This window comes from Phyllobacterium phragmitis, assembly GCF_002980495.1.
In the GTDB taxonomy this organism is placed as follows: Bacteria; Pseudomonadota; Alphaproteobacteria; order Rhizobiales; family Rhizobiaceae; genus Paramesorhizobium; species Paramesorhizobium phragmitis.
Genome location: NZ_PVBR01000002.1, coordinates 341303 through 398167 on the forward strand (window position 1 = coordinate 341303; position 56865 = coordinate 398167).

General features: G+C 58.9%; 56 protein-coding genes and 4 pseudogenes (3 of these 60 cut by a window edge). 24 read left to right on the top strand and 36 right to left on the bottom strand.

Features of this window, described 5'->3' with window-relative positions; genetic code table 11:
• The 14 genes and pseudogenes from C5748_RS03810 to C5748_RS03870 form a co-directional block, all read right to left on the bottom strand.
• Nucleotides 1-44, bottom strand: the beginning of a protein-coding gene (locus C5748_RS03810; RefSeq protein WP_105740584.1) for a hypothetical protein. 373 nt of this gene lie to the left of the window's left edge; the window shows 44 of its 417 coding nt (coding positions 1-44); it begins with the start codon at nt 42-44; its stop codon lies off the left edge, out of view.
• A complete protein-coding gene (locus C5748_RS03815) occupies nt 44-2716 on the bottom strand; it encodes a phage tail protein (protein ID WP_105740585.1) in 2673 nt (890 codons plus the stop codon). Before C5748_RS03815 ends, C5748_RS03810 begins: the two co-directional genes overlap by 1 nt.
• Nucleotides 2713-3168 carry a DUF6950 family protein gene (locus C5748_RS03820; RefSeq protein WP_245428765.1) on the bottom strand — a complete coding sequence of 152 codons (456 nt, stop codon included), beginning with the start codon at nt 3166-3168 and terminating at the stop codon, nt 2713-2715. The genes C5748_RS03815 and C5748_RS03820 overlap by 4 nt, the downstream gene beginning before the upstream one ends.
• Nucleotides 3144-3773, bottom strand: a complete 630-nt coding sequence (locus C5748_RS03825) for a hypothetical protein (protein ID WP_105740587.1) — start codon at nt 3771-3773, stop codon at nt 3144-3146. Before C5748_RS03825 ends, C5748_RS03820 begins: the two co-directional genes overlap by 25 nt.
• A gap of 2 nt (nt 3774-3775) precedes the next feature.
• Nucleotides 3776-4420 carry a hypothetical protein gene (locus C5748_RS03830; protein ID WP_105740588.1) on the bottom strand — a complete coding sequence of 215 codons (645 nt, stop codon included), beginning with the start codon at nt 4418-4420 and terminating at the stop codon, nt 3776-3778.
• On the bottom strand, nt 4417-8079 hold the full coding sequence (locus C5748_RS03835; RefSeq protein ID WP_105740589.1) for a phage tail length tape measure family protein: 3663 nt from the start codon (nt 8077-8079) through the stop codon (nt 4417-4419). Before C5748_RS03835 ends, C5748_RS03830 begins: the two co-directional genes overlap by 4 nt.
• Nucleotides 8076-8390, bottom strand: a complete 315-nt coding sequence (locus tag C5748_RS03840; protein ID WP_199194693.1) for a DUF1799 domain-containing protein — start codon at nt 8388-8390, stop codon at nt 8076-8078. Before C5748_RS03840 ends, C5748_RS03835 begins: the two co-directional genes overlap by 4 nt.
• A gap of 53 nt (nt 8391-8443) precedes the next feature.
• Nucleotides 8444-8821, bottom strand: a complete 378-nt coding sequence (locus C5748_RS03845) for a hypothetical protein (protein ID WP_105740590.1) — start codon at nt 8819-8821, stop codon at nt 8444-8446.
• A 45-nt stretch (nt 8822-8866) separates the two neighbouring features.
• On the bottom strand, nt 8867-9799 hold the full coding sequence (locus C5748_RS03850; RefSeq protein ID WP_105740591.1) for a phage tail tube protein: 933 nt from the start codon (nt 9797-9799) through the stop codon (nt 8867-8869).
• Between the two features lie 2 nt (nt 9800-9801).
• Entirely contained in the window at nt 9802-9975 is a 174-nt protein-coding gene (locus tag C5748_RS28135; protein WP_158259803.1) for a hypothetical protein, read from the bottom strand.
• Nucleotides 9975-10427 carry a phage tail terminator protein gene (locus tag C5748_RS03855; protein ID WP_105740592.1) on the bottom strand — a complete coding sequence of 151 codons (453 nt, stop codon included), beginning with the start codon at nt 10425-10427 and terminating at the stop codon, nt 9975-9977. Before C5748_RS03855 ends, C5748_RS28135 begins: the two co-directional genes overlap by 1 nt.
• A complete protein-coding gene (locus C5748_RS03860; RefSeq protein ID WP_146119472.1) occupies nt 10424-11134 on the bottom strand; it encodes a phage virion morphogenesis protein in 711 nt (236 codons plus the stop codon). Before C5748_RS03860 ends, C5748_RS03855 begins: the two co-directional genes overlap by 4 nt.
• Before the next feature lie 223 nt (nt 11135-11357).
• A pseudogene (locus C5748_RS03865) lies at nt 11358-12000 on the bottom strand (dimethylsulfoniopropionate lyase).
• A 31-nt stretch (nt 12001-12031) separates the two neighbouring features.
• A complete protein-coding gene (locus C5748_RS03870) occupies nt 12032-14068 on the bottom strand; it encodes an NADH:flavin oxidoreductase (protein WP_105740594.1) in 2037 nt (678 codons plus the stop codon).
• Nucleotides 14069-14216: 148 nt separating this feature from the next.
• On the opposite strand from C5748_RS03870, the gene C5748_RS03875 reads away from it, so the two are divergent.
• The 6 genes from C5748_RS03875 (at nt 14217) to C5748_RS29195 (ending at nt 19008) form a co-directional block, all read left to right on the top strand.
• Entirely contained in the window at nt 14217-14846 is a 630-nt protein-coding gene (locus C5748_RS03875) for a TetR/AcrR family transcriptional regulator (RefSeq protein WP_105740595.1), read from the top strand.
• Nucleotides 14847-14857: 11 nt separating this feature from the next.
• Nucleotides 14858-15652 carry a pyrroline-5-carboxylate reductase family protein gene (locus tag C5748_RS03880; RefSeq protein ID WP_105740596.1) on the top strand — a complete coding sequence of 265 codons (795 nt, stop codon included), beginning with the start codon at nt 14858-14860 and terminating at the stop codon, nt 15650-15652.
• Nucleotides 15653-15718: 66 nt separating this feature from the next.
• Nucleotides 15719-16720, top strand: coding sequence for an ABC transporter substrate-binding protein (locus C5748_RS03885; RefSeq protein ID WP_105740597.1), 1002 nt, complete (start codon nt 15719-15721; stop codon nt 16718-16720).
• Nucleotides 16721-16819: 99 nt separating this feature from the next.
• Entirely contained in the window at nt 16820-17707 is an 888-nt protein-coding gene (locus C5748_RS03890; protein WP_105740598.1) for an ABC transporter permease, read from the top strand.
• Entirely contained in the window at nt 17700-18779 is a 1080-nt protein-coding gene (locus C5748_RS03895; RefSeq protein ID WP_105740599.1) for a quaternary amine ABC transporter ATP-binding protein, read from the top strand. Before C5748_RS03890 ends, C5748_RS03895 begins: the two co-directional genes overlap by 8 nt.
• A gap of 106 nt (nt 18780-18885) precedes the next feature.
• Nucleotides 18886-19008, top strand: a complete 123-nt coding sequence (locus C5748_RS29195; protein WP_280953468.1) for a hypothetical protein — start codon at nt 18886-18888, stop codon at nt 19006-19008.
• Nucleotides 19009-19020: 12 nt separating this feature from the next.
• On the opposite strand, the gene C5748_RS03900 is transcribed toward C5748_RS29195, so the two are convergent.
• The gene (locus tag C5748_RS03900; RefSeq protein WP_105740600.1) at nt 19021-20088 is read right to left on the bottom strand and encodes an FAD-binding oxidoreductase; all 1068 of its coding nucleotides are present in this window, start codon (nt 20086-20088) and stop codon (nt 19021-19023) included.
• Nucleotides 20085-21332, bottom strand: a complete 1248-nt coding sequence (locus C5748_RS03905) for an aromatic ring-hydroxylating oxygenase subunit alpha (protein ID WP_105740601.1) — start codon at nt 21330-21332, stop codon at nt 20085-20087. Before C5748_RS03905 ends, C5748_RS03900 begins: the two co-directional genes overlap by 4 nt.
• Nucleotides 21333-21492: 160 nt before the next feature.
• Between C5748_RS03905 and C5748_RS03910 the strand changes: the two genes are divergently transcribed.
• Nucleotides 21493-22371, top strand: coding sequence for a LysR substrate-binding domain-containing protein (locus tag C5748_RS03910; RefSeq protein ID WP_105740602.1), 879 nt, complete (start codon nt 21493-21495; stop codon nt 22369-22371).
• 153 nt (nt 22372-22524) lie between these two features.
• On the opposite strand, the pseudogene C5748_RS03915 reads toward C5748_RS03910, so the two are convergent.
• The 3 genes and pseudogenes from C5748_RS03915 to C5748_RS03925 all read right to left on the bottom strand — a co-directional run.
• Nucleotides 22525-22732, bottom strand: a pseudogene (locus C5748_RS03915) (transposase); the annotation flags it as partial.
• 13 nt (nt 22733-22745) lie between these two features.
• Nucleotides 22746-24077, bottom strand: a complete 1332-nt coding sequence (locus C5748_RS03920) for a type II toxin-antitoxin system HipA family toxin (RefSeq protein ID WP_105740603.1) — start codon at nt 24075-24077, stop codon at nt 22746-22748.
• Nucleotides 24077-24331: a helix-turn-helix domain-containing protein gene (locus C5748_RS03925; RefSeq protein ID WP_105740604.1), complete on the bottom strand. Its 255-nt coding sequence runs from the start codon at nt 24329-24331 to the stop codon at nt 24077-24079. The genes C5748_RS03920 and C5748_RS03925 overlap by 1 nt, the downstream gene beginning before the upstream one ends.
• A gap of 226 nt (nt 24332-24557) precedes the next feature.
• Between C5748_RS03925 and C5748_RS03930 the strand changes: the two genes are divergently transcribed.
• From C5748_RS03930 to C5748_RS03950, 5 genes and pseudogenes are all read left to right on the top strand, one after another.
• A complete protein-coding gene (locus C5748_RS03930) occupies nt 24558-27053 on the top strand; it encodes a DEAD/DEAH box helicase (protein WP_105740676.1) in 2496 nt (831 codons plus the stop codon).
• 45 nt (nt 27054-27098) lie between these two features.
• Nucleotides 27099-28148, top strand: a pseudogene (locus C5748_RS03935) (MBL fold metallo-hydrolase); the annotation flags it as partial.
• Nucleotides 28148-28567, top strand: coding sequence for a YeeE/YedE family protein (locus C5748_RS03940; RefSeq protein ID WP_245428790.1), 420 nt, complete (start codon nt 28148-28150; stop codon nt 28565-28567). The pseudogene C5748_RS03935 and the gene C5748_RS03940, both read left to right, overlap by 1 nt.
• The gene (locus tag C5748_RS03945; protein ID WP_105740606.1) at nt 28564-28992 is read left to right on the top strand and encodes a YeeE/YedE family protein; all 429 of its coding nucleotides are present in this window, start codon (nt 28564-28566) and stop codon (nt 28990-28992) included. Before C5748_RS03940 ends, C5748_RS03945 begins: the two co-directional genes overlap by 4 nt.
• 4 nt (nt 28993-28996) lie before the next feature.
• Complete coding sequence (locus C5748_RS03950) at nt 28997-29776, top strand: sulfite exporter TauE/SafE family protein (protein ID WP_105740607.1); 780 nt, start codon at nt 28997-28999, stop codon at nt 29774-29776.
• A gap of 590 nt (nt 29777-30366) precedes the next feature.
• Here the strand turns inward: C5748_RS03950 and C5748_RS03960 are convergent.
• Nucleotides 30367-31038 carry a transglycosylase domain-containing protein gene (locus C5748_RS03960; RefSeq protein ID WP_245428766.1) on the bottom strand — a complete coding sequence of 224 codons (672 nt, stop codon included), beginning with the start codon at nt 31036-31038 and terminating at the stop codon, nt 30367-30369.
• A gap of 65 nt (nt 31039-31103) precedes the next feature.
• Nucleotides 31104-31739 carry a GNAT family N-acetyltransferase gene (locus C5748_RS03965; RefSeq protein WP_245428768.1) on the bottom strand — a complete coding sequence of 212 codons (636 nt, stop codon included), beginning with the start codon at nt 31737-31739 and terminating at the stop codon, nt 31104-31106.
• Between C5748_RS03965 and C5748_RS03970 the strand changes: the two genes are divergently transcribed.
• The gene (locus tag C5748_RS03970; protein WP_158259804.1) at nt 31723-32601 is read left to right on the top strand and encodes a DMT family transporter; all 879 of its coding nucleotides are present in this window, start codon (nt 31723-31725) and stop codon (nt 32599-32601) included. The genes C5748_RS03965 and C5748_RS03970 overlap by 17 nt on opposite strands.
• A 237-nt stretch (nt 32602-32838) precedes the next feature.
• Here C5748_RS03970 and C5748_RS03975 read toward each other — a convergent pair whose 3' ends face one another.
• Nucleotides 32839-33630 carry an AraC family transcriptional regulator gene (locus C5748_RS03975; protein ID WP_105740609.1) on the bottom strand — a complete coding sequence of 264 codons (792 nt, stop codon included), beginning with the start codon at nt 33628-33630 and terminating at the stop codon, nt 32839-32841.
• A gap of 332 nt (nt 33631-33962) precedes the next feature.
• Between C5748_RS03975 and leuA the strand changes: the two genes are divergently transcribed.
• Entirely contained in the window at nt 33963-35627 is a 1665-nt protein-coding gene (gene leuA / locus C5748_RS03985; protein WP_105740611.1) for a 2-isopropylmalate synthase, read from the top strand.
• Nucleotides 35628-35676: 49 nt separating this feature from the next.
• Nucleotides 35677-36141, top strand: a complete 465-nt coding sequence (locus C5748_RS03990; protein WP_105740612.1) for a YbaK/EbsC family protein — start codon at nt 35677-35679, stop codon at nt 36139-36141.
• A gap of 617 nt (nt 36142-36758) precedes the next feature.
• Here C5748_RS03990 and C5748_RS03995 read toward each other — a convergent pair.
• The 4 genes from C5748_RS03995 to C5748_RS04010 all read right to left on the bottom strand — a co-directional run bounded on the left by C5748_RS03995 (nt 36759) and on the right by C5748_RS04010 (nt 41478).
• Entirely contained in the window at nt 36759-38177 is a 1419-nt protein-coding gene (locus tag C5748_RS03995; protein ID WP_105740613.1) for an APC family permease, read from the bottom strand.
• A gap of 72 nt (nt 38178-38249) precedes the next feature.
• Nucleotides 38250-39182 (bottom strand): electron transfer flavoprotein subunit alpha/FixB family protein, encoded by a 933-nt coding sequence (locus C5748_RS04000; protein WP_105740614.1) that lies wholly within the window; start codon nt 39180-39182, stop codon nt 38250-38252.
• A gap of 24 nt (nt 39183-39206) precedes the next feature.
• Nucleotides 39207-39956, bottom strand: coding sequence for an electron transfer flavoprotein subunit beta/FixA family protein (locus tag C5748_RS04005; protein ID WP_105740615.1), 750 nt, complete (start codon nt 39954-39956; stop codon nt 39207-39209).
• A gap of 97 nt (nt 39957-40053) precedes the next feature.
• Complete coding sequence (locus tag C5748_RS04010) at nt 40054-41478, bottom strand: aspartate ammonia-lyase (protein ID WP_105740616.1); 1425 nt, start codon at nt 41476-41478, stop codon at nt 40054-40056.
• Nucleotides 41479-41787: 309 nt separating this feature from the next.
• On the opposite strand from C5748_RS04010, the gene C5748_RS04015 reads away from it, so the two are divergent.
• From C5748_RS04015 to C5748_RS04025, 3 genes are read left to right on the top strand one after another with little or no spacing between them, the layout of a single operon-like run.
• Complete coding sequence (locus tag C5748_RS04015; RefSeq protein ID WP_105740617.1) at nt 41788-43143, top strand: flavin-containing monooxygenase; 1356 nt, start codon at nt 41788-41790, stop codon at nt 43141-43143.
• A gap of 30 nt (nt 43144-43173) precedes the next feature.
• Entirely contained in the window at nt 43174-43590 is a 417-nt protein-coding gene (locus tag C5748_RS04020; RefSeq protein ID WP_105740618.1) for a RidA family protein, read from the top strand.
• A 4-nt stretch (nt 43591-43594) separates the two neighbouring features.
• On the top strand, nt 43595-44269 hold the full coding sequence (locus tag C5748_RS04025; protein ID WP_105740619.1) for a DUF1028 domain-containing protein: 675 nt from the start codon (nt 43595-43597) through the stop codon (nt 44267-44269).
• Between the two features lie 150 nt (nt 44270-44419).
• Here the strand turns inward: C5748_RS04025 and C5748_RS04030 are convergent, their stop codons facing one another.
• Genes C5748_RS04030 through C5748_RS04045 form a run of 4 tightly spaced genes read right to left on the bottom strand, consistent with a single transcriptional unit; the run spans nt 44420 to nt 47992 of the window.
• Nucleotides 44420-45076, bottom strand: a complete 657-nt coding sequence (locus tag C5748_RS04030; RefSeq protein ID WP_245428770.1) for an ABC transporter ATP-binding protein — start codon at nt 45074-45076, stop codon at nt 44420-44422.
• A gap of 37 nt (nt 45077-45113) precedes the next feature.
• Nucleotides 45114-45899, bottom strand: coding sequence for an ABC transporter ATP-binding protein (locus tag C5748_RS04035; RefSeq protein WP_105740621.1), 786 nt, complete (start codon nt 45897-45899; stop codon nt 45114-45116).
• Nucleotides 45896-47071 (bottom strand): branched-chain amino acid ABC transporter permease, encoded by a 1176-nt coding sequence (locus C5748_RS04040; protein WP_105740622.1) that lies wholly within the window; start codon nt 47069-47071, stop codon nt 45896-45898. Before C5748_RS04040 ends, C5748_RS04035 begins: the two co-directional genes overlap by 4 nt.
• A gap of 3 nt (nt 47072-47074) precedes the next feature.
• Complete coding sequence (locus C5748_RS04045) at nt 47075-47992, bottom strand: branched-chain amino acid ABC transporter permease (RefSeq protein ID WP_105740623.1); 918 nt, start codon at nt 47990-47992, stop codon at nt 47075-47077.
• Between the two features lie 195 nt (nt 47993-48187).
• On the opposite strand from C5748_RS04045, the gene C5748_RS04050 reads away from it, so the two are divergent.
• The 6 genes from C5748_RS04050 (at nt 48188) to C5748_RS28140 (ending at nt 55546) form a co-directional block, all read left to right on the top strand.
• The gene (locus C5748_RS04050; protein ID WP_105740624.1) at nt 48188-49318 is read left to right on the top strand and encodes a branched-chain amino acid ABC transporter substrate-binding protein; all 1131 of its coding nucleotides are present in this window, start codon (nt 48188-48190) and stop codon (nt 49316-49318) included.
• A 120-nt stretch (nt 49319-49438) separates the two neighbouring features.
• The gene (locus C5748_RS04055) at nt 49439-50929 is read left to right on the top strand and encodes an aldehyde dehydrogenase (protein WP_105740625.1); all 1491 of its coding nucleotides are present in this window, start codon (nt 49439-49441) and stop codon (nt 50927-50929) included.
• A 50-nt stretch (nt 50930-50979) separates the two neighbouring features.
• A complete protein-coding gene (locus C5748_RS04060; protein ID WP_105740626.1) occupies nt 50980-51915 on the top strand; it encodes a LysR family transcriptional regulator in 936 nt (311 codons plus the stop codon).
• A 116-nt stretch (nt 51916-52031) separates the two neighbouring features.
• Nucleotides 52032-54134 (top strand): oxidoreductase, encoded by a 2103-nt coding sequence (locus C5748_RS04065; RefSeq protein ID WP_105740627.1) that lies wholly within the window; start codon nt 52032-52034, stop codon nt 54132-54134.
• Nucleotides 54127-55299: an acetylornithine deacetylase gene (gene argE / locus C5748_RS04070; protein ID WP_105740628.1), complete on the top strand. Its 1173-nt coding sequence runs from the start codon at nt 54127-54129 to the stop codon at nt 55297-55299. The genes C5748_RS04065 and argE overlap by 8 nt, the downstream gene beginning before the upstream one ends.
• 40 nt (nt 55300-55339) lie before the next feature.
• Entirely contained in the window at nt 55340-55546 is a 207-nt protein-coding gene (locus C5748_RS28140; RefSeq protein WP_105740629.1) for a hypothetical protein, read from the top strand.
• Nucleotides 55547-55611: 65 nt separating this feature from the next.
• Here C5748_RS28140 and C5748_RS27770 read toward each other — a convergent pair whose 3' ends face one another.
• Nucleotides 55612-55932: a hypothetical protein gene (locus C5748_RS27770; RefSeq protein WP_146119473.1), complete on the bottom strand. Its 321-nt coding sequence runs from the start codon at nt 55930-55932 to the stop codon at nt 55612-55614.
• Between the two features lie 66 nt (nt 55933-55998).
• On the bottom strand, nt 55999-56256 hold the full coding sequence (locus C5748_RS27775; protein ID WP_146119474.1) for a hypothetical protein: 258 nt from the start codon (nt 56254-56256) through the stop codon (nt 55999-56001).
• Nucleotides 56257-56267: 11 nt separating this feature from the next.
• Nucleotides 56268-56333 (bottom strand): annotated as a pseudogene (locus C5748_RS29380) (hypothetical protein); the annotation flags it as partial.
• Nucleotides 56334-56342: 9 nt separating this feature from the next.
• Nucleotides 56343-56684, bottom strand: coding sequence for a hypothetical protein (locus C5748_RS04080; RefSeq protein ID WP_105740630.1), 342 nt, complete (start codon nt 56682-56684; stop codon nt 56343-56345).
• On the bottom strand, nt 56684-56865 hold the 3' portion of the coding sequence (locus C5748_RS28145) for a hypothetical protein (RefSeq protein WP_158259805.1). 55 nt of this gene lie beyond the right edge of the window; the window shows 182 of its 237 coding nt (coding positions 56-237); the start codon falls outside the window, past its right edge — the gene reads right to left on this strand; it ends in the stop codon at nt 56684-56686. The genes C5748_RS04080 and C5748_RS28145 overlap by 1 nt, the downstream gene beginning before the upstream one ends.
• Nucleotides 56811-56865: the 3' end of a DUF7683 domain-containing protein gene (locus C5748_RS29385; protein WP_425350197.1), read on the bottom strand. 191 nt of this gene lie beyond the right edge of the window; only the last 55 of its 246 coding nucleotides appear in the window; its start codon lies off the right edge, out of view; it ends in the stop codon at nt 56811-56813. Before C5748_RS29385 ends, C5748_RS28145 begins: the two co-directional genes overlap by 110 nt.

The following is a 56865-nucleotide window of genomic DNA, read 5'->3' on the forward strand; positions in this document are numbered from 1 at the left end:
ATCAGCCGCGCATTATTGCCGGTGATGTAAACACGATCCGCCATCACGTGTTGTCCCTGAAAATGAGAGTCTTATTGGTGAGATTGAAATCGACCATGAGATCCGGAGAGTGGATCCAGCCGGATGTCACTTCGCCGATGTTGGCGATACGAGACGTCAGTTCGCCATTGATGAAGGTCAGCGGCGCGGCGGAGTACGCTCCACTGCGAACGATGAACTGATTGACGTCGAAGATGGCGCGGCTGGTGGTGCCGTCGGACTCAATGAAGAATGCGGCGGGCAACCAATTGTCGGTGGTGCCGGATTTGAGCTGGACACCCCATCGCGCAAATCCATTCGCGCCGGCGACCACCTGACCACGAATGTTGATGCTCGATTCGACGTTGCCGACTTTTGCCGTCAACGCCTGGATGCTGTCGGCCCCGGCCGTGATCCTGCCGTTCACGCTGTCGATCGTGGCGCGGAACAACTGCTCGAAGCTGGCGAAATCCTGATTGAATTTTACCTCAAGCGTCTCGACACGCGAGACGATGGCTGAATTCGGACCAACGGCCAGTGTGACCAGATTGGTGTAGTCGGCCTCTACATTCTTGAACTTGAGATTGATCGCCGTGCGCAGCTGCTCGAACTGGAGGAATGCGCCGCTGTTCTGCTCGGTAGCCAGATCCGCCACGCGCGACAGCTCGTCCTGAATTTCGCGCCGACCGTCCTCGGCCCACCTGTAGAGGTCTTTCAGGTGATCATTAAATTGGCCGATATCGATGTCGTAGAGGTCATCGGGTCCAAAACGGATATCCTCCGTCTTGACGGCGATCCACTCGCTCCATTCGGTTGGGTGCCCATCCGCCGCGATGTAGCGGCCCTGGCCTTCAACCCAAACGTTCGGCGGCAAATTCGCATCAAGGTTCCAGGAATACGGCGGACCATATGGCGTCCTGTCACTGTCGAAAATGACGCTGCCGACATCGGCAATGCGCAGCCGGACATGGACATGCGTTATCCCGTCCTGATCCGGCGCACAGGAGACGCGCACGGTCGGGCGGCGCGGCCGTCCAAGATGATCGGGCAAAACAGCCGCCTCCATCCTCCATCCGTACATGGGATGCGGCGGAGTGGTGATCGGCCCGATCCAGCCGATGACAGGCGGCAGGATGACAGAGGGCGGCGTATAGTCGCTCGGATCAAGTTCCCGCAGCGCCATCTGTTGGAGCATGCCGGTCTGGCCGTTGCCGCGCGTGACAATGAACTTCTTGTTTGTGTACCCGCGCCGCGCCGATGTCCACGACACAACATCGTTCGGCTCCACAACCCATGCAGCGGGCGGTAGAGTAATGATTTGGGTGCGGAAACGCCGGTTCTCCTTGATCATCGTGTCGCTGCAGCGCTGAACCTGACCGGAGAATGGGACGGCCTCGAACGCGACGGGCAGCGGCAGGGACCGATCGCCGTCATCGCGCTCCAGATCAAGGTTGCGCCGCTCTGGCGCATCCTTCATGACCCAGCGTTCGGCGCGCTCAGGATAGGTCGCGGAGATCAGGTTGTTGGTGCTCGAAATCGACGGGAACGGGTCTAAATCCTGATCGCGTGTTACAACGACGCCTTTATCATCGAAGAAATAGACGGCCGATCCCGGCGCGCCGACCAGGAGCTTGACCATGCCGCCGACTTCGGCCAGCCGCCCCAGGCATGCGAGGCGCAACTCTTCAATGACTTCCAGTGGTTCGACATCGACGTAAATTTCATAACCGCAGCGGAACTGCGGTTCATCGCCATCCGGTCCCGGCACAAGCCGATCGCATTCATTCGCAGCTGCGATCCACGCCGAGGCGGGAAGCCGGAAAGCCGAAATGTTCTGACCACCGTAGACCCACTCATCACCGTAATAGATGCCGCGAATAATATTATACATGATGATGGCCGGATTTCTGGACGGCGTCCGGGTCGACGGATCGCTCCAGCGCTGCGGACCGTTGCCGCCGTTCGTGCTGTCAAGGCGCAGATCGTAGAAGCATGTGGGCATCGGTTCCGCGATTACGGCAGGCAAGCTTCCGCCGAGCTGCAAATCCTGATTCTGTCGCGTCGTCAGGATGATCACCTGACAGCCTCGGCCGATCATCTTGTCGGTGAACGGGCGATCCGGGTCAGCTCCAAATTTCGACATGAGATAGGGGTTCGCCGTGGTCTGCGAGCCGTCCAGATACCAAATCCAGATATTGTCCTTGCCGTCCTTGCGGAATTCCTTGATCGGATAGCCGCGCCCCGATGGGTCGGGCTCATTCCACAGGATGGTGCATTTCTCATCGTCAATCCAAAGGCTCTCGAGCCCCCGCGGGCCAGCGAAGGATGGCAATGACGATATCTCGATCACGTCGACGGCATAGGCATTCGGCGTGCCGCCGTCTTTCCCGAACGTGCCGGCGTATTTGCGTCGACCGGCCACGCCGCGCTCGCCGATCGGGAACGTCAGGGGCTGATCGTCGCCCATTTTCAGTTCAAGTGTGATGCCGGAGACGGCGGCTTTCTTTTGCGCCTTTCGCGCCATGTATTGCTGGACAAGGCTGGAGCCGACCATCATGGCGGCTTGAAACAGCACACTGCCGAAGGACTGCAGCATCTTGGCGCCGAAAGCCACGACTGCTCCGGTAATCGGATCGGCCCCGGCCGGCGTGGCGGTCAGTACTATTATAATGAGTGCTAAAAGCGTCTTGAAGATCATTCCGGCCGCCCCACCTTGAAGATCATCTTTGCTTCGAGAAGATCGACGGTGCCGATCCCGGTTTCGGTCAGCACATAGATGCGCTCGCCATTGACGACGCCCAGCCCGCACCCGATCGGCCCGTCAGCCTCAATTGCGGCAATGTCACCAATGCATGCCTCGCTCGGATGCGCCTGCGGCAGCATCGAGCCGACCATTTCGGCGAGCGACGTGAATCCGGCCTCGCGGATGATCCGTGCCGCGCCAAGCGCATCTGAATAGGTACCGTGATACTCGGCGCACAGATCCGCGCCTGTGATGGCTTTCACGATCCGGCCGGCGAGCGACGGTCCGCAATCGTGGATGCCCCACTGGAACGGCGTAGCGGTAATTTCGTCTATGGCGGCTTCGTAGTGTTCCCGCCAGTCTGGGCGGCGCTTCAGCTCGATCATGTGGCCTTCTTCTGCCCCCATGGAATTTTCCAACTGGAAACGGTCGAGGCGTATTTGCCCCATTCGTCGCCATCGCGCGTTTTCTGGCCCTCATAGGAGGACTTGCGCGGATTGGGGCGCGACAGCATCGCCATGACTTCCGAGACGATCTTGACCCTGATCGAACCTGTTCCGCCTATGCGCGGGGTTTTGGCCGGCGCGCCGTCAATGATGCCGAGGAAGGTGATCAAGCCCGGTCCGATCTGGTCGCCGGTTCGGGGATCAATCAGCACATCATGGATCTCGACCTTGCCAAGCCGCGCTTCGTATTCGCCGACAAGCTTAATGGCGGCGTCGGCGATCTGTGACAGATCGACCGTGACGGTCTGAATGGTGAAATCAGAGACGCGTGGAATATCGCTGATCTTGCTGATGACATCGGCGCGGTATGGGCGCGAAACGATTGCCCCATCAAAACCGCTATAAACGGTCAGGTTCAAATCCTCTTCGCCGGTCCAAAGGCCAATCTCGCGCGGGTTCCCGGTGGCGCGTTCCTTCACGGTGAAATAGACAGCCTGTCTGGGCACCAGGCCGTCACGCGGCGCATTGTTCAACTGATCGACAAAAGCGGCGGTCGCTGCTCTCACGGCTATACCCTCACTTTCTGTGTGACCTTGAAAGCCGCGCCTTCAGTGATCGCGCGGCGGGCGGTACCGGGATTGTGGCTGTTGGGCATCACCACCACCGGACATGCGGGCCGAATGATCGTCACCGGATCGTTTGCGGCGATGAGGACCGAAAGGCGCGGGAAAATCGCCACGTCGAGATTGCCGGCCGCACTGGCAACGGCGCTTGCATCAACCTCGACATAAGCGTGCTGCTGTCCATTGCTGTAGGTCACCTGCAGCTTGTCGCCGATCGTCAGGACGTACCCGGCCGGAAACCCTTGCATGCGCGCCGTGACGCGATCGGGGCCGATCTCGCGGATAGAGACGGTCGAGGCACCGAAGATGGTCCCACGGGGATCCGCGTACGGATAAAGGCTGGTCGGATCGCACATCAGGAAAGACTGCCGTGCGCCGTCGAGCATCCGAATGCGCGCGGCCGCTTCCTTCAGCTCCTGGTGACGGCCGCGCGCCAGCGTCACGTCAGCGGCCCAGCGCGGCTTCGACAGCTCGGCCTGCCAGAAGTCGCCGCTACCGATTTCGTCGGTCTCGTCATTCCGCTGGATTGAGAAATTGCACGTCATGATCGGAAGGCGGTCATAGACGGCGGATAACGGAAGCGCGCTCATCCCCGCCACCTCGGCTTTTCGCTGATCTCCTGGACACGATCCGGCAATTGCATGTCGTACTCCTCCAGTGCGCGCTGCATGCCGAGGTAGGCCGACTCCTCGATCTCCTTATTGCCGCGTGCGCCTTCCAGATTGATGTTGAAGTTCGCGGTATTGCGACCGGAGCTGCCTTGTGCCGGATTGCTGTTGGCCGCGCTGTTGAGACGCGCGATCGGCGACGGCCCGCTGTCGGACACAACTCCGCCTGACGCATAGCCGCGCCTGCCGAGGCGGATGGCATCGACGGCCGCCGCGCCGCCATGGCGCGCCACATCCTCTTGCGAAAACACGACTTCACCCCGGTGCACGATGCCGGCGACGTCATACTTGCCGCCCGGTCCGGTCCAGCCGCCGCTATCCCACAAGCCCATCGACCCGCTTGCAATTGCACCGGCGAGCTGGCCACTGGAAAAGCTGCCGGCGTTGGGGAAAAGCGCGGACAATATGCCGAGCCCGCCGCCGCTGCCACCGGCTGCGAAGCTGGAGAGCTGCTTGCCAAAACTATTGAAGCCGGATCCGAGCTGATCCAGTCCTTTGCCAGCTGTACCGAGGCCGGAACCAAAGCCCGATAGCGAGCCGCTCGTAGCTCCCGCGCTCGATCCAAGCTTTTCGAGTGCGGCGGACGCGGTATCCATGCCCTGGCTATCGACACCGGGCCAAAGGCTGCGCTGCCCGCTTGTCAGGCCGCCCGCCCAGGAGCCACCGGCCATTCCGGCCTGTCTGCCGCCGAGGTCGAAATGCATGGTGTCGAGCGCGCCGTACTGCCCCTTGCCGCCCGAAAAATAGCCGCCCCAGCGGAACTGATCGGCAAGCTCTGGGTATTTCGCCATCTGCACGCCGCGCGCCGTCTGCGCAAACTGCTCATAGGTACGGAAAGAACTGGCGTCCTGATAATTGCCAAGCATCTTGCCGGACAAGAGCTCGGTGAGCTGAACATCGGTCGCCAAGCCCTGACCATGGAAACGGCTGTCTCCCGGCCTCAGGCCCGAGATGGCATCAATCTTGAGGCCGGGGAATGACGATGCGGCCGTGTTGAGGATATCCGTCAACCGCGCATCGACACCGGATTTATAGTTGCCGACGAAGTTCAGCGCCTGATCCGTCGCCTTGGTCACGGACTGCACGGCGTTGTTCATGACCGACGTGATGTTCGTGTTCGCGGCCGGAGCGGACCCGCCCAAAAAGCTCGCCAGCCCTCCTGTCACGCCGCCGTTGATCATGACCGTCGCGGCGGTAACATTCATGGCCCCGACAGATTTCCCACCCGTCAACGCCGACAGCAGGCCGCCTGCGGCATTGTCTTTGAACAGATCGTCCAGCGTCCCGTAACTGGTGCCGAGCAGGGAATTCTTGAGCGGGTTCTTGACGGCGAGATCGGTGAATGTACGCGTGATATCGAGAGCGATACTCTTCAGAGCGTCCTTGTAATCACCATTTCCCAGCGCATCGAAAATGCCATCAATGGCGTCTTCGCCAGTCGATCTGACGGATGTCCATGCGTCTCGCTGTTTCTCTATCTCCGCACGCAGTTCGGAACTGACCTTGGTATTCTGCCGCATCATGTTCGCTTCGGCGCTGCCAACGTCCAGGCCTCTCCGGCGGATTTCCTGTTCTGTCTCCAACTGATCGAGCATGCGCTCGCGTTCGGCCTCGCCAGCGGAAACCACGCTCAGCTCGGCACGCATCAACTCGATGCGGTCCCGTTGTGACCGGATGTACTCTTCAGCGCTGGCGCGGCGTTCTTCCTTGGCCAGCGCCTGATAGCCTTCGACCGTCTGCGAAATGATCGACAGAAGCCGTTGCTTTTCGTCACCCTCGGCTCGCGCAGCTGCCGTGATCAGCGGTCGCAATTCGCTCTCTGCGCGCAGATACTGCTCCGCGTCAGCCGCGCTGACCGTACCGGCCGCGATCGCGTCGTTGACCTTCGCCCGCGCTGCCGCCTCGGCTCGCATGTCGAGGATCTGTGCGGACGACTGCGCCATCGCCTCGGCCATGACTTGATTACGGGCCTGACGAACGCGGTTCTCAGCCTCTGCCGCGTCGATCTCCATGCCGGAAAGCTGAATGCGCTCGCGCTGCGCGGTCAGTTCCGCACGGGTCAGCGGATTGCGAGCTGCCTGCAACTGGATATCCACGCGGGCGAGTTCGATCTGGCGCTGCTCCTGGGCAGTGATGCGGGCGAGCGCTTCTGCGCGTTGTCGATCGGCGTCCGATCGCTCATTGCCATCACCGGCATTGCCGCGAGCCGTGGCGTACTGATTTTCGACTTGTCGCCGATCGCTCAATTCGGGAGCGGCAATCTCCCGCAGACCGGACAAGGCTTCCTTGTAGTGGTCCATCCGCCGTGCCGCCGCCTCGACGGCATTCGCAGCGCGGATCGCTGCGGGTGATGTTTTATCCAGGGACTCGGCGGCTTCCAGACCGTTTTTTGCAACGCCGAGAAGCGCAAGGCCGGTTTTCAGGAGCTTTTCATTGTTCGGCTCAAGGCTCCAGCGGTCCTCGACCATCTTCCTGAACCCGAGGATATCGGGCTGGCCTTCCTTGGCCGTCATACGCAAGTGCTCAAGCGCCTCGGCAAAGGCGTTGTAAGATGTATCGACCACCCAAACGTCAGCACCGTAGTTCTGGACATAGGCTTCGCTCGCAACCGCTTGAGAACTGCGTTGGATGGCCTTGTCCAGTTCCTGTCGCGTCGCTGCGGCAGCAATACGCGAACCAGCCATTGCGCGGCGATAATACTCGTCCGCCCCGGTACCGGCATATTGGTAGGCATCGCGGAGCTTGCGCACCTGTTCTTCATGTTCACTGGTGATTTCGCTGACCTTACGGGTCTTGGTGAACATGCCGTCCAGGGCATAACTCGCGGCGTAACCGACTGCCGTAAAGCCGACCATGAGAAGGGTCGTCGGCGTAATCAGGGATTTCATGCCCACGAGAAGCGCCGGGAAGATTTCGCCCAGTCCACGGTTGCCCATGATCTGCGCAACCTGTCCGCCCTGCTGCATCATCAGCAAGAACGGACTTTGTCCGGACGCGAGCATCACCACGATATCATTGAGCTGATAGCTCAGATTGGTCACTTCGTGGGACGCGAGTGCTGTCGATTTTGCAGCCACAGCGCCGCCCGACTGGATGGCCGCGACCTGCGCGGAATATGCAGCCTGCGCCTTTGCGATCGAGGCAACGCGTTGCTCCTCCGTGATCGCTCCAATCTTCTCGGCTGCATTCAGTTCGGCGAGCAGCGACAGATGCCGCTGCTGAGCGTCCATCAGCGGCTTGTATTGCGCCCGAACCTGATCCAACTCCCGGCCATAAGCCTGCAACTCGCGCTGGCGCTCGACCATGGAACTATCGGTCATGCCCGAACGAATGCCGAGGAAGCCGGAGACTTTCGAACGCAATTCGTTTTCTGCAAGCGCCTGACCGCGTGCGGCCTCGGTGGCGCGCCGAGATGAGGCGGCGGCCTGGTCGTTGCTGGCGGCAAGCCCCTTCATGGTGGCCGAGGACTGTGCAACCGTGCTGTTGAGGTTGGCAACATCGGCCTTGGCGGACGAAGTCGCGCTTTTCAGGCCGCTGGCATCGCCAGTGATAATCATCGACAACCGCATCGGTGATGTCATTCGACTACCTCTCCAAACGTTTCCAGCGCCGCCGCTTCCATCAGGCGCAAATCATCAAAAATGGCGTTATCTGCATTGCGCCGGCGCAACACGACATCGACCGCCGTGTAATCAAGGCCAAGCCAATGAAAGCCCGACATTCCAGCGGCGACGCGCCATTGCGTTTCGCAATCAAGCCAGATCAGGAAGGCGTTCCAGCATTCGGACCAAACCTCGACATGATCTTCCGGCTCGGCGTCTTCGCTGCCCTCGATCGTGAAGCCGAAGCTTTCAAAATCGCGCCGGACAGCATCGTCCAACTGGGCAGGCAATCGGGTTTCCGCACGGCCGGAGCGCGAAAGCGCCCACGCTCTGGCCGCGCTGGTTAGTTTCCCTTTCGGGCCTGCTCGCCCGCCAGCGACTCCGAGAACGCGACATAGACACCAGTTCGGAACCAGCTCCACTGCATCGCCTGGGCGAACGTCGCGTCCGAAAATGGCACATCAGATTTGTCATCGTCGTCCTGCACGCCACGCCAGTCCTTGCAGATCCGATAGAGCATGTTGTCGCGCTGCTTCACGCGCTCCTCGTCACTTTCCAGACGCATGAAATCGTCGCTCATGGCATCTGCCTCGGATTTCGAGAGCGCCTCGAATTTCATGTCGAATGTCTGATTGAGGAACTTGCCAGGACGATCAGGATCAGGAACCGAGACCTTGACGGGCCACCAATATGCGTACTTGTCGACCAGCTTGAACTTCATTTAACGGGCCTTTCAATGGGCCTTCAGCATGGGCTGAAAACCGGGTTAGCGAACGGTGATGGTGATTTCGTCGTCGCCCGCCTCTGATGGGCAGAAGGTAAGCGGCAGCGTGTAATTGCGAATGTTCTGGGTCTGGCCTTCGGTCGGCCGGCCGATCTCGACACCGGGCGAGAAGATCTCGACCGTGTTGCCGGGAACCGTGCCATGCACGAGCGTCAGTTCACCCCGTGTGCGATCCTGCGCCAGGGCAAACCAGTCCTTGATGGCGAGCGACGTGGCTTCGATAACGGCCTGACCGCTCGACCCGCGATCCGTAATTTCGATGCTTTCACTGCCAATGAGGAACCGGCCCTCCACCTGTTCGCCGAGATCGAAGGTTACGCTTTCAGTGACACCGGCGAGGCCAAACAGCGAAAATGTGGTGTTGGCCTTGGAAACCGGAATCGGTCGTTGAAACCCGGTAAGGGTGACTGCCGGCAGCGGCGTGTCGGTAATCGTGCCGAGCAGTCCCTGCAGGGTGAACCGGTAGCGCGGGATCTGCTTCGGCGTGAACCCGAAGGTGACGTTGCCACGCGCTCCAAGCATGACGTGGCGCACGCCGTCACTGTTGTAATAGACAGACGCGGCCTCGAAACCGTCCGATACCGGCTGGTAGTCGACCTTGACGCCGACTTCGATCGTTTCCGACAAACCCGAGGCCCGCAGGAGCGGACCATAGGCCGGGGCCTTGCCAAGCTCGCCAGCGCCGGCGACCTCGACGTCAAATTCGAGCTGGACATAGGTGCCGACCAATTCCACGCCCTGGTTGCCAAGATAAGGCAACAGCAAGTCGCGGGAGACTTCCTCACCGGCGAGTGGCGTGATGGTGGCGTTGGTGGCGAGGATTGCATTCTCCGCGCCGGTCGGCACCGAGTCCACCGCATAGTTCGCCTCGAGCTTCGCAAGCAGCGCCAGCTTCTTGTAATAACGCTTTGCCATGGTCAGTTCCCTTTCCTCTTGGCCGGAGCGACCGGCGCTGCTGGCGTTTCAGGTTCTTCGGTGGGTTCCGGCGTTGGCCGGTGGTAGTCGGCTTCCGGCACCACAGCGCCGGTTTGCGGATCGCGGTAATAGCGCCCACCAGGGCGAGCCGCCGCCGATGCATCTGACTTCGCCATCAAAGGCCTCCAGCTTCAGGTTGTTCTTCCAAGAAGGATGCGGCGGCATAGACTTCCTGCCACCAGACGGTTCCGGCCCAAGCCTTCAGCAACTCACCGGACACATGCTCCAGCGACATGCCGTCCTCGGCCGAGGACGGCAGAAAGCCGATCAAGTGCTTGCGGACGAGCGGCTTCAGCGTCTCGATATCGCGGGAACTTGCATCGCCACGCCCGTCGCTCACATTGCCGGTGATGATGACGACACCGATATCGGAAGCGGTCGGCTGTAAAACCGGCCCGTTGGTCCGCTCGTTTTCGCCGGAAGCTTCCTGCAGCGTCATGACATAGGCCGCAGGCACTGCCTTCGGCACGTTCTGGATCGCCGCGAACTCGGCCGCGCCGCCGACGATGCGGAAGACAGGCGGTTCGATTGCGGCGAGCTTGGCGATGATTTCGGCCACGGTGCTCATTGATTGCCTCCTTCAAATCCGCCTTCGGTGCGGAAATGGCCTTCGGTAACGCTGAGAACTTCCTTGCGGTCGCCATCGCCAAAGCCGAGGAACTCGCGTGCCGGAATTTTGATGGTGCGTGCTTTGATGGTGACATCGCGGGCATAGTTCGATCGGCTTCTCTTCACGAAGCGCGGCGCAAGCGTGTCAGTCTTTTCATTGTATTTCTGATAGATCGTGTGCTGGCGTTCGGCCTGCTTGATCTCGCCGCCCAAATTCTGAATGGCCGCGTAGATGACGTTCGTGCCGGTCGCGACGCTCGTTGCGTCGGCCTGATAGGTGATACTCTGATAAAGCCGGAGCTTCACGCGCAGCATGTTTTCATAACCGCGACGGCCGGAACCGATGCGCTTGGCAGCGGTCCGTGGCTTCAGTCGTGGCCACTTCTTTCCGGCCGGGTCGGTTTCCGTTTCAAAGCGGCGCTGGGTGCGGAAAACCATCGCACCGCCGATCTTCTCGTATAGAGGCTGCAAATCGTCCGCCGCCTCGTGCGCCTGATCGAGACGCTTTTTGACGTTGTGACTTTCCATTAAACCACAAGAATCAGAATACAATGATATCAAGGCGTTGCGCGGGCACTTAATTTGATAATTAGCAGTTAATTGTGATAATGGTCGCTTGATTTTGGCACTTGATGCGAGAATATGGTTCCCAATATTTACGGCCACAAAGCCATATCATCGAGAAGCTTATAGCCTGCGTCGACGGCTGTAAGCCTCCTCCAAGATGCAGTGAATTTGAGAATCGAACGGCCGACATTCTCATAATTAGTGCCCAACGCCGACCAAACAGCCGCATTCTTACCGTTAGCTGCCAAGTGACACCTGACCTCGCCGGAGCCGACGCACCTTCCAGGCAGGCCAATCAGATTCGTTAAGGTTCGGATTCATCTTAAGTTCCCTTAAGTCCGTGACTCTCCAAAGGCTGCTGCTGGGCCGCCCTATCCGCCGGAAGGGCCCAAAATGCCAGCATGGGCATATCGCTCGAGCGCATGGCATGTTTGATCTGCGGAGGATTGTAGAAAGATCCACCGATACCGGGCGAGAACCACTCCCCCTCCCCTTGTCGGAACTCCCCCGCGGAAAGCACGAGATAAACTTCCTCGGGCGGGTGAGTGTGGTCTGGATAGCGCACGTGAGGTGCCATCAAGGTTACCCCCAGCCACAGATCACTGCGTTCTTCCAGCCCCCCCCGGGCCGAAGATCATCGCGTTGGCATGACCATCAGCAAAATTCGAGCTAGCCGTGTCATCGTAAGTGTCACGATGACACCACTGCAGCTGTGGTTCGATCTTCAAGAACCGCTGGATAAGGCGGTTGAGAGACTGGTGAGGGGGCGTCATGGAAAGCGCGGATTGCAGCTCGGAGCAGACTGGCAGCCGCCTGCCCACTCCCAAGCGAGAAACGCCTGGCGTCTCAAGCGCGGAAAATATCTTGAACAGTGCGTGTCGCGACTCCTCCCTCCGGGCGAACTGATCGAACGCTACGAAGGCTGTGTCCGCGAACAATTGGAGGCTTTCGCTGCGCTCCACCATTAAATTTCTCCTTGAGGAGTAAAACTGCGCATCATATGTCCTTGGAAATTCGCAAAGCGTCGTAGATCGCAGCATGGGTATTGCGCGCGGCCACTGCATCGCCAATGCGAAAAAGCTGAAACTTCCCTTCGGGGTTGCGAAGAGCTGATTGAGGGCTACCCGCAAGCAGTTGATCGTGCGAAATCTCGCCGAGGTTCTTGGAAGACGGCCTGAGCTCGAAATAGAGTTCGTCGAGCGGTATAGTCCCGTGATTGACAACAACCTGATCTACAATTCGCTGCTTGGAAACCCCACCGTAATCGCTTCCCACGTGAGCGATAAGTTGATTTCCTTTTTTCTCGACCGCCTCGAGCCTAAAGGTAACGGTGAACGTTACGTCCAGTTTCTGAAGCGATCGCATGTAAGGAACCAGATTCATCGCCATGACTTCCGGGGCGAACGATCGGTCGGGCGTCATGATCTCAACTTTTGCGCCGGCATTGGCCAGGAATTCAGCGGCTTGAAGACCTGCATGATCGCCGGCGTCATCGAAAATCAACACATTTGTCCCGGGCTTCACATCGCCAGAGATGATATCCCATGCGGAAATGACAAGTTCGTTGCCGTTGGCAAGAACCTCTGTATGAGGCATGCCGCCCGTGGCGATGATGACGACGTCGGGATTTTCTGCCTCGATCGTCGAGGGATTCGCCCAAGTGTTGAAATGGAAGACAACATCATGCTTCTCGCATTGAACCATGCGCCAGTCGATGATGCTGATCATCTCACGGCGGCGCTCGCTTTGGGCAGTGAGCCGGACCTGCCCCCCCACGTCGTTCGCTGCCTCGAAAACAACAACGTCGTGACCGCGCTCGGCTGCAACACGCGCGGCTTCGAGCCCGCCCGGACCGGCCCCGATAATAACGACTTTCTTCTTGACCTCGGCTTTTTGAATAATGTGCGGCATCGTCAGTTCGCGACCGGTCGCCGCATTATGAATACAGAAGGCTGCTCCACCCTGATAGATGCGGTCCAGACAGTAGTTCGCGCCAACGCACGGACGGATATCCTCTTCGCGCCCTTCCATGATCTTTCGAACGATGTGCGGATCCGTCATATGGGCACGGGTCATGCCGACCATATCCACCTTGCCGGATGCAATGGCATAGCGAGCGGTGGCAACGTCCGGAATCTTCGCGGCGTGAAAAATTGGGAAATTGGTCGCTGCGCGAATTTCACCGGCGAAGTCCAAGTGAGGTGCGTTCGCCATTCCTTGAATGGGAATGACATCGGTTAGGCCAGGGTCCGTATCAATGTGACCCCTGATGACGTTCAGGTAGTCAATCAGCCCGCTTTCCTTGAGACGCCTGGAGATTTCCAGACCTTCCGCTTTCCCTGTACCGCCCGGAAGACATTCATCTGCGGTATAGCGGACCCCGAGGATGAAGTCAGAGCCTACCCGCGTGCGGATCGCCTTGAGAACATCCATGCAAAACCGCATCCGATTGTCCAAAGAACCGCCATAGGGCCCTTCAAGCTCGTTGGTGAGCGGAGAAGAAAACTGGTCAAGCAGATGACCGTAGGCTTCCAGTTCGACGCCGTCCATCCCCCCAGCCTTCATGCGTTCCGCGGCATCGGCAAAATCCTTGATGATGCGCTCAATGTCCCAATCCTCCATTTTTTTGGGAAATGCGCGGTGCGAGGCTTCGCGATGATGTGAAGGTGCTACGACCGGCAGCCAGTCGCCTTTGTCCCACCGCGTGCGCCGTCCAAGATGGGTGAGCTGGATCATAATCGCCGCGCCCTCTTCATGCACGGCGTCGGCCATCTCCCTTATCCACGGCACGATCTCGTCCTTGTAGGCGAGCAGGTTGTTAAAGACTGGCGGGCTGTCTTTCGAGACCGCTGCGGAACCGGCGGTCATTGTCATTGCCACACCTCCCCTCGCACGCTCGACAGTGTAGGCGCGGTACCGCTCCTTGGGCATACCGTCCTCCGGATACGCAGGCTCGTGCGCCGTCACGATTATGCGATTTCTCAGCGTGAGGTGCTTGAGCTGATAAGGCTGAAGGAGGGGATCGTTCGACATCAGTCGGGCTCCGGTTTATGGCGGCACTGGGACAACGCTATGCGAAAATGTACATTAGTGTCAATAATCAAAACATTTACGTCATGAATATCGACATGAATGTACATTTTTGTTGTGCAGGGCTTTAGATTTTGTTAGGAGATGGATTATGGAACAGGTCTTAAACGACAGCGGCTGGCGTGGATCGCCGGAGGGGTGGCTGGAAGCGGCCTACGAATCCCTTCTGGAGTCAGGCGTGGACTCGGTGAAGATCCTGCCTCTTGCGAAAAGGCTGAAGCTCTCCCGAACCAGCTTCTATTGGTTCTTTAAAGATCGAGAAGAACTGCTGAGCGCGCTAATTGCGCGCTGGCGGGAAAAGAACACCGGAAACATCATCAAGCAGTCGGATTCCTATGCGGAATCGCTCGCCGAGGCGATGCTGAACGTGTTTGATTGCTGGCTCGACAGAAACTTGTTTGATGCGAAGTTCGAGTTTGCGGTGCGTAGCTGGGCTCTGCAATCAGACGAAATTCTCGCCGAGGTCCAGAAGGCCGATCAGTTGCGGCTTGAGGCTTTGAAACGCATGTTCATGCGGTTCGGCTACGAAGAGATCTCCGCGGACGTGCGCGCGCGCACCACCTATCTCGTCCAGATCGGTTACATCTCGATGCAATCGAACGAGGACATCGCGCTGCGTATGAAGCGTATTCCCGAATACATCGCCATTTATACCGGCCAAGTGCCCCAGCAAAGAGAGCTCGATCGCTTCTTTGCAAGGCATGGCTACACGCCAGACTGAGGGCCGCCGCAATGCCGCACACGATGAGGATCGGGATTATCGGCGGCGCGGGGTGGCTTGGCGGAGCGATTGCAAGCTCCCTCCTTGCATCCGGGATAGTTCGATCAGAAGCTCTGTCATTGTCATATAGAAGCGCGAGACCGACACATTATCCCCACGCCCACTGGACGCAGGACAACCAGGAAGTGGCGGATCGTTCGGATGTGATCATCATTTCGGTGCGGCCTGCCGACTGGTCTGCCCTTGCGTTCGATTCGCGCGGCAAGCTCATCATTTCCGTTATGGCTGGCATCCGGCTGGACCAGATTGCCACACGTCACAGGACTCGCCGTGCGGTTCGGGCGTTGCCAAATGCGGCGGCGGAAGTCGCTGGGTCCTATACACCGTGGTTCGCATCCGCTGGTGTGTCGGAGGCCGACCGAGCTGCGGTGCGCGAGATATTTAGTGCGTGCGGTGTCGAAGATGAGGTCCGAAATGAGAGCAGTATCGACTATTTCACCGGACTGACCGGCGCAGGACCAGCCTTTCCGGCATTGCTTGCGGCAGCAATGGTGAACGATGCCATCCGGCAGGGCATTCCCGACGATGTTGCACGTCGCGCGGTGACGACCGTTCTGGTGGGAACAGGCCGGCTGCTCGAACAGCGCCAGGATTGTCCAAACGACATCGTCGCATCTTTTCTCGACTACCGTGGAACCACGGCGGCCGCGATCGACGCCATGCGGAGCCTGGGGTTCGATGAAGCTGTTGCAGAAGGGCTTTCGGCCGCTGCCAAGAAATCGGTGAGTATGGGAGATACCTCCTGACGACCCGTTGCGCGGGTAAACGCGGCATCCCGCACCTTTCCAACTGCCGCAAAAGAGGGAACAATAATGAAAAAGCTACTAGCGTCTACATGCCTGATGTTCGGCCTGTTCGGTACCGCGTCGGTCTCAACTGCCGCAGAATGTGGGAGCCTGACAATCGCCAGCATGAACTGGCAAAGTGCGGAGGTACTTTCGAACCTCGACAAAATTATCCTCAATGAAGGCTACGGATGCAGCGCTGACATCACCGTTGGCGATACCGTTCCCACTATCACCTCCATGGCTGAAAAAGGCCAACCAGATATCGCACCGGAAGCCTGGATCGACCTTCTGCCTGACGTCGTCAAGAAGGGCACTGACGAAGGGAAGCTTGTTCTCGTCGGTTCTCCATTGCCTGACGGGGGCGTTCAGGGATGGTGGATTCCCAAATACCTCGCTGATGCTCATCCCGAAATCAAGACAATCCCGGACATGCTGAAACACCCGGAACTCTTCCCTGCTGCAGAAGACCCTTCCAAAGGTGCTCTCTTGAACGGTCCGCAGGGATGGGGTGGTACGGTCGTTACCTCTCAGCTTTTCAAGGCGCTCGACGGATCGAAATCCAACTTCACGCTGGTCGACACAGGTTCAGCCGCTGGATTGGATGGCGGGATCTCGAAGGCATACGAGCGGCAACAGGGTTTCGCAACCTATTACTGGGCTCCGACTGCTCTTCTGGGCAAGTACGAAATGGTGAAGCTTGAGCCTGGCGTGCCGCACGATGATGCTGAGTGGAAGCGTTGCAACACCGTAGCGGATTGCCCCGATCCAAAGCCGAATGCATGGCCAGTGGATAAGGTCGTCACCTTGGTGGCCAAGTCTTTCTCCGAGAAAGTTGGTCCGGAGGTGATGAGCTATATCGAGAAGCGCTCCTGGAGCAATGAGACCGTCGGCAAACTGATGGCGTGGATGACAGAAAACCAGGCATCAGGCGAAGACGGCGCGAAACACTTCCTCAAAGAAAACAAAGACATCTGGATGAAGTGGGTATCGCCTGAAGCGGCGGAAAAGATCGAAGCTTCACTGTAAGCCTTCTTTGTGTGCGGTGCGCCGGGAGACGCACCGCACCCCTCATAGCCGAAAAATAGAAAGAGTCGTGCCGGCTTCTTTTTTGAGAAGGGGAACCGAATGGAATGGTTTTACAAATTTCCACATATGGACGACGAAACGCTTCGCAACTTGAAGAAAGCCATAGACGATGGCTTTCGTGCCTTCACGCGCGGTTACGGCGAAATCATTGAAAGCATGTTTACGCCGCTGCAGCACTTTTTGATCAATGCGGAGCGGTTTATGACCCAGACTCCCTGGCCTATAATTGTCGCCATCATCCTTGCCATTGCTTGGGCAGCAAGCCGTAGTCTGAAGATCGTGCTTGGCTGTTTCTTTACTTTGCTCGCAATCGGCTACTTCGACATGTGGGACGACACGATGCGCACGATCTCCATGATCTTTGTGTGCACGGTACTGTCAATCGCGATCGGGATTCCGATCGGGATTTTGATGTCGCGCTCCAACAGCGTTCAGAAGGTGATAAGCCCGATTCTCGACGTTATGCAGACCATGCCAAGTTTTGTCTATTTGATCCCGGTCGTCATGCTGCTGGGCATTGGCAAGGTTCCGGGTCTTATTGCGGTTGTCATATATGCCATTCCTCCGATGATCCGGCTTACAGATCTCGGTATCCGGCTTGTAGACAAGGATGTCCTCGAAGCAGCGGATGCGTTTGGCTCGTCAGACCGCCAGAAGCTATTCAAGGTCCAGTTGCCGCTGGCATTGCCGACTATCATGGCCGGCATCAATCAAACCATCATGATGGCTCTCGCAATGGTCGTTATCGCTTCAATGATTGGTGTCCAGGGCCTGGGACAGCCGGTGCTCAAGGCGATTGCGAACCAGTATTTCACGCTCGGCATTTTCAACGGTCTTGCCATCGTCGGCATCGCCATCATTTTCGATCGAGTCAGCCAGTCTTATGGCAAGCGGCTCCAGCAGCACCGGGAGATTGTCCATGGCTGATCAGCGTTTCGGTGGCATCAAGATCCGCCACCTCTATAAGATTTTCGGAGCAAATCCGCCGGCTCATATCGAGGCCGTACAAAATGGCGTTTCGAAAGCAGAACTTAATGAAAAGCACGGTCATGTGCTGGGCTTGCGCGACATCAACATTGAGATTCCATCGGGCTGTATCCAAGTGATCATGGGCCTGTCCGGATCAGGCAAATCGACACTCATCCGCCACATCAACCGCCTAATCGATCCGACGGCTGGAGAGGTCCTCGTCGACGGGATTGACGTTGTCAAAATGAATGAAGTCGAGCTGCGTGGATTTCGCAGGCATCAAACCGCCATGGTGTTCCAGAAGTTCGCACTTCTTCCCCATCGCAACGTGCTGGACAACACTGTTTACGGTCTTGAAGTTCAGGGGATCTCGCGAGCAAAGAGGGTGGATACGGCAATGAGCTGGCTGGAACGGGTCGGCTTGAAGGGTTTCGAGCAAAAGTATCCCAATCAGCTCTCGGGCGGCATGCAACAACGTGTTGGCCTCGCGCGGGCACTGGCCAATGATGCGCCAGCCCTTCTGATGGACGAGGCCTTCTCTGCGCTCGATCCGCTTATCCGCACCGACATGCAAACTGTTCTTCTCGACCTGCAGAAGGAAATCAGGAAGACCATCGTCTTCATCACTCATGATCTCGACGAGGCGCTACGCCTGGGAGACCAGATTGCCATCCTCCGCGATGGCGAGGTCATTCAACAGGGGACCAGTCAGGCCATCGTTCTGCGACCTGCCGACGACTACGTGGCAAACTTCGTCAAAGAAGTGAACAGAGGCCGCGTCATCCATGTGGACGCCGTGATGGCGCCTTTGCAACCTGGTTTCTCGTTGCCCGGCACGTCGATTGCGTCGGGGACCCCCATTGAGGACGCCGTCCGCACTCTTGTAAACGGCCGGGAGACAGACGTTGCAGTGATTGGAGCGACTGGCGACCCGATCGGCATCGCCAATCTCCGGCAGCTCGCAGGAGCTATGGTCAACTCGCATGCCGCTGCCCCACAAGGCAACAGCGCCTTGGCCAGAGCCGTATGAAAAGGTGGTTCGGAGCGGCAAAGATGGTGCACTTGGACCCGCAACATTCGTTATGAGAGGAACCGCATAACGAGCTCAATGCGCGGCCGCGCGGACGATCGGACCATTGCTGCAGTCCGTGGGAGTGCATATTCCCGGCACCGCCGCGCGCCGAAAAACTCTGGACGAACTGAAGGCCATCGAGATCGAAGCGGGAGTTTTGGCTTCGATCCGCGGCTTCATCGCCTGACCTAACATATTGCTATGCGTCGACCTTCACGCGGCCGATTGGATTGGAACAACAGGCAAGGATATAGCCGTCGGCGATGTCTTCGTCGGTGATGCCGCCATTGTGCACCATATGCACTTGACCTTCGGTTTTGAGAATCCTGCAGGTCCCGCATAATCCCATGGTGCAGCCCGACGGCATCGCCAAACCTGCAGCCCGTGCGGCCGCCAGAATTGTGTCCGTCTCGGAGCAGCTCGTGGAGACGCCGGATAGGGTAAATTCGATCTCCGCCTTGTTTTCCTGATCGGGAACCAAGCTCTCGGGGACGTCCTCGGTTTCCGACAGCGGTGCATGGAAGCTCTCCTGATGGTAGCGTTCCATGTCGTAGCCGAGACTGGCCAACGCCTCACGCACGGCCTGCATAAATGGTTCGGGCCCGCAGCAGAACACCTCGCGCTCAAGATAATCCTGCGCCATCAGGCCTAGCATCAACTGGTTGAAGATGCCCCGATAGCCGGTCCAGGGTTTGTAGGAATCGGTCTCTCCCACCACCCATTTCAGATCGATGCCGGTTACGCGCGAAGCCATATGCTCCAGCCGCTCGCGGAAAATGATCTCCGACGGGCGGCGGGCACAATTGACAAAGATGATGTCAGGATCCCGCCCGGAATCGTAAAGATAGGTGGTCATGGACATCATTGGGGTGATGCCAGAACCGGCTGAGATAAAAAGATATTTTTCGGCCGGGTGATGCATGAACGAGAATCTTCCGCCCGGACCGATTGCCCGCAGGCGCGTGCCCGGACGCAAATTGTCAAGCATCCACCGCGTCCCGACGGAGTCGGCCTGCGCCTTGACCGTAATCGTCAGCGAGATCGGCCGCGAGGGAGCCGAAGAGATTGTGTAGGTCCGATAAATCGGTCCGCCGGGAACGGGCAATTCCCAAGTGAGAAACTGCCCGGGATCGAAGCTGAACAACGCTCCGGACGGCGACTGGAAGCAGAAAGTCATGACATTGGGTGCCTCTGGAAGAAAAGAGACACATTCAAGTTCTTCCGTGTCTGACCAGAAAGCGAGCTTGGGCTTCGTGACTGCATTCATTCCTTCACTCCGCAGCCATTTGCAGCGGGGGTCAGCGAACGCTCGAGCCGGGTTGCATACCAATCGACGAATTGTGACACGCCGCTTTCCTGACCCGGCGAATATGGTCCGGGAACATAAGCGGGTGAAAAAATCCCACGCTGGTTGGTTTCGATAATCTCCCGGTCTTCGTCGTTGGTGGCGATCCAGACTTCTGTCAGGCGCTTGAGGTCGTAATCGACACCGTCGACGGCATCCTTATGTACAAGCCATGTGGTCGTGACCTCCGTTTCCGTGGGGCTGATCGGCGTTGCCCGGAAGGTCAGGGAATGGTCCGGCAGGAAGTGGTTCCAGGTCGATGGGTAATGGAACATCAGCAGTGAGCCTGCATCGGGCAGCGCAACCCGGCCAAGGTTCCTGCGCACGGCGGCCTTGCCATCGAGCGTGTAGCTCACCGCCCTTTCCTGCAACGGCATCCGCGCCAGGCGGAACTGGCCTCCTCCGGCGAGCCGGAACCGCGCAGGCACACCAGAAGCCTCGCAACGGTCGAAATGCACCTGAAGGGTCGCCGACACCGATCCGTCCGCGGATACGCCCGCCACTTCGGGATCAAGGGAGAAAGAACGGCAGAGTGCCGGATGATTGCTCGAGCAGTGGTAGCACTCGCGGTTGTTTTCCCACACGAGCTTCCAGTTGCCTTTCTCGACGATGGTCGAGGTGTGCGCGACCTTCGCGTTATTGAGATCATGAACCTCGAGATAAGGACGCGCCAATTCGGCAAAGGGTTCGAAATCCGGCGGCGTGTCCGAGAGGCAGATGTAGATCAGTCCCTCGATATTGCGCAGATTCACGGGTTTCAGGCCGTGCTTCGAGGCGTCGAAGTCCGGGCCCATATCGTTCGCCCAGATCAGCTTGCCGTCCAGTTCATAGGTCCATTGGTGATAAGGGCAGACGAGTTTGGCCACCTGGCCTTCGCGCGCTTTGCAAATCAGCGAGCCGCGATGACGGCAGGAATTGTGGAAGGCACGGATTTCGCCATCGCGGGCTCGAACGATGATCACCTCATAAGCGCCAACGTGCATCGTGACGTAGCTGCCTGATTTAGTGAGCTGGCAAGCCGGGATCGCGTAGAGCCACTCTCTGTAGAAGATGTGCTGCAGATCGAGTTCGTACACTTCGGAGGATGTGTAGAACGGCTGCTCCAGGGCATAGCCCGGCACGCGGCGTGCAAGCAGCTCCTGGATGGAGGGCGAGGAAACTGTCATAGGAGAAATCCATGTTCAGTGTGTTCAACTGAACTAACATTGTCTTGTTCGGAAACCCTTTTTACAATAGCATCTTTTTTCATGTTGGTTTAGCTGAGCTAATCTCATATCTGTCGCGGCATCTGTCCATGACACAGAGAACTCCTCCGAAGAGGTCCTGATGCCACGACCATACGATCTCTCCTCGATGACTGCGCTCATCTGCTTCGAGGCGGCCGCGCGAAATGCGAGTTTCAAAAAAGCCGCCCAGGAAATGAACGTCACGCCAGCGGCCGTCAGCCATCAGATCAAAGCGCTTGAGATCGACCTTGGATGCAGCCTGTTCCTGCGTCGCAGCCACGGTGTCGAGTTGACGGAGAAAGGAGCGTTTCTGTTCATTGCGATCCAGCGGGGTTTCGAAATGATTTCGGAAGCCGTCACGCAGATACGCGATCGCCCCGAAAAGGTTGACGTGACCATCCGGGCCACCACAGCAGTCAGTTCGCTATGGCTCACACCGAAGATTTCAGCCTTCTGGAAGATCCATCCCGCCATCACCGTCTCGCAGATCGTCAGCGACGTGCCCGGAATGACCAACCGCTGCGATCTGAGCATCCACTATGGCAATCCGCAGGAGAATAGCGTCGAGATCCGCAATCTGTTTCAGGATCGCATTGTCGCCCTGGGAACACCAGATTTCGCCACCGAGCACCACATTACACGAGTCGAGGATCTGCTGAAGACGCCTTTGATTCATTTAAGCACCGAGGAAACCGACTGGACGAGTTGGACCGACTGGTTCCTGGCGCTTGGACACCCCGTTCCAACGGGCCGCAGCTTCTATGTAAACAACTACATGATTGCGCTTCAGGCCGCTCAGGACGATGTCGGCGCGGTGTTGGGTTGGGATGGGCTGGTCGAAAACCTGATGCAAGAAGGACGGCTTGTCCAGCTTGTGCCTGAAAGCATCCCCTCACCCGCGACATTCCATCTGAAAATCCATCCGCGGGCGACGTCGAAAGCTCGCCTATTTGCAGACTGGCTCGTCAAAAGCACCTAAGCGGCTGTTCGCCGCGTTTGACAGAATTGGTTGCGGTGGCAGGCAACCACCGATACCGACATTCATTGGAAGTCGCGATCTGATCCGCTCAATTTACCCCAGCGACGCCTCGTCGGAGTTGCACTTCGAATCCTCCCCTCTCCGCCAAACACCCTGAAGAAGGGCATTCAGCCTTTCCGCGCCCATCCTTTGGCGCCAGCGTGTTATCGACGAGCGGTCGAACGGCAAATTGATGGCGGAAGAATTCCTCGCCGCAGAGCAGCTGGTAATAAGGGTTCTCCGCCCAGCGTTCGCAGAGCGCTTCGTCGGACAGGTCGTGCATCTTGAGGATGGCCAGTCCCGCCATCAGCCGGGCTGGCAGCTTCACGGATGACTCATTCGACGTTGAGATCTCCGGATAAATAGGTTTCGATCAGACGGACGCGATGGGCGATGCCGTTGCTGATGGATTCAACCATGTCTTGCGGGAAGCCGGAAGGAAGTGCGTTGATCACGGCAGCCGCCTGACGGGGAGCCTTGGCGGCGAGATCAGCAAAGAGTGTGCGCATCAACGGTGTGCCGATGCCGGCGATGTCTGCCGTCTGCACGAAATGTCGGGGCACGATGTCGCTGAGCGCATAGTGGCGGTTCTTGCCCACAGACATGGCGAGTTTGAATTTTTTGGGCACGATCTGGTGGGCATCGAGGCTGGGCTGAGCGCTGAGCACATCGTAGAGCGGCGTCATCCGGTAGCGACCGCCAGGCGTCAGAAAAATGCTGAAATTCTTGGCGTGGCCGTCAGTCGCGCCCAACAGCCAGAAGATGATGTTGGCGCGCATGAAGGTCGCGATATCTTCATCCGGCGTGTCGCTGCCCCTCAGCAGTTCAAGAATCTCGCGCAGGCCGGGACCGCCGTCGGACTGATATTTACGGGTCGGCGGCACGCAGAGCGCTTGACAGCAATCTTCCTGCGGCAGGCGGATCAGGCGTTCATCCTTCGTCCAGCGCCGGTCGAAACGCTCCACAATCAGCGTGCGGCGTTCGCCGAAATCGGCGATCTCGACGGTGGCGACCGGGACGCCAAAGGCCTCCAGCAATTTGAGGCAGAGATATTCATTCTCGACACTGTTTGAGAGGTCGATACCGTTGGGCAACTGGCCGATCTGTGGTTTCAGGATGTGCGTGGTGGCGGTCGTGCCGGTGGGTTTGAACCAGTGGCCGTCCTTGCGCAGCAACGCCGTTTTCTCCTGCGCACCGGCGATTGAAATTCTGAAATCGCCATCCTCTCCCATGCCCAGCGGGGCTGTGGCAAGATTGTTGATAAGATCCGCGATGGCCTTGTCATCGACGGGTTGTCCATCAGTGCCGCCGGTCGGGCCGGGATCGATCCCGTCCGGCAGAAATTGCAGAGCGCCCACGCAGTCGTGGCCGAGAGCGGTGAGCAGGCTGTAAGCGTCGGTGCCGTTCGCCCCGACACGTTCGGCAACGCGCTTACGGATCGCGTCGCTGTCCGGCAGCAGATTGTCGAAGACATTGATCACCGGCGCGCCGATATACCGATCTTCACGCAGCGGCAGGGACAGGGAGACGGCGAAAGCACTGTCCCACGATAGCCAGTCCGGGTCGTAGCGGAAATCGATCGCGCCCGTGGATTCGCGCCGCAGCACCCCGACGAGGCGGCCGTTCAGGAAGACATTGAGCGGGGCGTGTGTGCGGCGGCGAGCCATCAGAACAGATCCTCGATGTCAGTTGCGCTGCCCTTGCTGCGCGGACGGACCACCAGTTCAAGATCAAGCGCCGACAGCGCCGCCATCAGCGTGCGCAGCTGGACGGCCGGCTCGCCGGCCTCAAGCCGGGACACCGTCCCTTGGCGCAGATGGATATGGCCGCCGAGGCCTGACTGGGTCAGGCCAGCCTGTTTGCGAGCACGGCGCAGGATAGCGCCGATCTGTTTTTCGTTACGCGCAATGGAGTCGGCCATGGAACACCTCTGATCGCACTATACGCTATCCCGTATATTTTGTCAATATACGGGATAGCGTATAAATCAGAAATATACGCGAGCGCGTATTAAGTTATTTTAAACGCAAATGCGTATATCGGGGACGACTTTACACGATGTCTCCGTCTTATCTTGCAATCTGCCTTGCGGTGGCGGATGAATGGCTCGCGGAAAAAACCAGCCTTGCAATAGAAATATGCCCTCGATGAAATCCAAGCGCCGAAGCCCAAAGTCCACCGTCAAACCCAACAAGGAACCCAAGCTCTCGCGCAACCAAGCGCCCGCCGATTTGTCGCCGGTGGAATGGCAACGGGCTTTGCGCCGCCAGTTCGGCCGCGAGCAGCCATTCGCGCTCGAGAACCTCACCAAGGAGCCGTTCTTCTCTGAATTCCGGGTGAGCAATCCGGCTTCGAAATCGAGCTACCGCGTGGTGATAAGAGGCCGGGGGCCGGGCGGTAATTTCTGCTCTTGCCCGGATTATGCGACAAACGAACTCGGAACCTGCAAGCATATCGAGTTCACCCTCGCCCGGCTGGAGAAGAAACGCGGCGCCAAGGCGGCGTTCGCGCGCGGCTACCGGCCGGCGTTTTCGGAACTCTATTTACGCAACGGCGGCAAGCGGCGCATCCATTTTCGCGCCGGCGCGGATTGTCCGCCGGAATTGCGCGAGGCCGCCGCGGCGTTATTCGACGCAGATCAGGACGGAGTGCTGCCGGAGGATCGGCTCAGTGAGCTTGAGCCTTTCATGGCGATGGCGTCGAATTCGGATCATGAGCTCCGCGCCTATGACGATGCGCTCGATTTTATCGCGGGACGGCGAGATGCGGAACGCCGCGCGGCGAAACTCGAGGAACTGTTTCCGCTCGGAACCTCCGATCCCGCGCTCGGCGGCTTTCTGAAGGTGCCGCTCTATCCCTATCAGGCCGAAGGCACGCTGTTTGCGGTGCGGGCTGGCAGGGCATTGATCGGCGACGATATGGGCCTGGGCAAGACCATCCAGGCCATCGCCGCGATGGAGATATTGGCGCGGCATTTCAGTGTTGCAAGGGTATTAGTGATCTGCCCGACATCGCTTAAATATCAATGGCAGAGCGAGATTCTGCGTTTCACCGGAAGGCAGGGCGAGAATGCCGCGCGCGTCATCAATGGCGGGCGGGCGCAGCGCCAGATCGATTATCGCCTCGATGATTTCTGCAAGATAACGAACTACGAGAAGCTCAATCCCGACCTCGACCTTATCGCCGATTGGGCGCCCGATCTCGTGATCGTCGATGAGGCGCAACGAGTGAAGAACTGGAACACGATTGCCGCCCGTGCCCTGAAGCGCATCGACAGCCCCTATGCCATTGTGCTCTCCGGCACGCCCCTTGAAAACAAACTCGAGGAATTGATTTCCATCGTCCAGTTCGTCGATCAGCATCGACTGGGGCCGACATGGAAGCTGCTCTATGAGCACCAGGTGAAGGATGAAAGCAGCCGCGTCACCGGCTATCGGGGGCTGGACCAGATCGGCCAGACTCTCGCACCCATCATGATCCGCCGCCGCAAATCCGAGGTGCTCAAGCAATTGCCCAGCCGCCTCGACCAGAATCTCCTGGTGCCGATGACCGAGGCGCAAATGGTGTACCATCAGGAAAACGCCGATATGGTGGCCAAAGTCGTCCAGCGCTGGCGCAAGACCGGTTTCCTGTCGGACAAGGATCAGCGACGGATGACCTGTGCGCTGCAGAACATGCGCATGGCGTGCAACAGCACCTATCTGCTGGACCAGGAGACGGACCATGGCGTCAAGGCCGATGAGCTGATGGCCTTGTTCGACGATCTGTTCGCCGAGCCGAATGCCAGGGCGGTGGTGTTTTCGCAATGGACGCGGACTCATGACATCATCATCAAGCGCCTCGAAGCGCGCGGCCTCGGCTATGTCAGTTTCCACGGCGGCGTGCCCTCGGAGAAGCGCCCGGCGCTCGTCGAGCGGTTCCGCCACGATCCCGCTTGCCGCGTGTTCCTGTCCACCGACGCCGGCAGCACGGGCCTCAACCTGCAGCATGCCTCGACTCTCGTGAACATGGACCTGCCATGGAACCCCGCCATACTGGAGCAGCGCATCGCCCGCATCCATCGCCTTGGTCAGCTAGCGCCCGTGCGGATCATCAATTTCGTCGCCAAGGGCACCATCGAGGAAGGGATGCTTTCGGTGCTGGCCTTCAAGCGCTCGCTGTCAGCCGGAATTCTCGACGGCGGCAGCAGCGAGATTTCGCTCGGCGGCTCGCGCCTCAACCGCTTCATGAAGGACGTGGAAGATGTCACCGGCGGCATGGGTAAGAGCGAGGCGGTGACGCCGGCGGAGGAAGCGGGGAACAGCGGTATCGTCACCGACGATACCGCCCTTAAGCAAGACGTAAAAGCGGGTGCGGATACCGGTCCCGGCAATATCGCGGCTCCCGACAAGTCCTCGACTCCGTCAACTGATCCGGCGCCAAACCCATGGCTCGCCCTGATCCAGGTGGGCACGCAATTGGTGTCCGCCCTCGCCGCCGCCGGCGATCCGGAAGCGCCATCGCACCCGTGGATCGAACGCGATCCGTCAACCGGCGCGCAGAGCCTGAAGGTGCCGTTACCCCCGAAGGAAACAGCGCAACAACTGGCCGATGCCCTTTCCGCGCTGGCGGACGGCTTGCGGGGCGCCCCTCCCTTCAAGTAAGGCTGAGCCCGGAGCCGGTCACGATATCGCAATCATCGTCGTATTCGGTTGACGACGCTATGGCGCCTAACCGGCTCAGTTCCGCGTGGAAACCAACAGGTGCTTGCCGGCCATGCTGACGTCGAGGGTTTCAGCGACGACAGACCGATCACGACGGCGACCGACATTGGAATTGAGCGTGCTTCGGCTCAGGCATGGCTTGCGGCGAACCGCGGTTCCAGATCGGCAAAGCCGAACGTGAGGGGTTTTTACGAACCACGTACCGGGAGCATTCAGTATGTGGTGAGCGACCCCGCAACTGGCAAATGCGCCATCATCGATCCGGTTCTGGACTATGACGAAAAGTCGGGCGCCACCAAAACCGAACAGGCCGATAAACTTCTCGCCTGCATCGCCGAGGAAAACCTCTCCGTCGAATGGATCCTCGATACCCATCCGCATGCCGACCACTTCTCGGCCGCTCCCTATCTGAAAGAGAAGACCGGAGCACCGACCGCAATCGGTGCTCATGTGGTCGATGTGCAGGCCCTTTGGAAGGACATCTACCACTGGCCGGATTTTCCGGCGGACGGCCGGCAATGGGATCGGCTATTCGCCGACGGCGACAGTTTCAAGATCGGCTCAATCGACGCCAAGGTCATGTTTTCGCCAGGCCATACGCTCACATCCGTCACCTATGTCATCGGCGATGCCGCCTTCGTCCACGACACATTGTTCATGCCGGATTCCGGCACCGCGCGCGCTGACTTCCCCGGCGGCAGCGCCAAGTCGCTCTGGCAGTCCATCCAGGCCATTCTCTCCTTGCCGGACAAGACCAGAATTTTTTCGGGGCACGATTACCAACCGGACGGACGTCAGCCTCGGTGGGAGAGCACCGTCGCGGAGCAAAAAGCCGACAACCCCCACATCACCGACCAGACCGAGGAGAGCTTTATCGCTCTGCGCGAGGCGCGCGACGCCACGCTCCCCATGCTCAAGCTCATCCTGCATGCGCTGCAGGTCAACATCGCCGGCGGGCGCCTGTCAGAACCCGAGGCGAACGGCAGACGCTACCTCAAGATACCGTTGAATGCCCTGGAAGGGGTGGTCTGGTGATAGAACCCTATTTCGCTCCAATCACCGGCGGTGCACTGATTGGATTGTCCGCTAGCCTGCTGATGCTTCTCAATGGCCGCATCGCCGGTATCAGCGGTATTGTCGGCAGCATCCTTGGCAAGCGTGGCGAACGCTTTGGGCATGACGTGGCATTCGTCGTTGGCCTTTTGCTCGGCCCTCTGGCCTATCGCCTCATGTTCGGTAGCGGGCCGCAGGTCGTGATAACAGCGACCTTGCCATTACTGATCGTTGCAGGGCTACTGGTCGGCTTCGGCACCCGCATGGGCTCGGGATGCACCTCCGGCCACGGGATTTCCGGGTTAGCGCGGCTATCGCTTCGTTCCTTCACCGCCGTGTTGACCTTCCTCGCAACAGCGATCCTGACCGTACTCGCGCTGCGACTGGGAGGCTGGTTATGACAGGTGCGCTCCGCATCCTGGTCGCGCTCGTTGCTGGCCTTCTGTTCGGCCTGGGCCTTGCCATTTCCGGCATGCTCAATCCAGCGAAGGTCAAAGCCTTTCTCGACATCACTGGCGCATGGGATCCGAGCCTGATCTTCGTGCTGGGGGCAGACGTTATTGTCGATTTCGTCGGCTATCGTCTGGCTTTTGCCTTCAATAGGCCCGTGCTCGACAGCCGGCATCATCTTCCCGCCAAGACCCGTATTGACCGACCTCTTATCGTTGGCTCGGCAATTTTCGGCATCGGCTGGGGATTGGCAGGGTTCTGCCCGGGACCGGCAATCGCGTCATTGTCCCTCGGACTGGCTCCCGCGGTGATGTTCGTGGTCGCCATGCTCATCGGAATGGTCGTTCACGATCGTTTCGTTGCCCAGAAAGGATAGCCACATGCTGTCCACACTTGGACCGGCGCTTTTCTCTGGCGGTCTTGTCGGGTTTTTGCTTGGCCTTATGGGCGGCGGCGGATCAATCCTCGCCACACCGCTACTTCTCTATGTCGTTGGCGTCGCTCAGCCGCATATCGCCATTAGCACGAGCGCGCTGGCCGTCTCGATGAACGCATTTGCCAACCTTGTCGGTCACGCACGCAGCGGTAATGTCCGCTGGCCATGCGCGCTCGTCTTCGCTGGTGTCGGCACGATCGGCGCTCTGGCAGGATCAAGTCTTGGCAAGCTCATCGACGGTGAACGCCTGCTCTTCCTCTTCGGCCTCGTCATGCTCGTCGTCGGGGCAATGATGCTGCGCCCCAAGCCTAAGACAATCGCCCCTGAGCGTACCGTGAACTTGCGCACCTGCCTGATCACGGCGGGCGTAGCCTTCTCTGCCGGCATTGCCTCGGGCTTCTTCGGTATCGGTGGTGGTTTTCTCATAGTTCCTGGCCTGATGCTGGCAACCGGCATGCCGATGCTCAATGCCATCGGTTCCTCGCTGCTCGCCGTAGGCAGCTTTGGACTGGCGACAGCGCTCAACTATGCCGCATCCGGTTTGGTCGACTGGCCGATCGCCTTTGAGTTCATCGCCGGTGGTGTCCTTGGTGGCATTTTCGGCATGATGCTGGCCAACCGGCTTTCATCGCGCAAGAATACGCTCAACCGGATATTTGCCGCAGTGATCTTCATCGTGGCAGCCTATGTGCTTTATCGTAGCGTTGGTGCGGTCGTTCAATGAAGCGAACCTTGGATGGGTAGAGTCTGACCGGAACGTTTTTGGCGAGAATTACCAAACAAGCAGGACAGCATCTTTATGGGAAATGATTGGGACAGCAGATTCGAAGGTGAGAGCTACCTGTTCGGAACGAAGCCGAACGCCTTTCTCGCCTCGCAGGTCTACCGACTTCATCCTGGGATGAAAGCCCTCGCAGTCGCCGACGGGGAAGGTCGAAAGCTATGACGTCGTCGCCGCCATATTCGTTCAGTTCGCACCACCGGACCTGCGCAGCAAAATGTTTGCAGGCTTCTACCAGTGCCTGAGGCCAGGAGGCATCCTGCTCATGCAGGGGTATCGCGTTGAGCAACTTCGCTTTGGGACAGGCGGTCCGCCCCAGGCAGAAAACCTGTATAACAAGGATCTGTTGGTCCGTTCATTCGCTCATTGGCATTCGGCATCTGCATGAACATGACAGTGTGCTCGCAGAAGGAGCGGGGCACTCCGGCATGTCTGCCCTCATCGATCTTGTTTCTGAAAAGCCGCTAGCCTCTCACGGGCAAGGCACACCTAACGTCAATTCATGAGATGAGAGCCGCTTACGGCTATACTGGTTAGCTATCGGAAGGTTGCCGGCACCCTTCAAGCCAAACGTCGCTGAGCCCTTCTGGCGCGCACGTTCCTGCCACCAGACGTTCAATCCGGCCGACACGCTCATTGAGCGCAGTATCGTTCTCGCGAAGCTTGTATGATCCCGGGGCGATAAGAACGGCTACCAGTCGAATGAACTCCGAGTTGCTTAATTCTGCGGGCGGTCGCCCATAGATCGCTGAACTTGCCTTGTAGAAGCCAGTCATCCAGCCTTCCGGGCCTTCGCCCATCTCCAATGTTTCGAGCCAAAGCGCAAGAATCTGATCTTTGGAAAGGCGGCTTTCCAAACCCATCGCGTAGCCGGTTTGTCGAATCTTCCCGACACCGGGTTGGAATTTTTCGAAGGCAAGGCGCTTTGAAGCCGACTGCGTGATTGTTGTCGCTCCAGCGCCGGAGGTCGAAAAATCCACCCCGGAGTGATTAGCGAAATTTGGGTCCTCCACTGTCATCAATATCGCCAGATGCTCCGCCCCAAGCGAGGCTCCTCCGCGCCCCTGCGCTATCAAATCATCTGCGCGTTGCCCCAACTGCGGAGCGTCCGACAGAGCGTCCCAGTATCCTTTTCCGCCGTAAGCACCGGCGGCGATGATCAGCAAACCTAAAAGAACGCCTGTGAACTTGAAAATTCGTCTCATTCAATCTCTCAATCGGAATCAAGTGGCGGGACTAAGAACCACAAGACACCAAATTGTTGCAGAAGTTAGGAATTGCGCGACACCATCTCGCCGAGATCGGCCTTGGTCATCACATAGCATTTGCAGGGGTCGTCCCCATGCTTGCTATCGCCGATGTGCTTCATGCCAATCCTCTCTGCGACGCGCTGCGAGGAAAGATTGCCGGGGTCGATGTCCGCGACGATGCGTTCAAGTCCTGCAGTATGAAAGGCGTGTTCAACGATTGGGCGGGCAGCTTCCAGTGCGAAGCCGTTTCCCCAAGCGGATTGATTAAGACGCCAACCGATTTCGACTTCCGGGCCGACGCCATCATAGGGGATGAGAAGAATCCACCCCAAGAACTGGTCAGGTTGCTCCTTCGGGAAAATGGACCAGTACCCAAGACCATCACCAAGAGAGGTTTCAATCCTTTCTCTTAGGAAGGCTTCATGCTTTACGGGGTCATTCCACAGGCCAGGGATGAACCGTGTAACTGCCGGATCGCGATCCATCGCAAGACAAGCATCGAAATCCGCCATTGTGCGAGGCCGAACCCAAAGGCGTTCAGTTTCGAAGCTTGGCAGCACCATCTTTCCTCCTTGTTGTCGCAAAAATCCCGAAACCCGTGACACAATCGAAGGAACTCCCCTCGGCATCACGCTGATCGTGACCTCGGTCTTCATGCTCGCCTTCGGCGATGCGGTCGTTAAGCAGAGCAGTGCCGACTTTTCACTGTGGCAGCTTTTTGTCGCACGAGGATTGATCACCGTTCCCCTGCTCTTTGGTGTTGCCAGAATCCTGGCCCCAGCTTCGACACTATGGCCGAAGGCCGTTGGTTGGGTCTTTGTCCGCAGCATACTGATCGTGCTGATGTGGATTGCCTATTACGCCGCGCTCCCGTTCATGAGCCTGTCGGTGGCAGCAACGGCACTCTACACGACGCCATTGTTTATCGCTCTCTTCTCCGCCGCCCTCATTCGGGAACCTGTCGGCGCCCGAAGGTGGTTGGGAATCCTGCTGGGCTTTATTGGTGTGCTCGTCATTCTGCGCCCGGCGGCCGATGCCTTCTCCGCAGTTGCGCTGCTACCGATCCTTGCTGCCATCTTCTATGCGCTCGCAGCGGTCATAACCCGAAGCAAATGCTCGGATGAGAACGCCTTGAGCGTAGCTATGAGCCTGAACCTGTGCCTCGTCATGTCGGGTGCTCTCGGCGTCGGAGGTATTATGTTCGTTCCGGCCGCTGGCAACCTGGCTTTTCCGTTCCTGCAAAGTCCGTGGACGGCGATGAACAATGGGACGTGGGCAATCATTGTGCTGCTGGGCATATTGCTGGTTGCCGAAAGCATTGGGGTAGCAAAGGCCTATCAGATCGCGCCGGCCGCGATCATCGGAACATTTGATTACAGCTATCTGGTGTTCGCCGTATTTTGGAGCTTCGTGTTTTTTGCTGATGCTCCGGACATACTCACGGTGCTGGGAATTGGCTTTATCCTCGTGGCTGGATGGCTTGTCGTATGGAACTCGCCCCTCAAACAAGCATATTGATAGTGTCTCTGAGATCGAAGGGGAATGAAATATAGCCATTTTTGGCGGAGCCGTCGTGCGCGGTGGCGTTCTCCAAACTGCGAAGCGGGCGGACTGTCTTGGGCTGGTATTGACCTGCTTGTCGGCACCGCTGGATCAGCGCTGCGCATGCGGCGCCCCGATGGCGCAGGACGCATGTTGTGACAAAGCGCGATGCGATGTTTAGTTCTGGGCGAGAACAATCGGAATGGACAACTATTACCTTCGCCGCACCAGCACTGGGTCAGAGCCTTGATCGCCCGCAGGGCGTGCAAAGTACTCGCTCGGTGATCTTCCAAGAGAACGGCGGAACATCGCAGAAAAGGCGCTTGGACTGTCATAGCCGCAAGCGAGGGCAACATTCAAAATCGATTGCCCATCCGCCAGTAATGACAGCGCACCCAACAAACGTGCCTGCTGTCGCCAGTGGGCAAAACTCATCCCAGTCTCGCGCTTGAACAGCCGCATGAAGCTCGATCGACTCATATGAAGCGCGCTGGCGGCTTCCTCCAGAGAGACGGCGCGGACTGGGTCACTCTGTATCCATTCGCAGAGGCGCGCGAGTTGGGCGTGTTGGGGAGTCGGCAGGTTGAGCGGCTCGACGGGCGGGAATGACAATTCCAGCAGCAGCAGCAGCGTGACGACGCGCCCCAAATCCGCGCTTCCTGGCCTTTCCGCGAGCGCGGCGAGCCGCAGAATCAACTCGCGCAACAATGGCCTCACCTCCACCACCGCGCAGACGCCGGGTAGCCCCTTCACGTCAGCCGGATCGATCAGCAATGCGCGAAACTGCACCGTGGCGTGGCTTTTCGTCTCGTGCCCTATGCCCGCTGGAACCCAAACTGCCCGGCTCGGTGGCACGACCCATGTGCCGTCTGTCGTTGTGACGGAAACAACGCCGCTGATTGCGTAAATGAGCTGCGCCTGCTCGTGCGTATGGCGCCCGCTGGCGAAGCAGTGCGCGTCTTGGCTAACGACGACGATCCGATCACTGGCGGTTTGCTCCGGCATTTCCAATTTGACCCTTTTGCGACGATGAATGTCACTTGCGCGTGAGAGTATCATTCTTGCCGGAGATATGGTAGCGCCAGTCCACTTAGGTTTTGTGTCTTACCGTGTTTACCATCGCCCTCCTCACCAGCCATCAAGTCCAGCCGCGTTTCGCGGCGTGGACGGCTATTGAGGTGTCCGAGGCGAGCATCTGCGCCCGGTTCGATACTCAGCGGGGTCAACTCCTTTCCGTAGCGCTGCGACTTACAGGCGGTCGCCAGGACTGACGGCATCCTGGTGGCCGTATGCAGCCGTGCTCGTTTTCTCCTTTTCGCGTACAACGGAAATCACACATGTTGAAAAATCCAGAAACCAAATACCGTCCCTTCAACGCGCCCATTGATCTGCCGGATCGGCAATGGCCCTCACGGCGTCTGACGGCGGCGCCACGCTGGCTGTCCACCGATCTGCGCGACGGCAACCAGGCTCTGGCCAATCCGATGGGATCGGAACACAAGCAGCGCTTCTACGACATGCTGGTCGCGATCGGCTTCAAGGAAATCGAGGTAGCCTTTCCCTCGGCATCGCAGACCGAATTCGACTTCGTTCGCCGGTTGATTGGCGAGGACAGAATTCCAGATGATGTGACGATTCAGGTTCTGACCCAATCGCGGACTGACCTGATCGCCCGGACATTCGAATCGCTGGAAAGCGCCCACCGCGCCATCGTGCATCTGTATAATGCCACGGCGCCACTGTTCCGGCGTGTGGTCTTCGGCATGGAGCAACATGAAATCGTTGACTTGGCGGTCACAGGCGTCACGGCGATGCTCAAAGAGAGCCTAAAACGCCCTGAGACTGCCTGGACTTTCGAGTATTCGCCCGAGACCTTCTGTTTCACGGAACCCGACTTCGCGCTCGAAATCTGCGAGCGTGTGCTCGATGTGTGGCGGCCTACACCGGAACGGCCGGCAATTCTGAACCTGCCGGCGACGGTCGAAGTCGCGATGCCCAACGTCTATGCTGATCAGATCGAATGGTTCTGCCGCCACATCTCACGGCGGGATGCGGTCGTCATCAGCGTTCATCCCCACAATGATCGTGGCACCGGAGTCGCAGCAGCCGAGCAGGCGCTGCTTGCCGGCGCGGATCGCGTAGAGGGCTGCCTGTTCGGCAATGGCGAACGAACCGGAAACGTGGACCTCGTGACCTTGGCGCTGAACTTCTACACGCAGGGGATTGATCCCGGCCTGTCCTTCCCGGCGATGCGCCAGGTTGTGGAAACTGTCGAGCATTGTAACGGAATCCCTGTTCATCCCAGGCATCCCTATGCTGGAGAACTGGTGCATACGGCCTTTTCCGGCTCGCATCAGGACGCCATCCGCAAGGGTTTCGCCGCGCATGAACAGTGTAACGATGGTATATGGGAGATGCCGTATCTGCCGATAGACCCGGTGGACATCGGCGAGACCTACGAGGCGGTCATCCGTGTCAACAGCCAGTCCGGCAAGGGCGGCGTCGCCTGGGTGATGGAGCAGGATCGGGGCCTGAAACTGCCCAAGCGTTTGCAGGCGGATTTCAGCGCCCATGTGCAGAAGCTGGCCGACGATATCGGACGTGAACTCGACGCCGCTGACATTTGGCACTGCTTTGAGAACTGCTATTTGCCACGTCCGACCGACCGGTTTGTGCTCATGGATTACGAGGAGACTGGTCGGGCGGGTCAGCGGCTGTTCGTAGGCCGCATCGCTATCGACGGTGAGGTCTGCTCTCTTTCAGGGCGAGGCAATGGCCTGATCTCCAGGGTCGTGGCTGCACTCGAAGAAGCGGGAGGTCCCTTGGTGGACATTGCGGACTACCAGGAACATGCCATCGGTCACGGCGCGAGCGCGCAAGCCGCAGCCTATGTCGAATGCCGCACAACAGATGGCCGAACGGTGTTCGGCGCGGCCATTGATCCCGATGTTGCCACGGCATCCGTCCGGGCGCTCTTGAGCGCCGCCAATAACGTGGGATAGGGCATTGAGCCTCAGCTGAAGAAAGCAACGCAAGAGAAAAGAACTCGCTATGGATATGGTAGAAAAAGTACGGCAGGCACTGCTCGCGTTTGGACATGAAGACAGCATTGCTGAATTCCCGGCAGGCACACATAGCGCTGCCGATGCGGCGGCGGCAGTCGGCTGCTCCGTCGCGCAGATTGCCAAGTCGATCGTGTTCCGGGCCGGTGACAATGTCATTCTGGTAATCGCTTCCGGCGCTCACCACATCGACCGGAACAAGGTTTCGTCCGTGATTGGCCAACCCGTAAAGTCCGCCGATGCTGCATGGGTGCAGAGCAAGACAGGATTTGCCATAGGTGGCGTCGCCCCCGTCGGCCATGACTGTCAGGTCACCACCATCATCGATAGCGAGTTGCTTTCGCTCGATCCGCTTTGGGCTGCGGCGGGGTCTCCAGTGCACGCATTTCGGACGACGGCGGAGCAACTGATCCAGCTCACCAACGGCGGGGTGGCTGAGGTGCGTCAGGCTTGATTTCCGGCTAGCCTCGCGTGTTCGCCTCAACTTCTGCTCTCGAGATTCCGGTTTAACCGGTCCGCGCCGATTGACAGCTCAAGCCAAAATATGACAGCAGGGCCGGCTTCTTCTCAAAAAAACTGTGGCTTTTCCGGCACACAGAACGAGCTATTTTTAGTACCTCCAACGCCGGTTCTTCGCCACGGTTTACCCCCTGACGCTTCCACTAGCATTTACCGCTTCCCGATTTTCGGCAACAAAAAGCCCGCTAAGTCGTTGACTTAGCGGGCTTTAATTTGGTTGCAGGGGCGCGCAAATACCGATGCCGACATTCGCTTTCAGTGCCTGTGTGACGCTTTGGCCCCCCAGCATACCTAATTGGGGCTTGCCGCAGCTCAAATCAGATACATAGGCTGGGCATCATCGACTTGCACACAATGAAACCGGCAAGGAGCCGCAGCGATGTCCGACAGCAATTTTGTGGCCACGCTGCAGGAATGCGGAGCCCTGCCACGTGGAAGTTCGGATGTTTTGTTAAGCGCTCTCATGACGCCACCGCTTTTCGTCGGCCATATAGGTGGCCGACGAAATTGCCAGAACGATCATCGAAGCGTCAAGGCCCACGTCTTCGGCCATCAACCTTCGGCCGACGTCGAAACGTCAATATGGCGATCCGCTGGTTCGGGCTCGAAGAGACCCTTTTTCATGACGAACCTCACCCAGATCGCGGCCAGGACGGCGCCGGCCAAAAGCGTGCCGCCCGCCACCGAGAACACCGTCTTGGTGAGTTCAGGCGACGGAGATGCCTTGTAAATGGCATAGAGCATCCCGGCAATGCCGACGATCTGCGGGAGCGGATAGAGTGGCGTTTTGAAGGGCCGGGCAATTTGCGGATAGCGTCGCCGCAGAACGATGACATCGATATGGGCGATGATATAGGCGATGAGCCATGCGATGGCGGCTCCGACAAGCAGCAGCAGGATCGCGTCGGCTTTTACACCGTAGACGAGGATCGGCAGCGCCGTGACGAGCGCCACCAGGATGATCGCCACCCAAGGGGTACCGTATCGGGGGTGGAGCTTGCCAAACATTGCGAAGGTCTGGCCGTTCTGCGCCATGCCATAGATCATGCGCGGAACCGCCGCCAGCGAGGTGTTGACCGTGCTGCACGTGGCCGTGAAGGCGGCAACGGTCAGGAATATCAGCCCGGTCTTCCCCAGCACGGCCTCGACATAGGCATAGTGCGGGAGCGGCGAGGATGCCAGCGTTGCCGTCGGCACATAACGCAGCGCGCCCCAGCAATAGAGCAGATACATGACCATGATCACCGTGGCACCCGTGATCATGGCGCGCGGAATGGTCCGGACCGGATCCCGCGTCTCCTTGACGAGAGGACAGGAAAATTCGAGTCCGACAAAGCCCCAGATGGCGACCGCAAGCAGGGCAAGCATGCCGCCACTGAACGGTCCGACGCTCTCGGTCACCAAATCCACCGGTCGCGGCATGCCGACGCCGGTGAGCGCGATGATGCCGAGCAGTGTGATGGTAATCACCATGATGAAGGAGAGCGCGGACTGCACCGTGGCGAAGACGTCAATGCCCATGATGTTGAACACCGTGAACAGGGCAAGCAAGCCCAGAAGCACCAAGCCGGGCGGCAGTTGAAGCCCCGTGATTTCCACCAGCATCAGTTCGATCAGAACCAACTCGGCGGAAAGCGCAAACATGGCGACGACGAGATAGCCGGAGAACACGGCAACGATCGCGGGAAAGTTCCCGATCGCCACCTCGGTGAAGGTGGCTAGACTGCCGGGGCTGCGGAACATCAGCGTCAGCTCCGAAAAGGAGAAGACGTAGGTCAGCGCCAGCACATAAGCCAGCAAGATCGTCATCAGGAAGCCATAGCCCCCGAAACCCGCGCCCTGCAGCATGATCACCATCACGCCTTGCGAGACGACGAGCCCGACACAGACCGCAAGCTGCGACCAGAAGCCGAGCGATCCCTTGAGATGGCCGGCATTTTCGGCCGGCCCGGTATCATTGATCAATTCCATTTTCGTTCCCCTTTTGTATATAGACGGGCATCGGATCGAGGATGAATGCCTGTCAACCGATACGCATTTCCATCATTCCAACTGCTTCTCCAGATCAGGAACCACCTCGAACAGGTCACCGACGATGCCATAATCGGCAACCTGGAAGATCGGCGCTTGCTCGTCCTTGTTGATGGCGACGATCACCTTGGAATCCTTCATGCCGGCGAGATGCTGGATCGCGCCGGAAATACCGCAGGCGATATAGAGATCGGGGGCGACGACTTTGCCCGTCTGCCCGACCTGCCAGTCGTTCGGCGCATAACCGGCATCGACAGCGGCGCGTGAGGCGCCCACAGCCGCCCCTAGCTTGTCGGCGACGGGCAGGATCACTTCCCTGAACTTCTCCGAGGAGCCGAGCGCGCGGCCGCCCGAGATGATGATCCTGGCCGAGGTCAGTTCAGGGCGGTCGCTGGCGGCGATCCTGTTCTCGACAAAGGTTGAAAGTCCCGGATCGGCAGCCGCCTCGATCCTTTCCACCGGCACTGACTCGCCTTCACCGGCGGGCTGGAATGCCGAGGTGCGCACCGTGATCACGTGCTTGACGTCGGTCGATTCCACCGTCTCGATGGCGTTGCCCGCATAGACCGGGCGCTTGAAGGCGACGGCATTCACGACCTCGATCACATCGGAAACCTGCATCACGTCGAGGAAGGCGGCCACGCGCGGCATCACATTCTTGCCGGTGGTCGTCGCCGCCGCCACGAAGCTATCGTAGCCATCGGCAAGCGTCCGGATGGTTGCGGCCAGCGGCTCGGCGAGTTGCTCCTTCAGGGCCACACTTTCGGCAAGCAGCACCTTGCGCACGCCGGCGAGCTTCGCTGCGGCGTCCGCCACCGCCTGTGCGCCCTCGCCCGCCACGAGGATATCGACCTTGCCCCCGATCTTCTTCGCCGCCGAAAGGGCCTTTGCCGTCTGGTCAGAGAGCAACTGATTGTCGTGCTCTGCAATGAGGAGGATTGTCATGGTTCTGTCCTTCCTGTCGCGCGATTACAACACGCCGGCTTCGTTCTTGAGCCGGCCGACGAGCTCGGCCACGAAGGCGATCTTGATGCCGGCCTTGCGTTGGGCCGGCTCCTCGGTCTTAAGCACCCTGAGCCGTGTCTTCACCTCGACGCCGTAGTCCGCCGGGCTCTTTTCATCGAGCGGCTTCTTCTTGGCTTTCATGATGCTGGGAAGCGAGGCATAGCGCGGCTGGTTAAGCCTCAGATCGGCCGTCACGATTGCCGGCAGCTTCAGTTCCACAACCTGCAGACCGCCGTCCACCTCGCGCGTGACTGTCGCTTTGCCTTCACCGATCTCCACCTTGGAAGCGAAGGTGCCCTGTGCCCAACCCAGAAGGGCAGCAAGCATCTGCCCGGTCTGGTTGGCATCGTCGTCGATCGCCTGCTTGCCCAGCAGGAACAGGCCGGGCTTCTCCTGTGCCGCTACGCCCTTCAGGATCTTGGCCACGTCGAGAGGCTCGACGGCCGTGTCTACCTTCACCAGGATGGCACGGTCGGCGCCCATGGCGAGGGCTGTGCGCAGCGTTTCCTGCGCCTGCGCCGGACCGATCGAAACGGCCACGATCTCCTCCGCCTTGCCGGCTTCCCTGAGCCGGATCGCCTCCTCAATCGCAATCTCATCGAACGGATTCATCGTCATCTTGACATTGGCAAGCTCGACGCCGGTGCCGTCCGCCTTCACGCGCGGCTTGATGTTCGCGTCTATGACCCGCTTTACAGGCACGATCAACTTCATAGGCTGGTTTCCTCCAGGGATTCGGTCTCTATTTGCGTTTGGCCCGCTTCATCGCCCATATGCGAGAGGGCGTGAGTGGCAAGAAGAAGGAGGTGTTTCATGACGTCGTCCCGGCAGTGGGGCCGAGCATCGCCTGCGGAATGAGTGCGCGCTCGATTTCCTCATGCGTCATGACGCCGAGTTCAAGGGCAGTTTCGGCAATCGTTCGCCCGGCGGAGCTCGCAGCCTTGGCCACCGCTGCGGCCTTTTCATAACCAATATGCGGAACCAGGGCCGTGGCGAGCACTAAGCTGCCACGCAGCAATTCGTCACAACGCGCTACATCCGGCTCGATTCCGCTGACACAGCGGTCGCCGAGAACGGCGAGCGAACGCGTCAGAATCCGCATGGACTCAAGCACGTTGAAGATCACCACCGGCTCCATCGCGTTCAGTTGCAGCTGACCTGCCTCTGCCGCGATCGTGACCGTGAGATCATTTCCGATCACCTGGTAGGCGACCTGATTGACGACCTCCGGGATGACGGGGTTCACCTTTCCCGGCATGATCGATGATCCCGCCTGAACGGCAGGCAGACGAATCTCGCCAAATCCCGCACGCGGCCCGCTGCTTAGCAGCCGCAAATCGTTGCAGATTTTCGAAATCTTCACGGCGATGCGCTTCAACACTCCCGAAAACGTCACAAAGGCCCCCAGATCGGACAACGCTTCCACGCGATTGCGCGCCTCGATCAGCGTGTATCCGGAGATTTCCGAGAGATATTTGACGGCCAGCGCCGCATATCCCGGCGGAGCATTGACACCGGTGCCCACTGCGGTGCCGCCAAGATTGACTTCCTTCAGAAGCTCTCCGAGCTGGATAACACGCTCCACATCCTCGTTGATCGTCGCGGCAAAGGACGCAAACTCCATACCCAGCGTGATGGGAACCGCGTCCTGCAACTGCGTTCGTCCGACCTTCATGATGCTGGAAAACGCGGCGGCCCGCTCCTCGAACGCCTGGCTCAAACGCCTCTGCTCCACGCAGAGCGGCTCGCATCTCTGGAGCGTCGCGAGGCGGATGGCAGTGGGATACACGTCGTTCGTTGATTGCGAACGGTTCACATGGTCGTTCGGATGGAGAAGACCGTAATCGCCATAGGAGTGGCCAAGCTTTTTCAGCGCGAGGTTGGCGATCACTTCGTTGGCATTCATATTGGCCGATGTCCCGGCGCCGCCCTGGATCATGTCTACGACGAAATGCTCATGATGCCGGCCCTGGATGATTTCGTCACAGACCTCAATGATGGATTGGGTAAGCTCGGGCGCCAGTACTCCGAGGACCCGGTTCGCCAGCGCCGCCGCTTTCTTGACCATCGCGAGAGCGCGCACCAACTCAGGGAAATGGCTCAGCCGCACATCGGTGATCGGGAAGTTCGTCAGCGCACGGGCCGTGTGGATCCCGTAAACGGCATCGTGCGGCACGGGCAGGTCGCCGAGCGAATCCGTCTCGATCCGGAATGCACTTTCGGCCTGCACCCTCATGCCTCCCTCATGCTGAGCAACTGCTTCAGCATTCCTCAAATCGAACGGGCGCCCAATTATCGTTTGCCGACGCAATGCTGAGGCGCAGCCTAATCGTGAGACGTGGGGTTCCATGATCGGCTGCCTCGGCACGGAGGAGCGGCCGGCGCTTCGGCATGCTGCGCGTATCGACACCGGTCGCAGCGTTTAGGAACAACCTAACCATCACCACATGAAATCGTAATTTTCGCCGTTTCGCCCCTCCGGTAGACCAACGTTCAGACGCAGACGAATGCGCAGATGTCGGGAGAAGCCAGAAAGGGCGCGAATATGTCAGTTGAAGAAGTAGACACGCTTGTTGTTGGTGGCGGCCAGGCCGGATTGGCCATGAGCGAGCATCTGAGCAAATGCGGCATACCTCACCTCGTCCTCGAGCGGCATCGCATTGCCGAGCGATGGCGCTCGCAAAGGTGGGATTCACTGGTTACCAATGGTCCTGCCTGGCATGATCGCTTTCCGGGGATGGAGTTCCCCGGTGCCGATCCCGATGCCTTCATCCATAAGGAAGCCGTTGCCGACTATTTTGTCGCTTATGCCAAAATGATCGCAGCACCCATCCGGTGCGGTATGGAAGTCAAGGAAGTTCGAAGAGACGTTGGCCAGCCGGGATTCCGCGTCGAGACCTCGACGGGTGTGATCGCGGCAAAGAGCGTGGTTGCCGCCACCGGGCCATTTCAACGTCCCGTCATCCCCCCTGTGGTCCCCGGGGATGCAGGACTGGTGCAGATACACTCCAATACCTACCGCAATCCTCATCAGCTGCCTGAAGGTGCTGTACTGGTGGTCGGCGCCGGGTCTTCGGGCGTGCAGATCGCCGACGAACTGCTGCGAGCGGGCCGAAGCGTCTTTCTGTCGGTTGGTCCGCACGACCGTCCTCCGCGCGCTTACCGCGGGCGCGATTTCTGCTGGTGGCTGGGGGTCCTCGGCAAATGGGACCTCCAGACTCCCAGGCCTGGCATGGAGCATGTCACTATCGCGGTGAGCGGTGCGCGCGGCGGCGAGACAATCGACTTCCGGCGCCTTGCCGCACAGGGAATGACCCTCGTCGGCTGCACGAAAGGGTACAACGACGGCGCCATTACCTTCGCACCGGATCTCGCCGAAAATATTGCCCGTGGCGATGCCAACTACATAACGCTGCTGGACGAGGCCGATGCCTATGCCGCGCGCAATGGCCTCGACCTTCCGGAAGAGCCCGATGCCCGCAAGATCGAGGCAGACCCTGAATGCGTGACGGATCCGATTCTCGATCTGAACCTGGCTCGCGCCGGAATAAGGTCGATCATCTGGGCTACCGGCTTTACCGTCGATTACAACTGGCTCAAGGTCGATGCGTTCGATGAAAACGGCAAGCCGAAGCATCAGCGGGGCGTCTCAGTGGAACCGGGAATCTATTTCCTGGGGCTGCCGTGGCAATCGCGGAGGGGGTCCAGCTTCATCTGGGGTGTCTGGCACGATGCCAAATTCCTGGCGGACCATATCGCAACCCAGCGTAAGTATCTCGCATACCATGAAGCTGCGAAACGCAGGCCCAACGATCATCACAACTCAACGGCCGATAATTCGCAATCAACAGAGATCACGCGTTCGACCCGTACTCCTGCCCCAGTCGGCGACAAAGCCTGAACGTTCGTGCCCCGATCCATGGAGACCAAAATGGCGCATACGCGAATTCGCAAGTTCAACACGAAAGACACCTATCCCGAGCAGAACCTCGACAACGATCTCTGTCAGGCAGTGGTAAGCCAGGGCGGCAGGATCGTCTGGCTACGCGGCCAGTGTCCGCAGAATCTGGACGACGCGGAAAATATTGACAGCCACGATCCCGTCGAACAGACGCATAAGGTCATGCAGAATATCAGGCAGCTTATCGAAGAAGCAGGCGGGAATATGGAACATCTGGTGAAGGTCGTGGTCTATCTGACCGATGTCCGGCATCGCGAAGCGGTGTACCGCACGATGGGCGAATACATCAAAGGCGTGTATCCCGTTTCGACCGGCCTCGTCGTCCAGGCGCTGGCGCGGCCCGAATGGCTGGTCGAGATCGACGCAACCGCCGTCATCCCGGAGTGACCCCATGACCTTTTCGCTCGTAGCTCGCTGTCGCGATACCGGCATGTTCGGTATCGCCATCTCCTCCTCCTCTCCGGCGGTAGCGGCGCGGTGCGCCTATGCGCGTGCTGGCGTCGGCGCGGTAGCCTCCCAGAACGTGACGGATCCGACCTTAGGGCCTCTCACACTCGACCTGATGGAACAGGGAATGAGTGCCGAAGTCGCCATTGCTGAGATGAAGAAGCAGAGCAAGTTCATAGAGTACCGGCAAGTGCTCGCAGTTGACTGTAAAGGTCGAACGGCAATCTATTCCGGCCCTAACGCCCTTGGTATCTGGGCCGAGGCGCGGAGCGAAAATGTCGCCTCGGGCGGAAACCTGTTGGCCAATGATGGCGTTCCGCAGGCCATTGTCGATGGATTTCTCACCTCATCAGGCCATCTGGGGGATCGCTTGATAGCCGCGATGCGAGCCGGTCTGGCAGCTGGTGGCGAGGCTGGCCCGGTGCATTCGGCGGGGCTCAAGCTCGTCGACAAGGTGAGCTGGCCTGTCGCCGATCTGCGCTGCGATTGGACCGATGGCTGCCCAATCGAGGCGATTGCAAAGGCCTGGGATATCTACAAACCCCAACTGGAAGCCTACGTGCAGCGCGCGCGCGACCCGCGTCAAGCCCCGTCCTATGGCGTGCCTGGGGACGAGTGAGACCGGGATGAATGTCGCCCCCGATCAGAATCAATGGCCGGCCGCCGACGCTACGGCCACTCCGTGACCCATGACTTTGAAGGCTGCGTGGTTGCGGTCGGCGCCCATGGTAATTGGCGGGCGCGGCCTCTGGAGGCATCCCAGGTGAATTCAGAGATAAAGGCTTTTGGCCGCCTTCGATGACAACAACTCCTTGGCTGGCCCTTCCTGGGCCACCCTCCCCTTGATCAAAACATATCCGCGATCAGCAATGCTGAGACCCATCTCGGCATTCTGCTCTATCAGGAGAACCGTCGTTCCCCGGCGATGAATTTCCTGGGTGATTTCGAAATACTCGCCAATCAGCTTGGGCGAAAGCCCCAAAGACGGCTCGTCCATGACCACGAATTTGGGCTCGCCGATCAGCGCGCGCGCCAGCGCCACCATGGCCTGCTCCCCACCCGACAACGTACCTGCCGCCTGTCGCAACCGCTCACGAATACGCGGAAACAGGCTCGACATTTTGTCGAGCTGGGCCTCGAAGTTCGGCCGGCCGCCGGAGACGGCGTCGTAGCCAAGGCGCAGGTTCTCGATGACCGTCAAGCTGGGAAATAGCCGCCTCCCCTCGGGGACGAGGCCGACACCGAGTGCGGCGAGGTTTTCGGTGCCAATCGTCGCGAGATTCTTGCCCATCACCTCGACCGCGCCTCGCTGCGCACGCACTACGCCGCAGACGGTCATGAAAGTGGTGGTCTTGCCGGCGCCATTCGGCCCGAGCAGACAGACCAGCTCCCCCGCGCGGACGCTCATCGTCACATCGCGCAGCATTGGGACCGCACCATAGGTGGTACCCACGTCCTTTAGATCAAGCATGGGCGGCTGCCTTTCCCAGATAGGCTTCCTGTACGCGAGGATCAGCGCGCACCGTCTCGAAACTGCCTTCGGCAATACGGCTTCCGTAGTCGATGCACATCACCCGCTCGGGAAAGGCATCAACGACACGCATATCGTGCTCGATCAGGATCACGGACAGTTCCGGATGCTCGGAGCACAGCCTTTTGATATCGGCCACCAGCCCATCCGTTTCGGTGTCGTCCATGCCGACCGATGGCTCATCGAGCAAGATCAGCTTGGGCTGCGAGGCGAGCGCACGGGCGATTTCCAGCCTGCGCCGGTCCGCCTGGGCCAGCGTTCCGGCAAGGCGACTGCGCTGTTCGTAGAGATCGCCGGACCCGGCCTGCAGCAGCGTTTCCGCTTTCTTGACGCAGGCCGCCATCTCGTGGCGCGAGGAGCCGGGGCGGAAGAGTGCGTCCAGAACGCCGGTCTTGGTGCGCGTATGCATGCCGATGATGACATTGTCGAGGACGCTGAGATCCGAGAACAGGCGCGACGACTGGAAGGTACGGGCGATCCCTCGCTTCACCACCTCGTAGGACGGCTTGCCGGTAATGTCGGCGCCGTCGAACGTCACCCGCCCCACCGTCGGCTTGTAGACACCGGTCACGACATTGAACAACGTCGACTTTCCGGCACCGTTCGGCCCTATCACCGCCAGCACCGAACCCTTTTCGACAGAGAAGGTGACGTCGTTCAGCGCAACCAGCCCACCGAAACGTATGGTGAGGTTCTCGACCTTGAGAAGCGCGCTCATCGATGAACTCCATATTGACGCAGACGCTGAGGGAACAGTCCCTGCGGACGGATCATGAGGAAGCCGATGACGACAACACCGAAGAACAGCAGGCGATAGTCCGAAAAAGCACGTAGCTTCTCGGGCAGAATTGTAAGAAGGAACGCCCCGATGATCACGCCGAATATGTTGTCCATGCCACCGACGATAACCATCGTCATGATGGTGACCGAGACCAGAAAGGTGAAGTTGTCGGGTGAGATGTAGGAGACGTAGAATGCGTAGATCGTGCCGGCGAAGGCCGCGAGGAAGGCATCGACCGCAAAAGCCAGCACCTTATACCAGGCGACGTTGATACCCTGCGCCTTGGCGGCGATCTCGTCCGCGCGCAGCGCGTTCCAGGCAAGTCCGATGCGCGAGCCGTGGAGACGTTGCGCCGTCACGATGGCCACCACCACAAGTGCTGCGGAGAGATAGTAGAAATTCGCCTGGCTCGGAAGCTTCCAGCCGAACACTTGTAGCGGACTGGCAAAGGAATGGCCGAAGAGGCTCGGTGCGGGGATGCCGACCAGACCATTGGGGCCGCCTGTCCAGTCGAAATTGTTAAGCAGTTGCTGCACGACCACGCCGAAGGCGATCGTGACAAGCGCGAGGTAGGTATCGCGCGTGCGCATAGAGGGGATACCTATGATGAAGCCGAACAAGGTCGCGGCCAGAGCGGCAATGGGCAGCGTCAACCAGAAACTCATGCCGAAATTAAGCGCCAGCAGTGCCGATGCATAGGCGCCGATTCCATAGGAAGCGCCGGTGGAAAAGTTCGGGATATTGGCACTGCCGAGCTGAAAATTAAGCGCCAGCGCCAGCACCGCGTAGAGCTGCGCCACGATCAGCAGATGCAATATATAAGTGTTGGAGCCCACCAGGAACGGAAAGCCCAGCACGATGACGGCAGCCGTCGCTGTGGTGATCAGCGGAACGCGCGTCAAGCTCGCCATGACGAAGTCGTTTATCCAGGGAAACCGTTCCAGCAGGAAGAAGCCGACACCGAGCAACACCAGGAGCCCTATCACCTGCCAGCCTCCATCGGCCTTGAGTAGTGCGTAGAGGAAGGCGGCGCCGCAAAGCTGTGACAGGATTGTGAATGCGGTTGCCGCAGCGGCCCCCGGGGCCGCGGACGAAGCTGAGCGTCCCATTTGTCAGACCTTCTCCATGATGGTGCGCCCGAGCAGGCCGGCGGGGCGAAAGATAAGCACGACAATGACAAGGACGAAGACGAAGACGAGCCGGTAGGACGCCCCGTCTGGTACGAAGGTCTGGGCCAGCACCTCGATGCCGGCGATGATCAGACCTCCAGCGATGGCGCCCGGCATTGAACCCAGTCCACCGATAACCGCGGCCGAGAAGCCGAGCAGACCGGTCATCACGCCAAAATCAAAGCGTGTGACGCCCGCATAGCTTGCGAAGAGCAATCCCGCGATCGCGCCGATCGCAGACGCGATGAAGAAGGTCGCCCGGAAGACGCGGTCATCGCGTATCCCCATCATCCGCGCGACAACGCGGTCCTCGGATGCGGCGCGGATGCGCAGGCCAAGCGGGGTCAGCCGCAGGAAGACGAACAATAACGCCACCAGCAGCGTCGTCAGCCCGACGACGAGGAGCGAGAACCAGCTTATCGGCACGCTGGTGATTTCGAATGCCACACCTGACACCAGGCGCGGAAAGGCATGCGGGTTTGAACCTTGCGGATAGAGATGGCGAATGAGTTCACGGATGACGATGCCAAGCGCTACTGTTGCCACCAGCGCCATCATGGCTGGCGCGTCGCGGAAACGACGAATGACGACCTTGTCGAGTACGGCGCCGATCAGGCCAACGGCAAGTACCGCTGCAACAACCGCCAGAACCAGCCAGGCAGGCCCAGTAGCCCCCAGGGCTGCGGCAAGCCCCTGCGCTGACGCCAGCGCGATGAACGGTGCTGTCATCGCCACGTCGCCGTGGGAGAAATGAATGACGTTGAGAACGCCGAAGATGAGGCTGAATCCTATAGCGAGCAACGCGTAGATACAGCCAAGGGTAATCCAGTTCACTGATTGCTGGACAAACAGTTCCACCATCCGTTCCGCCTCTTTTTATAATTGAGAGGAGAACTATCAGTGATCCCGGCCAGCGCCCATAATGAATCTCCGAAGTCACGGATAGCAATTTCCGAATTTCGCGCGGGGCCGCAGGTAATTAGAGTTCACCGCATCCGGCGATAACGACCGGCAGACCGCAGGTAGTGTGGTAGATAATCCCTTTAGAGGTGGAACATGAAAACCAAGCTGAAAGCGCTCAAAAGCGTATCCTTCTTCATTGCCAGCTCCGTGCTTGCGCTTGCATTAAGCGTTGCTCATGCCCAGGCCGAGCAGATCAAGCTGGGCTTCATCGGGCCGTTGTCGGGCGGCAATGCCCAGCAGGGCCTCGGTGCGCGCAATGGCTTCCTGCTGGCTATCGAGCAGGCCAATGCCGATAGCTACCCATATGAGGTGGAGGCTGTGGTCCTCGACGACGCGTCCGATCCAAGTGTTGGCGTATCGGCCGCACAGAAGCTGGTGAACGATCCCGCGGTCATCGGCGCAACCGGACACTGGAACAGCCCCGTCGCCCTGGCGACGATGCCTGTCTTCAATCGCGCCCAGATGCCGTTCATCATCTGGGGCGCCGTCAGCCCCAAGATCACCGAGCAAAATCTTCCCAATGTGACGCGCGTCACACCTACGCTCGTCAATGAGAACAAGCCGCTCGCCGAGGCGATCATCAAGGATGGCAAGGCCAAGAAGATCGCGATCATCTCCGACACCTCGGATTACGGCGCTGCCAACACCAAATGGTTCACCGAGTTCTTCACGGCCGCTGGCGGCGAGATCGTTTCGTCCGATGCCGCGGCAGTCGGAACGACGGATTTTCGTGCCATGCTCACCACCGCCAAAGCGGCGGCGCCAGATGCCATCTATTTCGGCGGCGTTGTAACCGAAGCGGCGCTGGTGCGCAGCCAGACGGCAGATCTCGGCATGGGCTCGCTCCCGATGTATGGTATATCCGGGATCTTCGATCCGAAATTCATCGAGATCGCCGGCGCTGCTGCCGAGGGCACGATTGTAGGCACACCATCGGTGCAATCCAACCCGAAGCTGGAAGCGTTCGAAAAGGCTTATGAGGCCAAGGGCTTTGCCGAACCTGCGGGATCTTATGCAAAATATGCCTATGAGGCGGCGCAAATCCTCCTCGCGGTCATCAAGGAGCACGGCATTGAGGACAAGGAGGCGCTGAGTCAGGCCATCCGCAGCATTCAGCATGACGGAATACTCGGCAACATCTCCTTCGACGAGAACGGCCAGATAAACATGGCGGTGGAGATAGACCTGCACGTCGTTCGCGACGGCAAATGGGTCGATATGTAAGGCAGTATCGGCCGCCGCGCTGCTATCGATGGCAGCGCGGTCACTTACGAAGGCGATCCAACCGCACCCTACGATGAACAGTCCCGCCAATCGGGGTTTATCAGCAATCAGGACTTCAAAATGAGCGAGCTCAGCCATAAAGACTGGATCGAAAAGGCGTCACAAATCCGTTTCCGTGACAAGGCATTTATCGACGGGCGGTTCATCGAATCCAGGTCGGGGAGAACATTCGCCAGCGTCAATCCGGCAACCGGCGAAACGCTAGCCGATGTCGCCTCTTGTGGAGAAGAGGAAGTCAATCTCGCCGTAACCGCTGCCAGGCGAAGCTTCGAGGCGGGCATATGGTCACGTGCTACGCCGGCTCATCGCAAGCAGGTGTTGCTTCGCCTGGCGGAACTGCTGCGAGAAAACCTGCACGAGCTCGCCCTCCTGGAATCGCTCGATATGGGCAAACTGGTCAAAGATGCGGCGGCCGTCGATGTACCGGGTTCGGCTGGGATCTTCCAGTGGTATGCCGAGGCCATAGACAAGGTCTATGACGAGATCGCGCCGACAGGCGAAGGCGACCTGGTGCTGGTACGGCGCGAGCCGCTCGGCGTTGTCGGCGCAGTGGTGCCGTGGAACTTCCCCCTCGACATGGCGACATGGAAATGCGCTCCCGCGCTTGCGACGGGCAATTCAGTCGTGCTCAAGCCGGCTGAACAGTCGCCGTTCTCGGCACTAAGGCTCGCAGAACTCGCCATGGAAGCCGGGTTGCCCGCAGGTGTGCTCAATGTGGTCCCGGGCCTCGGCGAGACTGCCGGTCAGGCGCTGGGACGCCATATGGACGTCGATTGCCTCGCCTTCACCGGCTCGACGGCGGTCGGCAAGATGTTCCTGCAATATTCCGGCCAGTCGAACATGAAACAGGTGTGGCCGGAGACCGGCGGCAAGAGTCCTAACCTGGTGTTCGCCGACTGCTCTGATCTGGATGCGGCGGCAGACATGGCCGCCTTCGGCATATTCTTCAACCAGGGAGAAATATGTTCGGCCAACTCAAGGCTGCTTGTGGAGCGCAGCATCAAGGATGCGCTGCTCGAAAAGCTGGTGGAGCGGGCGGAGGCAATGCAGCCGGGAAACCCGCTTGACCCGGCTTCGAAAATGGGAGCGATGGTCGATGCCCGTCACACGGCAAACGTCATGCGCTTCATAGAAGCGGGCAAGAAGAATGCGCGCCTCGTCGTCGGCGGTGACCAGATTACTATCAACCGGCGGGGCAGCTACGTGCAGCCCACCATCTTCGACAATGTGACGCCAAACGATGCGCTCGCTCGCGAGGAGATCTTCGGTCCCGTACTGTCAGTCATCTCTTTCGACGACGAGGAAGAGGCGGTTCGGATCGCCAACGACAGCATCTACGGTCTGGCTGCGTCGTTGTGGACCGACAGCCTGTCCCGCGCGCACCGTATCGCCAGTCGTCTGCGCGTCGGCACGGTTTCAGTCAATACAGTCGACGCACTGAGCCCGATGACACCGTTCGGCGGCTTCAAGCAGTCCGGCTTCGGGCGGGATCTGTCACTTCATTCGCTTGAGAAGTACACCGCACTCAAGACCACCTGGATTAAGCATTAAAAGGATGTGATCGCTTGATTACAATACAGAAACCGGCGATATAGCCATCCATGCCGCTCCGCTTTACGCTTAGACAGCTGGAATATTTCGTTGCCGTGGGCGAGGCCGGCTCGATAGCTAAGGCTGCAGAACAAGTTAACGTCTCGCCACCATCGATCTCGGCATCGATCGCCCAACTCGAAGAAGAGTTCGGCGTTCAGCTTTTTGTTCGCAAACATTCCCACGGCCTGTCGCTCACCGCAGGCGGACGGGTCTTCCTCAAGCAGGCTCAGCGCCTGCTCGGCGATGCGGACGCTCTTCACGATATTGCTGCCGATATCTCTGAAAAGGTACGGGGCCCGCTGGCAGTTGGCTGCTTGCTTACTTTCGCGCAAATCGTTCTTCCCGCGCTTCGCAGGAAATTCGAGGATGCTTTCCCGGAGGTGCGTTTCAGGCAGGTCGAGCGCCATCAGGGCCAATTGCTCGAGATGCTGCAGCGCGGTGAGATCGATGTCGCGTTGACGTATGATCTCGAACTGTCGCAAGACTTGACGTTCGAGCCACTGATGCAATTACCCGCCTATGCCATGCTGCCAGCCGGGCATCGTCTCGCGTTACAAAAGGGCATTACTCCCGAAGAACTCGTCGATGAACCAATGGTTCTGCTCGACCTCCCCTTCAGCCGCGAATATTTCCTCTCGGCGTTTCAAAATAAAGGTTTGAGGCCAAACATCACTGAGCGTACAGGAGACATAGCGCTGATGCGCTCCATGGTGGCGAGCGGGTTCGGCTACGGCATTGCCAATATGCGGCCACTCAATACGATGTCTCCCGACGGCAAGCCGCTGGTTTTCGTCCCGCTGGAAAGCGATTTGAAGCCGCTCACCATGGGCGCGGCAATGCCCAACGCCGAGCACAGAACACAGACGGTACAAGCATTTCTCGATCATTGCCGCCGCTTCGTCCTCGAACAGGGGGTGTTCGGCACGGAACGTGTCGTCAAATGAGAAAAGGCAGTACTACGCCTCGAGATTAGGCTGCGCCGAAGCAGAGCTTTCGCAATCCTGTCTTTTCTTCGGTCTCATGGTTCCTATGCTGGCGCAAAACAGAATGGGAGGTAGGATTGCGCGACCCTAGATACGATATACTCTTCGAACCGATGCAGATTGGCCCGGTAACGGCCAAGAACCGTTTCTATCAGGTACCTCACTGCAATGGCGGCGGATACCGCGACCCCTCAGCTGCCGCCGAGATGCGCGGCATCAAGGCCGAGGGAGGCTGGGGCGTCATCTTCACCGAGCAGTGCGAAATGCACCATACGTCGGAGATCACCCCCTTTATCGAGTTGCGGCTTTGGGAGGACAAGGATATCCCGCAATTGCGCCGGATGTCGGAGAAGATGAAGACGCATGGCGCGCTGGCCGGAATCCAGCTCGCCTATTCGGGGATCAATGGCCCGAACCTCTATACGAAAGAGGTGCCGCTAGCGCCATCGGCCCTGCCCATCCGCACCTTCACCAATGATCCGGTGCAGGCGCGGGCGCTGTCCCTATCGGAAATCCGTGATCTGCGCCGCTGGTTCGTGACCGCCGCCAAGCGTTCGAAGCTTGCCGGCTTCGACCTCATCTGCCTTTATGGCGCGCACGGGTTCGGCATCTTCCAGCACTTCCTCAGCCGCGCGACCAATCAGCGGACCGACGAATATGGCGGCAACCTGGAAAACCGCGCCCGTTTCGTTAACGAAGTGGTCGCCGATATCCGCGACGCGGTGGGCGACACGATGGGCATCGCCCTGCGTGTCAGCCTGGACGAGACCATCGGTGAACTCGGCTTCTCCAATGCAGAACTGCGTGACTTCATCGAGATGAACCGCAACCTGCCCGACCTGTGGGATCTGGCTCATGGCACATGGGAGGATTGCTCCGGCCCCTCACGCTTCAAGGAGGAAGCCGCGCAGGAGCTGCTGGTTCGCGGCATTCGCGAACTGTCGGACAGGCCGATGGTCGGTGTCGGCCGCTTCACCTCGCCTGATGTGATGGTGAAGATGATCAAGTCGGGCACGCTGGACTTTATCGGCTGCGCGCGCCCGTCGATCGCCGATCCGTTCCTGCCGAAGAAGGTCGAGGAAGGCCGGATCGAGGACATCCGCGAATGCATCGGCTGCAATATCTGTATCACCGGCGACATGACCATGTCGATCAGCCGCTGCACCCAGAACCCGACCTTTATGGAGGAATGGCGCAAAGGCTGGCATCCGGAACGCATGAACGCAAAGGGCGACAGCGATAGTGTGCTGGTGGTGGGATCGGGGCCCGCCGGACTGGAGGCCGCCTGGGCACTGTGCAGGCGCGGCTATGACGTCGCCGTCGCCGAGGCGCGCACGGAAATCGGCGGGCGCGTCGCGCGCGAGAGCAGGTTACCCGGATTGAGCGCCTGGGGCCGCGTCAAGGACTATCGCGAATATCAGTTGCGCCAGCGGCCGAACGCCGAAATCTACCTCGACAGCCGCCTGACCGCCGACGACGTGATGGCCTTCGGCTTTCAGAACATCGCCATCGCCACCGGTGCCACCTGGCGCCGCGACGGTGTTGCCCGCCAGCACGTCGTGCCGATGAAGATCGCCGAGGGCGCAGCCGTCTACACGCCCGACGATCTGATGGATGGCAACATCCCCGGCGGCAATGTGGTGATTTTCGACGACGACCACTATTACATGGGCGGTGTTCTGGCCGAATTGCTGGTGCAGAAGGGCGCCAAGGTCACTTTGATCACGCCCTCCGCCTATGTCTCGGACTGGACCAGAAACACGCTGGAACAGGGAACGATTCATGCCCGGCTCGACGCGCTGGGCGTGAACATCGTCCTGAACCGCGGCGTTGCCGAAATCGCGGTGGATCATGTCGTCAGCAATTGCGTCTATACCGGCAAGACCTGCCACTATCAAGCGGATGCGGTGGTGATGGTCACCTCGCGCAGCGGCAACGATCAGCTATATCGGGATTTGATGTCGCGGCAGAACGAATGGGCCGATGCCGGCATCAGGTCGGTCAAGGTTTTTGGCGATGCGGAAGCTTCCGGGCCGATTGCCTGGGCTACCTATGCCGGCCATCGCTACGCCCGCGAACTGGATTGCGAACCGCGCGGGGATGCCCTGCCCTTCCGGCGGGAAATCACTGAACTGGCCGCAGAACATACGCCCTCCCCGGAGTTATGCCTTCATGACTGATACGGCCGCGCCTTATGCAGCCACGCTCGAACTGTTGGAGCGGCTGATTGCCTTCCCTACAGTCAGCGCTGAAAGCAATCTGGACTTGATCGATTTTGCTGATGCGCATTTGATCGGGGCCGGCTTTCAGACGCATCGTCTGCCTGATCCTTCCGGGCGAAAGGCGGGGCTGCTGGCGCGGCTTGGCCCCGCCGGGCTGGGCGGTGTTCTCTTGTCGGCGCATAGCGATGTCGTGCCGGTGGAAGGCCAGCACTGGACCCGCGCGCCGTTCCAATTGACGCGCGAAGGCGGCAGGCTCTACGGCCGGGGCACGACGGATATGAAGGGCTATCTCGCGTCGATGCTGTCGCTGGCCGCACGGGCAGCGAAACAGCCACCCGAGCGGCCGCTGATGCTTGCGATCTCCTATGATGAGGAAGTCGGCTGCGCCGGCATCCGGCAGATGCTGCCGGGATACAAGGCGCTGGGCTGGCAGCCGGAACTGTGCATCGTCGGCGAGCCGACGGAGATGCGGTCAGCCACCGGGCACAAGGGCAAGGCTGCATTCGTGGCGACGTGCCATGGCAGCGCAGGCCATTCCTCTCTTGCACCACGCTATGTCAATGCTCTGCATATCGCTGCCGAGTTCATCGGGGTCCTGCGCCGGATACAGGACGACTATGCGGCCTCGTCTGCGCAGGATACAGGGTATGACGTGCCGTACTCGACTGTCCATGCAGGGCGGATGCAGGGCGGAACTGCGTTGAACATCGTCCCGGATCATGCCCGCATTGAGTTCGAGCTGCGCCACCTGCCCTTCGATACGCCGGACGATTTTCTGTCGCGGCTGCGCCAAGAGGCGGATCAGATTCTACACCCCTTCCGCGCGCGGGATGGAGCGGCGGAAATCAAAATGGAGGCCACCAATTCCTATCCCGGCCTCGAGATCGCACCGGACCACGAAGCGGTCCGCCGTGTGGGAGCACTGAGCGGCTCGCATGAGGTGATCAAGGTCACCTACGGCACAGAGGCCGGCTATTTCGCACAGTTCGGCATCCCCACTGTGGTCTGCGGGCCAGGCGACATGGAGGGCCAAGGTCACAAGGCCGACGAATATATCACCATGGAACAGCTTGGCAGCTGTGACCGGATGATGGACCGCCTGCTGATACAATTGGGTGCCTAGTCGTTTCAGTCATGACTCCAGCTTCTGACATTGCGCTACGATGATTAAAGAGCAGCCATTCAACGTTTCCCATGAAATGACCGCAGGATTTTTTCAAACTGACATAGTAGTCCGTGCCTCTCAATCTGCGGCAAGAACAGAGGCCCGCGAGGTCGGCGAGACGGCGGGCTTAGCGGTAACGATCTTCGACAAGGTCGTGGCCGATCCCCCGGAAAGCGTCGTGTATGGTTGTGTCGAAGAAGCGTGATCTCGTTCCACCTCCCTTGTTTGTAGGTTTAGAAACCCAGTCATTCGGTATCTCGCTTGGTTTGACTATCTTATTCCCAACCGCCGCCGCCCTCTCAATCTTCTCCAGCGCCTTAATCTTATCCGCCGTCTTGATTGCGCCGGTGGCAGTTCCGGCAGCGGGTGCCGCAACCTTGATGGCGAGATCGATGGCGAGACGGACAGATATTTTCCCGCCGCTTCGTAATTCCCATTGGCGAGGGCCTGCAGATAGAGAAGCGACTGCTCCGAAAGACTGTCGGCGGTAGCAAAGCCATATTTCGCCGCAGCCGCTACGGGATCATAGGCAATCTCCATCGCCACGCCGGAAATGACCTTGGCCATGCCGGCCGGATCGGAGACCAGCACTGCAAACTCTTCGCCCCGAGACAGCGCACCGGTGGCGATGCCGCGACTGGGCGCATCGAATGCTTTTTATGATTTCCTAATGACGATCTTAAAACACTCCTGATTCTCGCGACCATATAATGCCAAGAAACTCCTAGCGGATGCGATTGATTTTTCGACTTCTTGCGAAGACAGTGATGAAAAGCCAGCAACGTCATCTAAATCAGGCATACTCACGCCGCCATTACATATAAATCTTTCAACTCCATAAATAAAAACGTCTCGTTGCTCACATTCATGAATGAAACGAAAAGCTTCTTCTATGGCAAGATACTTCGTTTCCATCGCCTCCTACCTCACTTAAAAGGTGACTTCCATTTGGGATCGGTGCGATCTGAAACTTGAACAATGCCCCCTGTTCGATCATTTAGTCATCCCGCTTCCATTTTCATTTTCACTAGTAAATCTCTGATGACCGAGGCTCTCAAGCGGATTGCGATCCAGCTTGGCGATGAAAACGAAATCCAAGCCTCTTGAACTTCCGGAAGCTTATTAATATCATCAAGAAATTCTATGATGTAATCTGACAAGAATTTCCCGACCTCCGCAGAATTTTCGACTACCCATTTCTCTACTCCTAGATCATCAATTCTATTACACAACTCATCTGGCGAGGAAATTTCCGGCCCAATGCCAAACCAACTCCTTTTCTGGAATTCAGAATCGGAAAATTCTGTGAATAGCTCAATTAGCAGTTCTAACTTGTCAGCCATCAATCAAACCTAAAATCCGAAAAAGGAATATGAGCCGCTGGATCATTACTGGCAACAGGATTGCCATTCACGTCAACAATCCGACCGTTATTGGATCTAATAACATATGGACGTTGCTGAGCTGGATTAGGATGATTTATAGCCTGCAAAACAGTCATATTTCTCCAAATCCAATTTAAAT

Coding starts and splice junctions, on each gene's coding strand:
- C5748_RS03815 (WP_105740585.1), bottom strand. CDS start 2,716: ATGATCTTCAAGACGCTTTTAGCACTCATTATAATAGTACTGACCGCC.
- C5748_RS03820 (WP_245428765.1), bottom strand. CDS start 3,168: ATGGGGGCAGAAGAAGGCCACATGATCGAGCTGAAGCGCCGCCCAGAC.
- C5748_RS03830 (WP_105740588.1), bottom strand. CDS start 4,420: ATGAGCGCGCTTCCGTTATCCGCCGTCTATGACCGCCTTCCGATCATG.
- C5748_RS03835 (WP_105740589.1), bottom strand. CDS start 8,079: ATGACATCACCGATGCGGTTGTCGATGATTATCACTGGCGATGCCAGC.
- C5748_RS03845 (WP_105740590.1), bottom strand. CDS start 8,821: ATGAAGTTCAAGCTGGTCGACAAGTACGCATATTGGTGGCCCGTCAAG.
- C5748_RS03850 (WP_105740591.1), bottom strand. CDS start 9,799: ATGGCAAAGCGTTATTACAAGAAGCTGGCGCTGCTTGCGAAGCTCGAG.
- C5748_RS28135 (WP_158259803.1), bottom strand. CDS start 9,975: ATGGCGAAGTCAGATGCATCGGCGGCGGCTCGCCCTGGTGGGCGCTAT.
- C5748_RS03855 (WP_105740592.1), bottom strand. CDS start 10,427: ATGAGCACCGTGGCCGAAATCATCGCCAAGCTCGCCGCAATCGAACCG.
- C5748_RS03870 (WP_105740594.1), bottom strand. CDS start 14,068: ATGTCGAACGATCCCCTCCTTCAGCCTTATCAGCTCAAGCACCTCACG.
- C5748_RS03875 (WP_105740595.1), top strand. CDS start 14,217: ATGGAACAGGTCTTAAACGACAGCGGCTGGCGTGGATCGCCGGAGGGG.
- C5748_RS03880 (WP_105740596.1), top strand. CDS start 14,858: ATGCCGCACACGATGAGGATCGGGATTATCGGCGGCGCGGGGTGGCTT.
- C5748_RS03885 (WP_105740597.1), top strand. CDS start 15,719: ATGAAAAAGCTACTAGCGTCTACATGCCTGATGTTCGGCCTGTTCGGT.
- C5748_RS03890 (WP_105740598.1), top strand. CDS start 16,820: ATGGAATGGTTTTACAAATTTCCACATATGGACGACGAAACGCTTCGC.
- C5748_RS03895 (WP_105740599.1), top strand. CDS start 17,700: ATGGCTGATCAGCGTTTCGGTGGCATCAAGATCCGCCACCTCTATAAG.
- C5748_RS03900 (WP_105740600.1), bottom strand. CDS start 20,088: ATGAATGCAGTCACGAAGCCCAAGCTCGCTTTCTGGTCAGACACGGAA.
- C5748_RS03905 (WP_105740601.1), bottom strand. CDS start 21,332: ATGACAGTTTCCTCGCCCTCCATCCAGGAGCTGCTTGCACGCCGCGTG.
- C5748_RS03910 (WP_105740602.1), top strand. CDS start 21,493: ATGCCACGACCATACGATCTCTCCTCGATGACTGCGCTCATCTGCTTC.
- C5748_RS03920 (WP_105740603.1), bottom strand. CDS start 24,077: ATGGCTCGCCGCCGCACACACGCCCCGCTCAATGTCTTCCTGAACGGC.
- C5748_RS03925 (WP_105740604.1), bottom strand. CDS start 24,331: ATGGCCGACTCCATTGCGCGTAACGAAAAACAGATCGGCGCTATCCTG.
- C5748_RS03930 (WP_105740676.1), top strand. CDS start 24,558: ATGAAATCCAAGCGCCGAAGCCCAAAGTCCACCGTCAAACCCAACAAG.
- C5748_RS03945 (WP_105740606.1), top strand. CDS start 28,564: ATGACAGGTGCGCTCCGCATCCTGGTCGCGCTCGTTGCTGGCCTTCTG.
- C5748_RS03950 (WP_105740607.1), top strand. CDS start 28,997: ATGCTGTCCACACTTGGACCGGCGCTTTTCTCTGGCGGTCTTGTCGGG.
- C5748_RS03960 (WP_245428766.1), bottom strand. CDS start 31,038: ATGAGACGAATTTTCAAGTTCACAGGCGTTCTTTTAGGTTTGCTGATC.
- C5748_RS03965 (WP_245428768.1), bottom strand. CDS start 31,739: ATGAAGACCGAGGTCACGATCAGCGTGATGCCGAGGGGAGTTCCTTCG.
- C5748_RS03975 (WP_105740609.1), bottom strand. CDS start 33,630: ATGCCGGAGCAAACCGCCAGTGATCGGATCGTCGTCGTTAGCCAAGAC.
- leuA (WP_105740611.1), top strand. CDS start 33,963: ATGTTGAAAAATCCAGAAACCAAATACCGTCCCTTCAACGCGCCCATT.
- C5748_RS03990 (WP_105740612.1), top strand. CDS start 35,677: ATGGATATGGTAGAAAAAGTACGGCAGGCACTGCTCGCGTTTGGACAT.
- C5748_RS03995 (WP_105740613.1), bottom strand. CDS start 38,177: ATGGAATTGATCAATGATACCGGGCCGGCCGAAAATGCCGGCCATCTC.
- C5748_RS04000 (WP_105740614.1), bottom strand. CDS start 39,182: ATGACAATCCTCCTCATTGCAGAGCACGACAATCAGTTGCTCTCTGAC.
- C5748_RS04005 (WP_105740615.1), bottom strand. CDS start 39,956: ATGAAGTTGATCGTGCCTGTAAAGCGGGTCATAGACGCGAACATCAAG.
- C5748_RS04010 (WP_105740616.1), bottom strand. CDS start 41,478: ATGAGGGTGCAGGCCGAAAGTGCATTCCGGATCGAGACGGATTCGCTC.
- C5748_RS04015 (WP_105740617.1), top strand. CDS start 41,788: ATGTCAGTTGAAGAAGTAGACACGCTTGTTGTTGGTGGCGGCCAGGCC.
- C5748_RS04020 (WP_105740618.1), top strand. CDS start 43,174: ATGGCGCATACGCGAATTCGCAAGTTCAACACGAAAGACACCTATCCC.
- C5748_RS04025 (WP_105740619.1), top strand. CDS start 43,595: ATGACCTTTTCGCTCGTAGCTCGCTGTCGCGATACCGGCATGTTCGGT.
- C5748_RS04030 (WP_245428770.1), bottom strand. CDS start 45,076: ATGCTGCGCGATGTGACGATGAGCGTCCGCGCGGGGGAGCTGGTCTGT.
- C5748_RS04035 (WP_105740621.1), bottom strand. CDS start 45,899: ATGAGCGCGCTTCTCAAGGTCGAGAACCTCACCATACGTTTCGGTGGG.
- C5748_RS04040 (WP_105740622.1), bottom strand. CDS start 47,071: ATGGGACGCTCAGCTTCGTCCGCGGCCCCGGGGGCCGCTGCGGCAACC.
- C5748_RS04045 (WP_105740623.1), bottom strand. CDS start 47,992: ATGGTGGAACTGTTTGTCCAGCAATCAGTGAACTGGATTACCCTTGGC.
- C5748_RS04050 (WP_105740624.1), top strand. CDS start 48,188: ATGAAAACCAAGCTGAAAGCGCTCAAAAGCGTATCCTTCTTCATTGCC.
- C5748_RS04055 (WP_105740625.1), top strand. CDS start 49,439: ATGAGCGAGCTCAGCCATAAAGACTGGATCGAAAAGGCGTCACAAATC.
- C5748_RS04060 (WP_105740626.1), top strand. CDS start 50,980: ATGCCGCTCCGCTTTACGCTTAGACAGCTGGAATATTTCGTTGCCGTG.
- argE (WP_105740628.1), top strand. CDS start 54,127: ATGACTGATACGGCCGCGCCTTATGCAGCCACGCTCGAACTGTTGGAG.
- C5748_RS28140 (WP_105740629.1), top strand. CDS start 55,340: ATGATTAAAGAGCAGCCATTCAACGTTTCCCATGAAATGACCGCAGGA.
- C5748_RS27775 (WP_146119474.1), bottom strand. CDS start 56,256: ATGGAAACGAAGTATCTTGCCATAGAAGAAGCTTTTCGTTTCATTCAT.
- C5748_RS04080 (WP_105740630.1), bottom strand. CDS start 56,684: ATGGCTGACAAGTTAGAACTGCTAATTGAGCTATTCACAGAATTTTCC.